A 50,738-nucleotide genomic window follows, 5' to 3' on the forward strand; every position below is an offset into this window, starting at 1 on the left:
ATAGGAGCTAATGAAAAATGAAAGATATCTCCTTTGCCTTAATACATTTGTACTATTGTTTTGCGATCGCCCTGTGCCAGTTGCGTAAGTCCTGATCTAAATATTCATGCTTATTGCTTTATAAGTTCTATATGTAATCAATAATTTATAATTAGCATTGTTTTAGGAAAAAAATAAACTAATTTGCTTATTTCGTTTGATAGAGTTAATTAAAATTTCAGAAGGCAAAATATAGGAGAGATAGCTAAAAAGAGACTTTAAAAATGCGATCGCTGCAATTAATTGACGAAAGAGTTAAAGCAATCGCAGTCCCACAAAATTCATAGTAACAAGAAGAAATTATATGACACCGACAATCATTGTTCACGGTGGAGCAAAAACCATCACAGACGACAAAGTTGCAGCCAACAAGGCAGGCTGTACAGCAGCAGCACAAGCTGGTTGGGCTGTGCTAATCAGTGGAGGTAGTGCCGCAGAAGCTGTTGAAGCAGCTATCCGTGTTTTGGAAGCTGACCAGACATTTAACGCCAGTCTGGGCGCAACTCTCAACAGCGACGGAGAGGTGGAGTTAGACGCGGCTATCATGGAAGGCTCATTAAGTTGGGGAGCAGTTGCAGCAGTTCAGGGTATACGCCATCCAATCTCGGTTGCACGGAAGATTATGGATGAAAAACCCAGGTTGCTAGTAGCGCGGGGTGCAGAACGCTTTGCCGCCGACTGCGGAGCCGAAATGTGTAAAAAAGATGACTTGATAGCTGATGAACAGTGGCAGGAATGGAAGGAGGATCAAGAAGTTGTAGATCGTCCCAATACTGTAGGTTGTGTGGCTTTGGATGCTAGCGGCATCCTAGCTGCTGGCACTTCAACTGGTGGTACTACGAAGCAGCAACAAGGCCGCGTCGGTGACACCGCGCTTGTTGGCTGTGGCTTGTACGCTGATAATAAAATCGGCGGTTGCTCAACAACAGGTGATGGCGAGTCGATTATTCCCGTAGTTTTGGCTAAAACTGCGATCGATTTTTTGAGTGGAGACAGACACCCAGAGGAAGCAGCACAGATGGCAATTGACGCTTTGGTTTCTAAGGTTAAAGGTGAAGCTGGGTGCATCCTCATAGACCGTCAAGGACGCATTGGCTGGGCGTATAACTCATCACACATGGCTTGCGCTTATATGACCGAAGGACAAGACAAGGTGGCTGTCTTTACCAAGAAATAACTCATACCAATTCGTAATGGGCTACGCTAAGGTAATGCGTAATTAATAGACCTCTTGCATAAATCAAAAATAAAGAACCCCACCCCCAACCCCTAAGAGCAGGCTCTTAGGGGAGCTAAACCGTAGCTTTGGCGGGGTGGGGTTGGGGGTATTATGCTTAATTGCCCGGACATCATATTATTTGGAAATCCAGAAACTTATTTAATATAAACAACCGCATCCACAAAAGGATGCGGTTTAGCGGAGGAGTAGATGTCAAAATACGACTTTCATTATTTTCAAGGTAGTACTCTTTGTGATCTGTTTGCTCAAGATATTACAGATGCCTCTTATGGGTTTATTTTAAATTACCCTGCAACTGCGAGTTGGGCTGCTTATCCCAATAGGAAAAAATATTTTATTCAAGATGGTAGTAGTGAAGCCACCAAAACCTCCTTCGACAAGATTTGTCAGAAGGAACCTTGGAAAAATCTGGCTGTATTAGGCGATCGCATTCCAGGAATTGTGATTATACCACCGCCAAAGTCGCTAATTGACTACTGGCAAGAGCATTTCGGCAGCCACTCCAATCAGTCGATGATGGATTGCTCAAGTTATCTAGATGACCTCAGCCACAGCGAACGCTTTGACAAACTCATCACTCTATTTCCCTTTGATCACCTCAAAAGAGAAAAACACGCTGTTGATCCAGACACACATTACCGCTTACTCAGCAAAGTAACCCTAGCCGAATTGGGGGTGCAATGTCCGAAATACAAGAGCTACAATCTGCACCAAGTAAATATTGAAGACATTCAATTACCACAATTTCCATATTTAATTAAAACCTCCCACGGACTCTCAGGAGAAGGCACTTATATCATCAAAAGTCCCAGCGATTTGAACTACTGCCTTCAAGAAATTAGGAAATATCTTGATATTAAGTTGCTCGATACGATTATTGTCTCGGAGTTCGTCAAAAATGAAGTACAGAATTACTGCGTACAGTTCTATGTCAACAAACTAGGAGAAATAACCCTCATCGGCACTACCACCCAACTCGTCACTCCAGAAGGCAACTATTTAGGCGGACTGATTGACTACCGCAACACTGACATGAGCAAGTTCTTTGAAATGATTGGCAACCTTGGTCAATATGCTCACAAACAGGGTTATTTCGGCGTGATTGGCTTTGATGTGCTGGAAGACCAAGACGGACAATTTTATGCCATAGATGCCAATTTCCGAGTCAATGGCTCGACTCCGTTGTGCTTGCAACGTAATACCCTAGTGGGATTGGGAAAGGAAGTAGCTAAATATTCCAGTGATTATCGCATGGAAGGTACGCTGGATTCAATTTTAGTCGCCTTAAAACCAGAACTAGAACGCAAAGATTTAATCATTCTGTCGGCTTTAGAGAAAATTAAATACGGAAAAATCAACACAGATATTTATGCGATCGTTACTGGAGAAAATATCCAAGAAATGCAGTATATCGAGCGTAAATTACAGGATAAGGGATTACAATGGCTTCCTTAAACAGCACCACTATTGAGGCAAGGGAAAGGTAACCCCTGCCCCTATTAAGTAGGTAGGCATAATTAAATATAAGATCAAACCTCATATCATGTTCGCTTGATTGCTTATTAAACCAGGAGTTCCCCAAAGAGCCAAAGCTGCGCTTTATCTCCCCTCCCCGCTTTTCGGGAGGGGATTAAGGGGTGGGGTACAATGAGTGTGGGGAATCATAACTAATTATGCGAAGTTGATATCAGCCTCAATCCCTCTCCTTACTATTGTCGGGGGAAGCCGGATTGAGGGTGAGGTTTTATATTTAATTTGACCCACTTACTTAATAGTTAAAAACTTATTCCTCAACTTCAATCAAATTAGATGACTGCTTGATGGGAAACAAAACTCGCATTAGCTGACTCATTGGTACTGAGCGCGGCTCTTCAACAAAAGCCAAAGACACAAGTGCAGCCATTCGTAATAAGCCTGAGAGAACAAACAGCCCCAGCAAACCCGCAGCACCAGGCAGAGTTGCTAGAAAGCTGCCAACACTGATACCCATTGCTCCAGTTATACCAGCGATCGCACCTGCGATCGCAAAGTAAGCAGATTGATAACGCACGGGTGATATTCCCATCATCATATTGTTGGTACACAAATCAATTGCCGCCCACGTCCCGCCAGCTAGTATATGCAACAAGGGTAACCAGATCCAAAAAGAAATTTGATCGCTTCCAACTCCTAGCCACAGCAGAGGTGTCACCGCCACCAAAACTCCCACTAATAGCAGTAGCGGACGATTCCCAATTCGGTCGGCCAGTTTCCCCCACAAAAGCAGTATCAACATGTTCGCACCAGTTCCTAAACCGTGATAAATCGTTACCACACTAATATCTATATCCAGGTTATCCAGCATATAGAGGTTAAAAAAGGGAGCGCTAATGTTAACAGCAAAGCACCAGATGCTCAGGTAAAGTACAAACTTGCAAAAATTAGCATCTTTGAGAAAGCTAAAATCTATACCCTGAGACTGCGTTTGAGATGTGTCTGAACCTGGGGCTTTTAAAAGTTGTGGATTTACATCGGTCATCCAGAATTGACACATTTGACTGATTAATCCCAGCAAAATTCCTAAAACCAACACTGCACCATAGCCTTGAACTGTTCCACCAGGCCAAACCGATACTGCTAAACCTAGCAACGGCACAGCAATAAGGTTAGTCAAGCCGAGAATGCTATTGCGAAAACCGAAATATCGCCCCCGCAAACGCTCAGGTACTAATACAGCAGACCACCCAAGCCAAGGCGCACGACCGAAAGCTTCAATGATATTACTTAGTAAGAGAATTGCCAATGTCAACTGCACTACTTGGTATCCAGCGATATCAGATGAACTAACCAAGACAATCGCTGGCAAAAGAATCAACCACACCAACCGGGATGGAATGAAAATAGACAGGAAATACCAGCGAAAGCTGGTAGTTCGGTTCACCAAATACGCTCCCAGAGGTTGTAGCAGATTCACAATCTGAGGGATAGCGGCCAGTAGACCAATTTGTACTGGACCAGCCCCTAACTCTAGCAAGAAATTACTGAGCAACGCCCCGCCGATGACACTATAAAAAAGCGTAGCAAAGACACTCTCATAAGTTAGCGCTTTAAGGCTTTTGCGAATTTCTAGCTTAGAAATTTTCAAAAACAGTTTCGGAGTTGGAAAAAGCACCTTTTCCGTTAATGCCCTATGCTCTGAGACTTCATGAATGGGGACAGATAAAAGAGACCTAGCCTCTACTGAAATTTCATCTTCTTGGGGCTGAACCATGTTATCTAATCAATATTTGAAGAGTTAAATTGTTATAGCTACTATTAGCTATAATTAGTAAAACTTATATAATGTTTCATCAATAAGCTTTAACGCATTGCAATCTCTTGCTTGGGCAAAAGACTAGAGTGTGTTTTCAAACTACTCGTTCGTTTAGCCTGCTAAATTTTTAGATGCCCCTAAATCCACCCCACTTGCTGGGGAAACCGCAAGATAGGACTGGCTCTGCTTAAAAAGGCTTCATCGGAGTCTTTTAAAGTCCCCCAATTTATCGGGGGGTTGGGGGAATCTAAGACTTTAAAAACGCGCCCTACCCTAGTTCATAGTAAGTATTGGCTATAGGCTGGTTTTGCAGAAAAAACAGGCATCATATAGCTGGGGTTGAGCTTCTAATCAAAAAAGCCAATTTATTGACATAAATTTAATTTTATGTATAGATATTTTGCTAAAAGCTTCCTTATATATATATTTTTAGCAGTTAAATAATATTTTGTGACAAAAAAATAATCTATATTTGCCAAATTCACTCTTAAGAATTAATACTTTTGCAGAGGAGTCTTAAAATTTAGCTGGCACTAGTACACACAGACATAAATAATGCTAAATTTATATAACCAATAGTTAGGATTGGCGTTTAAGTTAGAGTTCTTTGAGTAATTTTACTAGATGACATGGAGATAGAATTTCCTCTCCGACGCTGTTTGTCTATTTAACCTGCTAATCAGGGCGATGCTAAATAACTAATATGTAACCAATTGCATAAGCCTTGAGAAAATTATTCACTGGAAATTTCTATCGTGAGGTATCATTGCTCATCCTACGGAATGTGCAACGATGGGCTATGCCCCGCCGGAGGCGATCGCAACATGAGTAAAAAACTTATGGCACAGACAGAAATTAACGATATATCAGCAGATAGCTCCTTAGTTGATCCCGAAAAAGACTTACTAGGACATGCGAACTTTGCCAACTATCTAGCGGACAGTATTTGCAAAATGACCTATCCTGAAGGTTTCGTTATTGCAGTTTACGGTTGTTGGAACTCTGGCAAATCTACATTATTAAACTTTGTAGTTCACTATCTTCAGCAAAAGCCAGACGAGGAGAAACCAATCATCGTTCCTTTTAATCCCTGGTTATTGTCTGGACACGAAAATATCACAAGGCGTTTTTTTGACCAATTAAAAAACGTTTTAAGCCAAGAGTCATCTGTCCCAAAAGGTTTGAGGGAGAGAGTAGCTGATTTTGCCGCCATTATTTCAGACATTCCTCTACCTTATGCTCAAACTGGTAAGGCATTAGCAGCATTATTGGACGATAAGGACAAAGAAGCTGCCGAATTAAAAGAAGAAGTAGAAGACACGCTAGTACAGCAGCAACGGCGAATAGTTATAACAATTGACGATATTGATCGGTTAGCTGCTGAAGATATCAAACAGTTATTTCGTATTTTCAAAGCAATGCGAAATTTTACTAATCTTGTCTATCTACTAGGTTTTGATAAAGAAATTGTCATAAAAAAAATTGCAGATACTAAAGAAATATCTGGAGAAGCATACTTAGAAAAAATTATTCAAGTTAGTTTTGAGTTACCTATTCCTGATAAAACCTCACTTCGCAGGCTACTTTTTGCAAAGCTCGATCGGATATTTGCGGAAACTCCAAAACCAAAAATCAACCAAACTCGCTGGGGTGATATTTATTTTCAAGGAATAGATCACTTTATTACTAACATCGGCGATATTGTTCGTTTGGTTAACACTTTAACAGTAACGTATCCAGCAGTAAAAAATGAAGTAAACCCTGTTGATTTCATTGCTATTGAGTCTTTGCGAGTCTTTTGCCCAAAGATATATAGTATAATTCATCAGAATCCTCATATTTTTGTAGGAAAGGTAAACCTTTCAATAGACGAACTCAAAAATCTTCTGAATACCTGGATTGCTCAACTGCGAGATGAGGACAAGCAGGCCGTTAAAAACCTGTTGATGCACCTTTTTCCTAAGTTAAAATTCATTTTGGGTAATACTTATCTAGATGAAAAGCAATTGGAATGGCACGAACAGCTACGTGTGTGTAGTTTAGAAATATTTCCTATTTACTTTCGTCTGTCATTGTCAGTAGGTGAATTATCTAATATTCAGATAAAAATTATCCTTGGTTTGGTTGAAAATACAGAGAAATTTAGAAGTTATCTGATAGAACTTGCTAAACAAAAACTTCCAAACGGCACAACGCAAGCTAGGGTGTTTTTAGAACAGCTAGAAAACTCCACTAAAGAAATTCCTGTGAATTATATCCCTTCAGTTGTAGAAGCTTTGTTTGATGTAAGCGAACAATTATTATCTCAAGATGATGATTCTAATAGCATTCTTGCTTTTGGCAATGAAGTTATCATTAGTCGTTGTATCTCACAACTCTTACATCAAATTAATGAAATATCACGGTTTGAGTTGCTAAAAAAAGTAATTACCCAAGGGAAAGCATTAGCAATAATTAATCATGAAATTGCAATACTAAAAGAACAACAAAGTCAATATAGTGCAGATAAATCTAATTATGAAGAAACATGGCTTGTGAACGCACAGCACCTCAAAGAACTAGAAGAAATGACTACCCAAATATAGGTAAAAACTGATAGTAGCTATAAATAATATGAACAAAAAGATCCCCGACTTCTTCAATAAGTCGGGGATCTGAGCCAGACCTGTTGCAAAAGTCCCTAATACCAGTTCTGCATGAAGGTGCGCCGAACTATATGAGGAACGAACCGCAAAGGACGCAAAAGGCACAAAGAAAGAAATAAGAAGTAAAGGAAATTTGGCGCAGCTTCACAAAGAAACGGTATAATACTCTACCCCCAACCCCTCCCCGATATTTTGGGGAGGGGAGCGTAAGTTTACTCAAATGCGGGGTGGGGTTCTTTATTTTTGATTTATGCAAGAGGTCTAAGGGACTTCCAAGAAATAAATTATTCCAATACAGGACTTACGCAAGAACCCTCTAAAACTTTTATTCCTTTGTGTCCTTTGCGGTTCGTTTTATCCTGATTTTGCGTAAGTCCTACAATAAACGAACCACAAAGCCACAGAGAACGCAGAGAGAAGAAATAGAGAGAGTTTTTGCGTCAGTTTTGGAACATTTTTTTATTTGTCAGTCCCTAATGTAGTAACAGTGGGTTAAGAAGAAATTTTTTTAGAGAAAATTTTGTTTACTTCTAAAGAAGGATTTATTGCTAAAAACTTTATTGTAAAGTAATATTAATGGAATTAATTTTGTTTTTAGTTTAACTAAAATTACGCTTGCTATTGCTAAATGAATTATTCAAGCAAAAACAGTTCATTACAGAAGCTAGAAATAATTGATTTAAAATTCCCTAAAGTAATAATAAGTATGTATGGAAGAAGCTTATATTGTCTCAGCACTATACACCCCACTTGGTAGATTTGGAGGTGTCTTAGCAGATTTGTTTCCAGTAGTTATTGACCGATGCGTTAAACCAGTTTCTTGCTTGTCATCTGTGACAAGGGATTAGGAAACAATTGTATTAAGTAAGTGGGTCAAATTAAATATAAAACCTCACCCTCAATCCCTCTCCTTATTATTGTCGGGGTCGGCCGGAGGCAGGGTGAGGTTTGATATAGATATTTAATTACGCCTACCTACTTAATCCCGAATCCCTATTTTTTTAAGGAGTAACATTTATGCAATTAAAGCCAATTAATCAGCAGGTTGTTTCGGTTGTTGGAGCTTCCAGTGGTATCGGACGGATTACAGCTATTGAGTTTGCTAGAGGCGGGGCAAAAGTGGTAGTTTCGGCTCGTGGTGAGTCAAAGCTAAAGTCTTTAGTGGAAGAGATTCGCGGCTTTGGCGGCGAGGCAACTTATTGCGTAGCTGATGTAGAAGTATTTGAGCAAGTTAAGGCGATCGCAGATAAAACTGTAGAAGTTTACGGGCGACTTGATACATGGGTACATGTCCCCGCTATCGGCATCTTTGCCACTTTCGACAATACAACACCAGAAGAGTTTAAGCATGTTATTGATGTCGATCTGATGGGACAGGTGTATGGTGCAATGGCGGCCTTACCCCATCTGAAGCGTGAGGGAAGGGGAGCATTGATCCATGTATCTTCAATGGAAGGTAGGCGATCGCTACCCTACCAAAGTGCTTACTCGGCAGCCAAGCACGGGGTTGAGGGCTTTATCGAAGCGATGCGCGTTGAGTTGCAACATGAAAAATGGCCTATCAGTGTCACAAGTGTAAAGCCAGCAGTGATTAATACCCCCTTCTGGAATAATGGCTTGACGAAATTAGGCGTAAAGCCTACCGGCATACCACCTTATTATGAGCCTAAACTTGTAGCTGATGCTATCCTCTATACAGCCGAACATCCAACTCGTGACTTCTTGGTTGGAGATGTAGCTAAAATATTAGATTTGGTACAGCGCGTCTCACCATCATTAGTAGATTCAGTGTTACTGCTCGTCGGCTTCAATTTACAACATACTTCCGAGCCGAAATCTGAAGATGCGTCAAATAATTTTTACCAACCTGTTGCTGAAGACGAAAGAGTTAACGGAGATTTTGGTAACTTAGTTATACCTAGTGTTTCCGACTGGCTAGATAAAAATCCGCTTCTCCAGTGGGGTGCGATCGCCCTTCCAGCAGCATTAGCTTTGCTAGTAGCTCAAGTATTCAAAGATTAAGGATAAATGCAGTAACTCCTTTTAAAAAGGCTACTGTGTACACACAAGTCTCTGTTGAGGAAATTTACAGTTTATCGAATAGCCCAAAGAAACCTCACCCTGGTTTTACTACGTAAAACCTGTCCCTCTCCTTAGTAAGGAGAGGGATGTCCGTCAGGACTTTTTGAGGTTTTAAATAGATAAACAGATGACTTGTGTAAGTAGGTAGGCAAGATAAAACCAAACTATGTAACGAAAAGTAAAATCTCTGTATTTGGCTCGTAGTTGCGCCCTCTTGCGCTTTAGCGCAACTACGAGCCAGTGATGATTATTTGCGCCCACTTACTTACACCGTAGCCGAGAAATCGCAGGATCAAGCCTTAGCAGAACGAAGTACACTAATAAAATTTTGAGCATAATTCTGGGTTGAGAAATCGAGGGCGCGAAGTCTTGCAGCTATTCCGGCACTTTGGGCAAATTCTTGCTCGTCAAGATAGCGGAGAATTGCGATCGCTAATTTCTCTGCATCGCCGTAAGGTGTTAATAATCCATTCATGCCATCGGTAATAATCTCCGTCGGGCCGCCTGCATCACCAGCAATCACAGGTTTACCCAGCGCCATCGCCTCAATAATCACAATCCCAAACGGCTCTTTATCTGATGCATGAACGAATACATCCATCGCCTGCACCCACTCCGGGATATTACGCTGTAGCCCAGCCATAATTACTTGCTCTTTCAAGCCCAATGTGGCGATTTCTGCTTTTAAGAAATCCTGATAATCTGGTTCTAAATCGTGCTTACCGCCAACCACCACACAATGAGCATCAGGATATTTCTGTAAAATTTTAGGCATCGCTTGCACCAGTACGTGCATTCCCTTCCATCGTTGCAATCGCCCAACAATTCCAATTAACGGCCCGTGTAAAGGTAAGCCCAACTTTCGCCGTGCTTCTTCTGGAGACGGCAAAGCATTAGGCTCAAATCGGTCTAATGCGACACCAGGATAAACTAAAGGTGTTGGTCTGTGAGGCCAAATCTCTGCCTGTGCTTGCTTGCCATCTTGGGAGAGGGTGATAATTGCCCGGGCTGGGATTAAAGTAGCAATTCGTACTAACCAAGTTTTGTCACTAGGTACTTCTAGCTGATACCATACAGCAGGTAACCCTGCCAGCATCGCTGCCAAACCTCCAGATATATGCGTGATCCACATCCAATTGACAATTATATCTGCACGTTCGCGGCGGGCGAGCGCAGCTATCCGAAAAACGGCAGCAATAAAACGGTGGATTTGGCGTAAACGTCCACTTTCCACGACTCGCGCATCAATACCAAGGGATTTTACTTGTTCGACCATTGGGCCGTCTTCTAAAAATATCACCAGCCACTCAACACCAGCATTACGTCCTTGTTGCACCAAATCCCAAAGCATCATTTCACCGCCACCTCGTTGCTCGGCTAGTGGCATTACAATAATTGCTTTCATAATATCAGTCCTATTTAAGTTGTAAGATTTTGTTGTTTAACTAACCACAATAAATAATTTGCATCCAGTTAAATATTTTCGGATTAATTCATAATTCATAATTCTTTTGATGTTGATAATACTTATGTCCTGCCATAGCCATAGCTAAAAATCCCCAAAGAATCATCCCTGCAACACTTAACATGCCGCTACCAATAATTAGCTGTGTAGAAGAACTGATACCAATAGCGCGGGCAGCACTGATAAAACTATCGAAACGACCTTCTCCATAACTGCTGACACTAATAATTAAAAAAATTAATCCACCCATATAAAAAATAGCTCCAAACCAACCAAGGGTGAAAAACATATCTAAAATGCCACTATCAATTACCACGACTTCAATTTGTCCAGTTTTTTCATTAACTTTCCAAATATTTCCTAACCCGTTGCCTAACCCGTTAGAAAGGGCTAAACCAAGGTTTTTATCATAACTTCCCGATCTATCTTTAAAACTGTTATCTTCTTCAAGATTAGAAAAAGTTTGTAAACGGGCTGCTACAACCCCTGCAATTGGCTGGATGGTTGTCAATGGCACAACACAAATTGCCATCACTACAATTATGGTGATTAAGCGCATTTGAATTTTGGCTTTGACTGAACCCACGATCATAATTATTCCTAATAACCAGCCTCCCCAATTAGTACGTGCTTGTGTCAGCAAGAAGGACAAGTAACCAACAACTGAAGCAGGAAAAATTAAGTTTCCTGAACTGGTAAATAACAACAACAACCCAGCTTGCATAACCGAACCAAAGGGACCGACTGAGTGCAATGTACTCCAGACGCGCATCCCGAAAGGTACAGGGTTTCCAGAACTCATGAATAGTTTTGATTGGATAAGCCAGTACTTATCCCACTCAGGAGCCACGACGAATTGATATACACCATAAGCTCCTAAAATCAACACACACCAAAGGAATGTTCGCTGAAAGTTCTGGCGATAGCTGGGATAATCTCGCCAGTTGATAAATAAGTGAAAAGCGAAAATGATCGGACTGAGCCAATCCATCAGCCCACGGGCTACGGGGATTGGTGGGTTATAAATCAGACCGATTAGAAAGCCATAGAAGACTCCGATAAAAGCTAAAACAAACGGTAAGCCCCCTTGACGTGAGGCGCGGGGAAAGTGTCGTAAAAATGTTGCTATGGTGACAAATACTACCAAATAAGGTGCTATGAGCATCTGACGGGTAGCGTCCCAGCCCACCCGATAGTCAACCAAGCGGGTAGCTAAAGGTGTGAGGAACCAGATCCACCAGGTAAAGCTGATGTAGAGAATGGGATGCCGCAAGTATAAAAACACGGCTACTATTAAAGCTGTTACCGGGTAAATTAGGCGCAATGCAGCAGTAGCACCAGCAAAATAGCAAACTACAGTCAGTAATATAAAGCCTGCGATCGCCATCCAACCCTGTTGCGATCGCTCCTCAGGAGAATAGCTTTCTTCTAAAAAACTATTGAAAAGTATCTGTCTAGAATTCATTCAATTTTAGATTTTAGATTTACCAATGGTCACTAGTGGTCTGTCTCATTAAATTTGAGGGATAAGAGAACGAACCGCAAAGGACGCAAAGAGCGCGAAGAAAGAAGGAAAGAAATTTAAATTTTATTCATTTATCAGAATTAATGGGACAGACCACTAGAGTTAAGAATAAATTGAATTCATTACGAATTACGTTCGCGGAGCGTCCCGGAGGCTCTATTACGAATTACGAATTGTTTATATCCTTGCCAACGTCCCCGCCAGGATGCAAGTAATTTTTTGCCCGCTAACTGCCCTTGACTAGGTAAAAATCTCAGCCATTGCACTAAACCAAAACTATCGCATGTACCCACGAATACTGCCCAGAATAAAAATATAATCCGGCGGATAAATGGCAAATGCTCTAGTAAAATTAAGGTTTCATTATGGACTAAATTAATAAAGGCAATTTCATTAAAGTTATTTCGCTGATCTTCATCAAAACGTTTTGCTGGATAATGATCTACAGCAACATTAGGGTCGTAAATTATCTTCCAACCAGCCCGTTTTAATGTCAGAGTAAATGCCATTTCAAAATGTACCTGCGCTCCTGTACCACGCATTTGCTCGTCAAAGCGCATTTGTCCGATCGCCTCTTTACGAAAACTCATGTTTACGCCTTTGAGAATATCGACTTCGCGGGGTTCTCCTACTCCCAGGTGATGGTTGCCAATCACTCGCCCAAACCACTGCAACTGTCCCACTACTGGGCGGGATTCGTCTTCTAATTTACTACCGTGGTATATCCAATCACGCCCGCCAAGGCCGCCGAGACGACTATCACAGGTAAAGTAAGCGGCGATGCGCTCTAACCAATCTGGGTGAGGTGCAGCATCATCATCAGTAATGGAAACAATATCACCCTCCACTGCTGCTAGTCCGGCGTTGAGGGCTGCGACTACCCCCGGTTGTGTCACTTTCACGGTATGCAATGGCAAGTTGTGCGCTTTGAATTGGGCGAGAAATTCCCAAGTCTCTGCATCGGTGTCACGGACAACAACTATCACCTGAGCAACGGGTTTAGTTTGCTCCTGTAGCGCCAAAAGGCAGCGTGATAGGTCTTGTGGACGGCGATAAGTCGGTATCAGAACGGTGTTCCGCATTTTTGCTTAACTCCTCGAATAGATCCACATAAGTTTGTGCCATAGTAGTCCAGCTATGTTTTTCTGCCACAGAACGAGCTGCTTTGCCCATTTGCTGTATCAACTGGATATCGCTCACTAAAGACATCAACGCCACAGCCAAAGCATCAATATCATCTGAGTCGGGTAAGACGATGCCACATTCTGGTGTCACCAACTCACCGCCCCCGGTGGCTGTGGCAGTAATTACTGGTAGTCCTGAAGAAAGTGCTTCTAACAATACGAGGCTGCAAGCTTCGTATCGGGAAGGAAAAACAAATAAATCTACTGCTTGCATAATTTGGGGGATATCACGGCGAAATCCCACAAAATGCACGCGATCGCTTAACCCTAAAGATGCTGCTAATTCTAAGAAAGGGCTACCTTGGGTGTGTCCCACCACCGCCAAATGTAAATCGGGAACTTTCGCCAAAGCGTGCAGCACTGTATCTAAGTTCTTTCTGGGTGTGCGGATATCTCCGGCGAACAATGCTAGGGTAACATTCTCTGGTAAACCTAATTTTTGACGATTGCTTGGGCCAGGGGCAAACTCTTCTAAGTCAACGCCATTGACAATTACGCGAATACGAGAACGCGGCACACCAATATTAACTAATTCCTGCGCTACCTTTTCCGATACAGCCACCACAACCTGCGCTTTTTGGAAAGCTTGCTTTTCCCAACGGGCATTAAAAGCCGTAAACAGCCATTGATAGAAACCATACAAATCTCGGCGGTTGCGGGAAATATGAACAGGCGATCGCAACCATGAACTGTGAACAAAATGTACAGCATTTACATCAGCCGCAGCCAGATTAATTGCTCCATTGACTTTAACTAAATCAATCTCAGAGCGATGTTGACGTAACCAATCTGCACTTTTTTGGGCAAATATGAAATTCCGCACAAATTCTGTCGGATAGCCTTTGACTGGAATTTTAATCCAATTAACTTGACTATTATCTTCTAGTTCTGGTGCAACTTCACTAGCCAATAATGTCAATTGATGACCACGACAAATTGCTTCATTAGCAACCTCATAATTTACCCGCCCCTGACCATCACCTTTTTTGATTTTATGAGTAACAATACAAAGTTTCATACACTACCTTGCTTAATGATAAAACCTCAAATAGAGCCACAAAGAAACAATTTTAGATTTAGATAAGGCTTCTTTCTTTTTCTTTGCGTCCTTTGCGGTTCGTTAAAAAAATATACAATTCAGACACTATTCCTCTAGTATTTAGAAATTTCTATTAACTTATTTGCCAAAATTCGCGGAGTAAAACTTAAAGTAAGTGCCGCTATCGTTCGCAAATCAAATTTTTGTTTATTCAACACTTGCCAAAAATAAGGACGTGCTGCTGCTATCTGTTCACTTCGTAGCAAACCAATTCCTAAAGTAGTATTAGCTTCTAACCATTTTTGTTGAAAGTAAGCCTTAAATTGCTGTAAACGAACATCTTCCATAAACACTTGATAACAAAACATTTCGCTTTTAGCTTTGCGGATTTTTGCCTGTACATCTCGACTACCACTAAGCATAGTATCAGTTTGCTCATGGGTACGATATCGCGTTAGTCTTTCTGGATAGTAGTAAGCGCCATAACCAGATATACAACAGAGATAAGTTAAATATAAATCCCACATTCCGCCAGCTTCTGAGGGCATACTATCCCAATCGATAATATTACGAATCACACAAGATGCAGCAGTAGGTATGCTTTTATCTACCAAGCCAATTTTATAAAAAGGTTGATGAATTCCTTTTGCTAGTTTGTCTCGCTTATAACCTCGTGTATTTTCTTCAGTTCCAGCATGATTAATTATGCTGTTAGCATCTATGATATATTGATCGCAAAAAGCGAGAATTAACTCAGAATTTGCTTCTAGATGTGGTACTAGCTTTGCTAAAAAATCTTCATTCCAGATATCATCATCATGGAGGCTAGCGACATATTTACCTCGCGCCATCTTGAAGCCATGTTGCTGATTAGCAATCATCCCCACATTTTGCTGATGTCGCCAAAATCTGATGCGTGAATCCCCAAAAGATGCGACAAGTGCTTGAGGATTTTCTAGACTACAATTATCAGAAACAATAATTTCAATATTTTGATAAGTTTGTTTTATAGCACTAGCGATCGCTTGCTTGAGATACTCTGGTCTATTATAGGTGGGGATAATGACACTAACTAAAGGCTGTTGACATTCTTCAGACAATGACATAGTTTTTTCCTTTATATTTCATAGGTAAAATTTTATCAAATTAAGCTTATTTCCCTTGAGAAATACTATATACTTTTTTCGTAGAATGAAATTCAGCTATTGTTTTTGCATAAATTGTTCTGAGATTATTTACATGAGCATTCATTGTGAAATCTTTCATTAATAAAGCATGACCTTGTTCGCCCATCTCTCGGCTTTTTTCATAATCTCCATACAAATTATGAATAGCATCCGCCAGATTTTTGATATCATTAGCTGGAACAAGAATACCCGTTTCTCCATCTTGCAAATGTTCTGGAATTCCTCCTACTGCACTACCAATTACAGGTCGATAACGAGAGTATGCTTCTAGAGTTACAAGACCGGCAGGTTCAGGCCAAACGCTAGGAAAAATGACTGCAAAACACTGTTCGTAAAGGTTATTTAATGTGTTGCGATCGCACCAACCATGCCAAGTAATCCGGTTACTTAATCCGAGTGTATTTGCTAACCTTTCTAACCGTGGTCGTTCCCAGCCTTCACCTGCGATATCAAGTTTAATTTGCGGATTTGTATGTATTAAGGTTTTGAGTAACCATTCCAGACCTTTATCAGAAACAATCCGTCCAACAAATAAAATTCTATGATTTTGGTGGATATCTACACTCAGGGGTGCGGTTGTTATTTGTGGTATAGAGATGCCACAGTGGAGCGTTACAATTTGCTCAGGGGTTACACCGTTTTTAATCAACTCTTGACGCACGTATTCGCTATTAGCAACAAAAGTAATTTTTACCTTTTTTAAGACATCTAATAATTGATGAGTAATTTGAAGTTCTTTAAGAGTTTTTAAAGGTCTACGGCTACCACATTTATCTGCTAATTTACCCCAGGTACAACCTAAGTAAGAGAAGTTGCGATCGCAGATTGTTCGCTGCCCTGCTAAATACTTTGTACCGCTAGGACAGTACAATGAGTGATTATGAATGCTGAAAACCGTGGGACACTCGCCTGTAAGCTGCAAAAGTAAATCTGGGCTGTGGAGGTGCAGCAACTTAAACTGGCTTTGGTCAACATTCTTAAGTGATTTTATCACGCGATCGCTAACTTCAGGTGGTCGATGTTCAAACAGAGAAGCTAAATAAGTTTCAACACCTCCGCCCTCACCTACATCAAAATTGGAGCATTGATAAATCAGGTCTTTTTCAAAAATATCCCTGTAAAATTGTTCATTATTTCGCTTGGCATCATTGATTGAGTTAAGCATTAATCACCATTTTTGTACGTTATTACTAATTGCATTCCTCATCTAAATAGAGGCTTAAATTCATCAACTTATATGCCAGCGTTAAACCAGAATTTGTGTCTCACATCACTCACATAATGTCTGAGGGCAATTTTTTTACTTGCAGATTTATCTGGATAAATGAACTGGTCTTCTACATTAAGAACATATTTTTTTGGGCATAAAGGCTCACCATGATTGTAGTGCATTGTCAAATGGACAATTGTTTGTTCAGTAAAATAAGTAGGAGCTTTTTGAAGATTTGCTAAACGTTCGATAGCAAAACTCCAGTCAAATTCATGCCTAAATAATATAAATCCACCATTTACGGGATTTGATTTTTCAGAATCATCATAAATAATTCGCTCATCTAATGACATAGAACAATCAGGTAGATAAAGAGAAGATTTTTCATCCGATTTACTCAAATCAATTAAGTCAATACCGCCAGGGAAAAATAAAATATCTGAATCAGTGTAAATCGTAGTTCCATTAACAGGAATTGACATTAATGCCGACAATTTTCTGCCCATTGGATGCAGTTGGGCATAATCAAGAACACATTGAGGTAAATCGGTTCTTAAGAAGTTTTGTAAAAGTATTACCTTAACACAGGGATGGATGCGGCGGAGTAAATTACAACTAGACTCAGTGTAACTGCCATCAGAAACTACAGTGAATGTATCTGGAATGCCTACATGACGAATGAATGAGCGAATACTTGCTACTTGTTCTGGTAAATCGCGTTCACATGATAAAGCATAGACACTTATCGGAACTTGCCGAGTTTGTTTGATGGGGATGCTGACAATCACAGAAAGAGCTGCTTTATATAGGGAGCGATTAAATTTACCCTGACTTTTAGCAGTGTGGTAGCCTATATTTACCATTGATTTTTCCTCGTTATATAAATAATTAAGTAAGGAATTCGTAATTTAGCAGGACTTACGCACAGGTAACGGAAAATCGAACCACAGAGGACGCAGAGGACACGGAGGAATAAGAGTTTGAGAGGTTTTTTGCGTAAGTCCTAATTTACGAATTACGAATTACGAACTTGTACTGAGCGTAGCCGAAGTATTACGAATTACGAATTACGAATTATAGTATTGCATCTGGTGATATTCCCAAAGCTTACCTTTCCGTCCGAGTAATTCTTGATATTTACCCTGTTCTACTATTCTTCCTGCTTCTAACACTACGACTTTATCGGCTTTAGCAATAGTAGAAAGACGGTGAGCGATCGCAATTACTGTTCTACCAACAGATAGCTTTTCTAATGAATCTTGGATTAAACGCTCGGATACAGAATCTAAGGCACTAGTTGCTTCATCCAAAATCAAAATTTCTGGGTTCCTTAATAGCGCCCGGGCGATAGCAATTCGCTGTCTTTGTCCTCCAGATAACCTAACACCCCGATCTCCCAATTGAGTATTAAAACCTTCGGGCATTTCTAAAATAAATTCCAGCGCGTTCGCTAGTTTAGCAGCTTCTTGAATTTGCTCATTAGTTGCTTGGGGAGTACCGTAAGCAATATTTTGCCAAACATCAGTATTGAAAATAAAAGTATCTTGACTGACAACAGCTATTTTACGACGTAGAGAGTTAATTTCAAACAGCCCAATATCAAGTTCATCGATATAAATATTTCCCTCTGTAGCATTATAAAATCGAGGAATTAAATCAGCCAGAGTTGTTTTACCAGCACCAGAGGCTCCGACTAATGCAGTCATTTTCCCCTTTTCGATAGTTAAGGTAACATTATGCAACACTATATTTTTGTCATCGTAGCCAAAATCCACAGATACTAAATTTATTGCTCTTTCTAAAGCATTAAACTTAAGTGTTCCATCCTGAAAATAATTTTTATCATCACTTTTGAGCAAGTTTTTAATGTTGTCTGCCGAGCCATGTAGAGTACTGAGGAATGCTCTCGTACCATTAATATCTTGAACAAACGGGATGAAGCGAAATAGTACAAAGAAAAATGTTAGCAAAGAAGCAACTTGTAGTGTTCCATTACTAACCAGGCTAGTAAATGCCAAAATAATCATTCCCACCAACACCGTAGTAGCTACCCCTTCGGCAATTGGCTTGACAAGTGTCCAAGTAAATACAACTTTAGTCGTAGTACTTACTACCTTATCGCTAGCTTTGTAATAACGCTGGCGCTCAAATTCTTGAGTACCACAGGAATGAACTGTGCGAATGCCATTAATAAATTCTATGGCTGTTGATGTAAAATTAGCATTAGCAGTTGTCATGCCAAAACTTGATTCTCTGACCCTGGCATTCAGATTCGATAAACCTACACCTAAAAGTGTAAATAGTAATGCTGAAATTACAGTCAGTTGCCATGATATCAAAAACATTGATATTAAGTAGACAAAAGTTGTGATTCCCCTAGTTATTAAAAAAGCTGCGCCACTGAAACCCTGTCTTATTCTTTCAATTTCTGTGGTTATTGTGTTAATTAGTTCACCAGAACGAGTTTTGGCAAAGTAACTTAACGAGAAGGATTGTAACTGTTCAAAAATTTGCTTACGTAAGCGATCGCCAAAATGCAGTTGAGATAATTCAGTATAGACTTGTCCAAAGTAATTGAAGGCAACACGTAACCAAGTACTTAATAAAATCAGCGAAGATACCCGATACAGACGATTAATTGCCGATGTATTTGCCCCCAATACTAAATTATCAAACCATTCTATTCCTGTTTGGACAGGTTTAGCGTCGGGACTAGTTAAGCTTTGCAAAAATGTCAGTAAAAAACCAATACTTACACCTTCAAAAGTTGCCGCCAGAATTGAGAATATCAGAGCTAAAATTACAATTTTGCGAAAGTGCTTAAATTCTCGCAATAGCAAATAGTTGTCCTGCCAGAAGCTGGAAGCTTTAAGCAGACTACGAAGTTTTTGAGGAAATTGGAAATGCATGGATTTTATAATAGTTTGGCAAGGTAGATAGACCGCTATAGTGCTTTAGCCTCAGTGCGGTAGATGAAACCATCAATTACCTACCGCACAGATAAATTACAGTGTTTGGCTATCTAGATGTAACAGGTGAGACTGTGCTTCTACTTCCCACGAAGCTTTAATTTCTGGTAATTTATTTAGCTGTACTGCATCTTCTAAAGTCCAACAGCAAGATCCGGTTAAACTCATGTCACCCCGCAGCACGTTAAATAACTGTGGCAGATTATCAAGACTGGATTTACCCATCCAACGCCCTAGCGGTGTGATGTTTTGCGTGCGAAACCTCATTGCCCGAAACAGTTTGCCCCGTTCTCCAACACGCCACTCACGGCAAAAAAGTGACCCTGGCGAGTAAACCTGCATTAACACAACCAATCCCAACATGACTGGACTTACTAATAGCAGCAATACGAAAGCAGCAATCCAATCAATTAGCCGCTTGAAGGGTTGCTTAGACAGTTTTTTACTAGCAGATATGCTTAGGAATATTGGTTTTTGTGCTTCTTCACATGCATCTGCCCAAAACCTGAGCAAACCCTCACCCAATTTGGGATCTATGCTTACCAAACTTACCGGAGAATGTTGTAAGCATTCTACTAGCGATCGCTTACTATTTAATGAAGGCAGATATGGTTGTTTCACTCGTCCAGGCGGCTTCACCAACAGCTTACCGCGTCGCCACTGGAGTGTGCAGTACCCACGATTATCTTCGTGTTCCTGGGTTACATCATATAAATTCTCTAGAGTTGGAATTATTGAAGTTGTCATAATGTCTTTGGGTTTATACACGAGTGAATTGCTGAGGCGTTATCAAAGGCTATCAATGCCAAAGACCCAAATCCGAATCTTGTGTCAGTCCAAAAAGTTGGAGATAATTGAGGGCAAAATATGTTATTACTATTTGCCACTCAGAATTCTGCTGGTGTAGAGGTGTACAAATCAACGTTACTATCAATATTCATGAGCAATCAGTATTTTCCGGTAACTACTGACAGTAGAAAAGTGTAGAGGCAAATTACCCATGAATCTATATCGACGTTTAATTGCACTGTGGTGTTTTTTATGTCGATATTAACAAAACCAGTCCCCTGTTGTCTTCTAGCCTTTTTAAAGGTGCTTTAATCTCTAGAATATAAGAGTATATAGAAATAGCGATCGCTCAAATAAATTCTTTATTTACTCTTTAAAGAGCCAGTGATTTCTCTGATAACCCATAAAGATAGCATAAATATACTGAAATTTTCCTGATCGCAATAAAATTAAATTTTGGTTATATAATGCGAAACGCAAGATCCCCGACTTCTTTAAGAAGTCGGGGATCTATCATCTAACGGGGATCTTTCGTCGCCGTACTAACTATTTTTCTACAGCTTGCCGCAGAGCTAATTGCTGTTGTTTGATATAAGGTACGTAATTACTACTAGAGTTTGATACCCCATTAGCTACAACCCCAATTAGATTTAACTTACTCAGCATGGCTGTAGCTTGACTAAGCTGACTTCGCGTCACAATCCCAATGCTTGCCACCATAACCACGCTACGACAAGATGATGCAGTGAGCATGGCATCCACCAAGCCGAGAACTGGGGGAGCATCTATGAGTACCAAATCATAGTTTTCCTCAAATGCTGCCATTAATTCTATCATCCGAGGGGAACTCAACAGATTAGCTGGATCAGCAGGTTTGGGGCCAGCAGTCAAGATATCGATGTAGGCGGAACCTGAATATTGAAAACTAATTTGGTTGGGTAGATTTGCATCACTCGCCAATAAAGTTGAAAGCCCCTGTTCATTAGGAAGATTCAACTGTTCGTGCAGACTAGGATCGCGTAAATTGGCATCAATTAGCAGTACCCTTTTATGTAAACGGGCAGCACTCATTGCCAAACCTAACGCCAAGGCTGATTTACCCTCATCGGCCAAGGCCGAAGTGATCATCAAAGATTTTAAATTAGCAACAGTATTTAAAAGTTCAATGTTTTTGTAAATCAAATCCAGCGATTCCCAACGCGGTGGAGATTGCAATACCTGAATTGTCCAAGGAGCGAGAACTTCTGGCTTACCAAAAGGCAACTTAATCATTGATTCTCTGGGTTTGGCTGGCGGTAATTTGGGAGTTGTTCCCAACAACGGCATGGCCATTTGTTTCTCTAATTCAGCAGTAGTGTGAACCGCATCATCAGCCGATTCTCGAATAAAGGCAGCAATACCTCCTAACATAAACCCAACCACAGCACCTAACAGCAAGTTCTGTTGCAGATTGGGGCCTAATTGTCCGCCTTTTTGAGGTTCTTCTACAACTTCCCAATTAAATCCACCCTTGGAAAGTTCTTGCCGTAATTGCTGTTCTGCTCTTAAAAGTTGCTCTAATCTTTCACGGCTAAATTGCAACTGCGGTAACATCCGATTGTAATAAGCTAAAAGAGGCGGGAAGCGTTTGATTTCAAAACGTAGCTCGTTTTCTTTCTGGGCTAAAGTTTGATCGCGAGCAGTTAAAGCAACTATAGTTGTCTGTGTTTCTACCAACTGACCAGCTAGGCTGAGATCAATTTGCCCAAGCTGTCCTTTTTCCAGAAGAGAGTCTCCATTTGTGAATGCACCAGCAGACTTTTCGCCTAAAGTTCTTCCTACTTCTTGTTGCAATAATTCCTTCTGGCTTTGAAGCTGTTCTTTGAGCTTTTGCACACTCGGAGTTTCATCTGTAAAGCGTAAGCGTTCTTGTGCTAGTGCGAGTTCGCTTTTTTGGATTTCGTTTAGTAAGCCTTGATAGCGAGTAGATTGACTCAAACGAGAAGCAACTAAAGCATTTTGGGGAGAACGGTTAAGTTGTTCTTCTAAAGATTTTTGGCGTGCTAAAGCTTCACCATACTGAGCGCGAGTTGTTTGTCTTTCTTGGGCAATATTATTTAAAGCTGTCTCAATCGCTTTAGCCTGTGATTCTGGATCAATTAAGTTCTGATTTCTGCGAAACCTTTGTAAATTTGTCTCAGCTGCGTTTACTTCTTCACTGGCTTTACTTAACTGTTCTCTGATAATTTGCAGACCTTTTTGTAAACGCGAATTCTGTTGTTCTTTGTTATATTCCACATAAACTTGTCGAATTGCACCCAGAACTTTTTGTGTCTTTTCTGGATCTCCAGCAGTGTATTCAACTTGAAATATTTTAGTAGCAACATTATCTTCTTTGCTCCTTAATTGAGTTAAAACCAAGGAAGCTTTAATTTCAGCTGAACTTATATCTGGATAATCAGATTGAAGTTTATCAACTGCTTTTTGGATAAGTCCCGAACTTTGCATCAAGTTAAGCTGGGTTGCAGTATCTATGACCACATTAGAGTCGGTAAATTGGTTGTCTACGCCCGCTCCTTCTGCTTTACCTTGATAGTTAGGTTCTACTAAAAGTTGCATTGAACTTTTATAAGTTGGCTTGGTTTTTAAAGTTACCATGCCTGCAATAGCAATAGAAGTAATTAATACTGCTAGGAACCAAGGAAATCTTCGCAAAAATACGGCAAACAATTGTCCGTAGCTTGGTTCAGTTTCTGTAACTTGAGTTATATGAGGATTTAGACTACTTTGAACCACTTTTATTATCCTTGTCTTCAAGACTTACGCTAAGAGATATCCCGAATAATACCTATTCTTTTTACGAACCACTCAGAAGGAGAGAGAAAAATAAATAGGTAATCTTATAGTAGAAAGAGATTACTTTATCAAATGAATAATTGCTTTACACCACAAGCTTGGTTAATAATTTGCTCAACCTTCCCAAAAAAGGCATTTTCTGAAAAGTTTGCTACTGCATGATTACGGATGCGATCGTAATCCCAAGAAATGCCATTAGCTTCTAGTAATGCAATTTGTAGAGATTCGGGTGTTTGTCTTTTGAAAAAGACTCCTGTTTCACCTGGAATTTGAGTATCTAATACTCCACCTGCACCATAAGCGATGACTGGTGTACCACTAGCATTAGCCTCTACTGGAACTAATCCGTAGTCTTCTAAGGCTGCGACAATAATAGACTTGGCTTTGGAAAACAAGTCTTTGCGGGTTCTATCACTTACGTGTCCCAAGAACTCAATATTTTTTAATGCTTTGGATTTTAACCGAGCAAGTTCAGGCCCGTCACCTGATATTAATAAGCGCCATCCCAGCCAATTAAAAGCTTCGACTATTATATCAAGACGCTTATAGCTAATCATCCGGGCTGAGGCCAGATAATATTCTTCTTTTATATCGGAAAAAAGAAATTTACTAGTATCAATTGGATAGTTTACCATCATTGCCTTTTTGCCATAAATACTTTCAATACGGCGGGCAACAACACTAGAATTAGCAATGTAAAGGTCAGGCTCCTGTGCATATTTTAGGTCTACCTTTCTCATTACTTGAAATATTTGTTCGATTAAAGGAGCAAAATATCTATAGTCTCCGTACTCTCTTAAATAAGTTGCTGTGTCCCATAAAAAACGGGTGACATTATGGCAAAAACAAATGTGGCAAGCATTGGGATTTTTTCGCACTGCTTTGGCAAAACTGGTGCTACTGCTAATAATTAGATCGTAGTCTTGCAAATCCAAGGAACGAAACGCAGGAAAATATAGAGGAGCCATTGACCTAAAATATTTTACTGCACCAGGAATTTTTTGTAAAAAGGTTGTGTTGACTATGCGATCGCCTAGATCAATAGTTTTGTCTGGATCGTACAGAGATGTGAAAATATCCGCTTCGGGATAGCGCTTACAAAGCAGTTCAAACACACGCTCTGCCCCACCTCGCTGGGTCAAATAATCGTGGACTAGAGCAATTTTCATCAATTTGACCTAAAGTTTCGATCGGGTGTGTTTCAACGCTCCACAGCAAGTTATATGATGTTCGGGCAATTAAGCATAATACCGGGAACCCCACCCCGCCAAAGCTACGCTTTAGCTCCCCTAAGAGGCTGCGGGGAGGAGTTCTTTATTATGGGTAATTTAGTGGACATCATATTACTATCAACAACTCTAGTCTCCCGCAGTATAGCTTCATATCCTCTTCACAAAATTCTGGCTACAAATACGTAAGGGCGTACAGCTAGCTGTATACCCCTACAGCCAAGTCATTTTTTGCAAATATTTTTGGAACCGATATTATCCAACTGCTACCAAGATTTTTTCTGAGGCGAAATAAGTGTTTTGCTCAGATCGTAGTTGGTCGCAGAGTCTACCTTCAGGCAATTCTACATCCTCATAAGTGAGGACTTGATCCTTAGAAATATCTCGTTTGAGGCGACATCCTTCGGCTAAACCAATTGGTAGAAGATTTTGCTGTTGGACGATATCGGAATTTTCACATTGTCCGTAGGTCATGTAGTAACCGATGCCATCTAGGGTTTCTCCTGCTTTCAGGTCAATTTTGGCAGTGGTGATAACATCTACCAAGGGGCCTGCTAGTGGAGACATAACCGCATCACCGAACAGAACAGCACGCGCTACGGACAAGGGAACTTCAAAATGACAGAGGTGATAAGGAGTATGGAAGCTGTAAAGGGGGCCTTCGCCTAATTTGTATAAGTTGAGATAGTGGCGTTGCTTGGGGTCGTCGTGAGTGGCAAATACATATACGCCTGGGCCTGGTTTTGCTCCAACTACATAATCGACAATGCCGCCCAGTTCTTTGAGTTGTTCAACATCATATAGCTGGGTCATTTCATCGACATAACCGTTGAAGTCATATCCCAACATTCCCCGTTTGGCGACTTTCATCCCTGTGGCATTGGCAACGATCGCTTGCTCAAAGGAAATTTTGGTTCCGTCAGCGAAGCTAGCCACCATGTGAGGCTTTTGACCCCAACGTTTAGCAAATCCTTCCTGAGTGGTGGGATTGCGATAGGGGTCTTGGAGTCCTTTAATGTTACCGCACAATAAAGGAGTTAGACCAATGCTTTTTACAAAGCGGTAAAGGTTCATTTGCACCCCTGGCTGATCGCCATCACAGGCGCTGAGAATCACACCTGCTTTGTCAGCATAGACTTTCAGGATGGGGCCAATGGTGCCGTCGAGTTCGGCGTTCATCATGATCACATGTTTGCAATGGGCGATCGCTTCCATAACGATGTGAGCGCCAAATTCCACTGCACCTGTGACTTCGATTAATGCATCGATGCCCTGGGCTTGACACAGTAACTTAGCGTCTTCTGTGACTGCATATTTACCGTTTGCGATCGCATCTTCTAATTCGCTGACAGTTGCCACAACTTGAATATCTTCAATTCCTGCTTCCGAATAAGCTTGTTTAGCTGCATCAATCTGGCGATTGGAGATAGCAACTAACTCCATTCCTGGCACTGAATTGACAATTTGGTTGGCAATTCCTCGACCCATAAAACCAGCACCAATCATTCCCACTTTGATGGGATTTCCTGCTGCTGCACGGGCTTGTAAGGCGCGATCGATAATAATCATGAACTAAACTCCTTTTTGGAACTGTTGGTTGTGATACAAATTCTGGATAATTTTGCACTTAATAATTTTTTACAGCTAAATATTAAGTACATTTTCATGGGGATGAAAATTAGCTTGCACCAAGCGACTATAAGTCACGGCTACACAGATAAAATCCACCTGCGCGGGTTTTAAACCCTTAATTTTTATCAGTCCGCGCAGGCGGACGAAAGTTTGTATAGCCGCGATTTCTAATCACCAGGGCTAAATACTAACTGGTTGTTTGCTAGATGCTGTGGAAGCAGTCTGTTTTTCCTGGCTGTGATTTTCAATAATTTGCTCCACAACATTTTTGTAAACTTGAGCAAACTTTTCTTTGGTATGATTTGCTCTTGCGTATTCCCATGCTTTAAGAGACATCAGCTTTAGGTCTTCAACAGGCAAGTTGGAAATATTTCTAACTTTGTCCTTAATTTCTTCAACGGAAAGATTATCGAAAATCACACCGAAATCGTGAACATCTACACCAGATTCGTAGCTCAAAATCGGGATTAACCCGGCTTGTAAGCAACTGATTACTGCTCCTGACTGTCCTTCAGAAACAGAAGGATAAACAAGCCCTAAACAGTTATTTGTCACTTCTATAAAGTCAGGACTACTAACATCAATCCAACCATAAGTGTGGATATTAGGTGTTTCGTATAGTTCCTTATAGAAAGCTTGCTCAAATTCTTTGTCATTACTTACCGGGCCACAAACTGTTAAATGATATTCCGGCATTTGGGCAAAGGCATCTAAAACTAAATCTAATCCTTTGAGGACTAAAGCACTACCACCAAACCACAGAAAACGCTTTCTTACCGTTTCCAAATCTTTATTGTCGGGATAAGGATAAACCACAGGCGAAGAAATTGGGATGCGATACATCGGTTTGTTGGCATACTTGAATGTATCAGTTGTGAAATCATTACCCAACACAATCGCGCAATCGGCATATTCAATTCCTAAGTTAGGAACTTCAAATCGCTGAGGTTTTAAGGTGATACCTTTGCGCCGTTGTAATTCTAGAAGCCTGTTGCATTCTGCTGCATTGCGAAACACCATATTAGCAATGTCAACGTGGAAAATCTTGATGCAATCTTTATTGAGTTTTGGTGCAAGCGCTTCCATTCGATGACGGATATCAATGAAAAATGCGTAATCTTTTTGAGGAACGAATTTATCATTGTGGAACTGGATAACATCAACGTTGTAACCCAAGTCTAAAAAAGTTTGGGCTATTTGCCAAACTTCCCAGTACCAAGTATGGTCTTTAGGCATTGGCTGACCAGGTTTTAAGAGGAATGGCTCAATCCGATAAGAAAGAAGTACATTTCCTTTGGAAGCCTGTTTAGGCTTTAGAGAAACAACCTGTAAATTCTTAGCGTAATTGATTCGAGCTTGGACTTTTTTAGAGACAAAAGAGATAGTATTACCGACACGAGATAGAATATTATTTGGCATTTATTTCTACCCTAATTAATTATTGTATTACCTCATGAACAGTAGCCAGTGTGTTGTAGTAGTACAATGTCTAAGCTAGTAATCAAAAGTTTGTAGTAAGCACAAAGCGTGCTTAGAGGATAAGGACTAAAGTCCTTACTACGAACTTACCCATCAATTTAAACTTGACATACGACTAGTACTCTGTCCCATTAATTTTGCGGGGCTGCGAGATCCCCGACTTCGCAGAAGTTGTCGGGGATGTGAACACCACGAACCTCTGAAAACTTTTGGGACATACGACTAGTGGTCTATCCCATTAATTCTGATAGTTGAATCGGGAGCATCCCGTCAGGTGCAAAAACCTTGATAGCCCTCATCCCCTAACCCTAAATCGCATCATTTGGGATTCGGGGAACTAGAATTATGTCTCCCCTCTCCCATATAACGGGAGAGGGGCTGGCGGTGAGAGAAAAGATTTAAGCAAATTGCGATGCTCCCGTTGAATCAAATTTCACTTTCTTTCTTTCTTTCTTTCTTTCTTCGCGCTCTTTGCGTCCTTTGCGGTTCGTTCTCTTATCACTCAAAATTAATGAGATAGACTACTAGTTCGCTGCACTGAAACACCTAGTGCAGAGAAAGAGTCTATAGTTATCTGGAAACTGTACCGCCAACAGTCATCATTCTCAACAAAGGCCAATTTAAATCTTTCTCAGATATTTCAGTCATATCTAAAGGCCAATCAATGGCAAAGAATGGGTCATCATAGCGTAAACCTCTTTCATATCCTGGCGTGTAAAATTCACCCACTTGATATAGAACTTCAGTCTCATCTCTGAGTGCTTGATAGCCATGAGCAAACATTTCTGGAACATACAAAGCGCGGCGGTTTTCTGGGGTTAGCTCTACACCAATGTGTGATAAAAAGCTAGGAGATTCTGGACGCATATCAATAATTACATCATAGATAGCACCTTTAGTACAGCGAATTAATTTTGTTTCTGCGGCTGGCAGAATTTGATAGTGCATTCCCCTGATAGTGCCTTTTTTATAATTAAAAGACAGGTTACATTGGGCAACTGTTGGCTTTAACCCGTGTGCCTCAAATTCTTGAGCGCAGAAAGACCGAGCAAAAAAACCACGGTGGTCAGGCTTTTCTTCTAAGTCAATAATGAATGCGTCTTTGAGTGCAGTTTCGGTGAAAATCATTATGATTCCTTTGAGATGAATGTTGAGTAAAAAAATAAACGAACCGCAGAGGCGCAGAGGGCGCAGAGAGATGAGAGTTTGAGAGATATTTTGTATCAGTAATCTACAAATTTCATTGGGTGCAACTCCTTTCTTTCTCTTCCTCTGTGTTCTCTGTGCCTCTGCGGTTAATTAAATTAGATATTGTTCCGGCGAGAATGTTTTTAAGTTGATACTTTAACTGCATCAGATGCAGAATGTAACTCTGCTCTAGGATAAGTATCATCCCAGTATTGGGTACAGAGGTCTGGTCTTTCAGGAGGATTGGCAGTGTAACACAAGAATAGTGTTGATCGGTTTTCTGTGCGAACTGTGCCGTGATGCAAAGCATTTTTCGTATCTACAAGAATCACAGTACCGGCTGGACCTGGGCAGGATTTCCAAGCTGATTTGGGGATGACTGGTTTTACTTGTTCATCGTCGATACCCATATAACGTGACTTCCAAAGTTTGTAGTAAAGTTGAAAATAATTCCAACTAAATAAGGAAGTTAAAGAGCGAGGGATGTATTCAAAAGGCCCAGTTTTTTCTTCTACATCATTCAAGTAAATAATGATTTTGATAATCCGACGGTCTTCTGCATCGCTATGCCATAACAGCGTGCCAAACTGATGTTTATTATTAAAATCTATGCGTAAATGTACACCATGAAAAGCAATAGGAAGACCAATGTAATTTTCGATGATATTGAGCAGTCTTTTCTCAATTCCCCAGGCATAAAATTCTGGTAAACCTGTAACTGTGGAAATTTGGGGTAACTTTTGCTCTAGATGGTCGTTGTTGGGATTTTCCATCTGAGACAATTGATGATAAGAAGCTTTCAGCAGTTCTGAGCTAGAGTTGAACCCTAAATCTGCAAGTGTTGTGACGTAAACACCATCTTTTTTGAGAGCATTTAGGATGGTGCGATCGCTTCCTTCTAATGCTGGCAAATTTCTGCTATGCTTCCAACGGGCTACGTAATATTCAAAGTCAGAAGACAGTGTAGATATTTTGTGCTTAATTGCATTAAACATGGCGTAAATCCTCCTATTTTTGATACATATTTGTTAGCAATTTAAGAGCTTAGGGCTTATAAGTCCCTACTTCTTGATTCGGTATTTCGCTTGATTCTGCTAAACCGAATTCTTTAGAAACCATCACGTCAAAAGCACACAAGCTGACTAAAGCCAAAAATGGAACTACTATCTTGATGGCGGACATCGGCCATCTTCTTAAAGCACCCAAGAAAACTTTCCAGTTGACTTCTTTACTGTTATGCAAAAGCATCCGTCTACAAAACTGCTTAGAATATCCATTCTCTTCAAGTTTCAAAATCACTTCAGGTATATGTTTGTATTGCATTAACAGTGCAGACTTTGGTTCTTTCTGCCAGTAACTCACACCAACAACACATTCCAAATAAGTCTCTTTAGTAACAATTACATTACCATTTGCAGCACAATAACCGGCTAAATAAGCTAAAGATATCCAGTTATTCTCTGCATCTTGCCAATTTTTTAGAGCGCGTTTCACTAAATCAGTGCGGTAGATTGTAGCAGTCAGAAAAATAACTGCACCAACACTTTTTGAGAAACAATGTTCAAATATAGCTTTACCATCATCATCACCATTTTCACTATCTATATCAAACCAGCGATTACCAACAATTGTGGGTGGATGAACTGGTTCACCAGTAATTTGGTTACGCCCGGAAAAGTTAAGGAACAATAATGATAAATCTTCATGTTGTTTGAGCTTGCTAATCACATAAGCAATAGCTCTATCTTGAATTGGATCATCATCACCAATTGTCCAAACATATTTTGTTGTTGTAGAATTTAGGCAATACATAATATTTTTGACCACGCCTAAATTTTTAGGATTCTTATTTGATTTAAATGTAATATTACTAAGTATTACTTGCCATTTTTGGATCACCTCTTGAGTATTGTCTGTTGAATAATTATCAGAAACTAAAATCTCACAATCGGCTTCAAAACCTTTAATAGCTTGAGCTAACCATGCTAATTGTTTATCAAGTAACCCAGCCCGATTAAATGTAGGAATGGCAATGGTAAGCAATTTATTCATATTAAGTTCAATTCTGTATTTAAGAAGAATTGGCAGGAACAACAGCTTATTAATTACTAAGTTGCTTTTTCATCTAATTGTTTTTGATTCAATAACCAATTTTTCCAGGAGATACGCTTTTTAATTACTTTTCAATAACCGTTTATTATCCTAGCAATTAAATGATTAGTAGCAAAAAGCGTATCTTCCCTCACATTTAGTAATTACAAGGTTATTAAAAGCCGATCAGGAAGAGGACATGGATAAATTTTAACTTCAGGAATTGGTACTACAAACTGTCCACCCCACTCGCCAATAAATGCCATTTGTTCCATAATTTCTTCCTTGAGATTCCAAGGCAATATTAGGAGATAATCTGGTTTGGTTTCGCGGATTTTATCTGGTTCAAAGATGGGAATATGAGTTCCAGGTAGAAATAATCCCTGCTTGTAGGGATTGCAATCTACTGTGTAATCGATAAAATCTTTACCAATTCCACAGTAATTGAGCAATGTATTACCTTTAGCAGGTGCGCCATAACCAGCGATTGATTTACCTTCTGCTTTAGCCGTCAAGAAAAAATTTAATAGCTTGCGCTTTGTTTCTTTGACTTTTTCTCCAAATGTAATGTAAGTCTCTATCTGATGCAGCCTAGCGGCGATTTCTTTTGCTTTCAGATGGCTAACTCGGTCGCTAATCCTGTGATTATCAGCGTAGTCATGTTTAGCATAAATTCTTAAAGAACCGCCGTGAGTTGGTAATTCCTCTACGTCAAAAAGTTGCAAGTTATGTGCTGCAAAAATTTTTTCGATAGTGAGGAATGAAAAATAAGAAAAATGCTCGTGATAGATAGTATCAAACTGATTCTGTTGAATAAGCTGCAAAATGTGAGGAAACTCCATCGTCAAAATGCCATTAGGTTTGAGGATGAGTTTGATTCCAGCTATGAAATCATTTAAATCTGGTACATGAGCTAAAACATTATTACCTATCAAAAGGTCAGCTAGTTTTCCTTTTATCACAAGTTCTTTAGCAGTTTCAACTCCAAAAAACTTGTTAATACTAGGAATGCCTCTATTTTCAGCAACTTTAGCTATATTTGCTGCTGGTTCTATTCCTAAAACAGGGATTCCCTTTTCTAAAAAATATTGCAGTAGGTAGCCGTCATTACTGGCAATTTCAATAACTTGATTGTGATGATTAAAGCCAAAGTTTTCTACCATCATATCCGTGTAATCCTTGGCGTGTTTTAGCCAACTTACCGAGTATGAAGAAAAATAAGCATAATCGCTGAAAATGTGATCTGGTGTTTCAAACTGTTCTAATTGAACTAAAAGAGTGTCTTCAGAAACATAAGCTTGGAGAGGATAAAACTTCTCGGCATTATTTAGTTTTTCTGCTGTCAAATAAGCATTTGCGAAGGGCGACATTCCTAGATCAATAAAGGTTTTGTGCAGGGGTTGACCACTGAAACGACATTTTGCGATCGCCATAAACTTTAGCTCACTAATTGCAAATAATTTGATATATTAAATAAGTCCGAATCAAATAATTTTGATCCGGAAAGTTAGATTATTTTTTCGCTCCTATTCGGCTACTCTACCTACTTTTTATTCCAGAAAAAATCTTTGTCAATTTGCTCGGTACGAATTAGATACTCTAGCTGTTTTAAGCGGGTAAATCCTCTAAACAAGAAAGTATCTTCAGCCATGTGTATTTGACTGAATAAATCAAATAACTGCTGGGCACCAAGTCGGGCATTCCAATCACACTTAAATCCAGGTAGAATTGTGTTGATTTTCTCGAAGGATACCCGGTAGCTGCGATTATCTGAACCGTTGTTACCAAAGGACAATTTACAATCTGGGAAAATATCAGCAATAATTTCTGCGATTTCTTTGACGCGATAGTTATTTGCTGTATCTCCCACGTTGAAGATTTGGTTATGTACGATGTCCCGTGGTGCTTCTATGGCGCAGACTATTGCTTTGCAAATATCCAGTGCGTGGACTAATGGCCGCCAGGGTGTACCATCACTGGTCATTTTGATTTGTTTGCTAGTCCATGCCAACCCTGCTAAGTTGTTTAAAACAATATCAAAGCGCATTCTGGGAGAAGCACCAAAGGCAGTTGCATTCCGCATAAATGTAGGAGAGAAGTCATCATCAGCAAGTGGTCTGACATCTGTTTCTACGAGAGTTTTGCATTCTGCATAGGCTGTTTGGGGATTAACTGGGGATTCTTCTGTGACATCACCTGCGGTAGCAACACCGTAGACGCTGCACGAAGACATATATACAAAGCGTCGCACACCCATAGCTTTAGCTAGGCTAGCTAGACGAACTGAACCTACATGATTAATTTCGTAGGTAATATTAGGTGCTAATTGTCCGGCTGGGTCGTTGGAGAGTTCCGCCATGTGAACTATTGCTTCAACACCTTCTAAATCATCAGGGGTGATGTTGCGGATATCTTTGTTGAGGGTTTTGGGTGTCACCCCATTAGCGTTGTACAGCCAACCAACTTTATAAAAACCAGTATCTAGACCAATAACTTCATGTCCCCGTTCAATTAACAGAGGTGGTAATAACGAACCAAGATAGCCTTCTGTTCCAGTTACTAATATTTTCATTGTAGTTAATGCCTTTGTATTGATGAGTTAAATTAGGGGCGCACAGATGTTCGCCCTACTATGTGTTGCATCCAAGAGGGAACCGCTATATTTTTCGTTTGTATGTAAATAACCTCACTTCCATTCCTCTCTTCCTTTGAGGAGAGAGGCTTTGAATCTTACTCCCATTCCCTTGTAGGGAAGGGGTTGGGGGTTAGGTCATTGGACTCAACCCAGAAGCGCTATATGTAACTCGGTTAACAGTCATTACATAGTTTGCCGACTAACCTATTGGTAACAGCACTCTATAGCGGTTCTTAATTGATGCACTACACTTTCTTGTGGGATGGTTAAGATACCCGTCCCTTGTATTTCCAGGCTGTAAAAGATGCCCACTATACAAGATTCATCCTTTTATTCAGCAGCCCGGAAGTAATAACTATGTTATCTATGCAGTTACTGCAATATCTAGATGCGAAAGTTGGGGAATTTCTGCCACAAGCGCTTTACCGATTTCTAGAGAAGATGTAGCCGCAGGAGAAGGAGCATTGCAAACATGAATGGAGTTTTGACCGGAAACGATCAAAAAGTCGTCTACAAGCTTGCCATCGTTCATTAAGGCTTGAGCGCGAACTCCTGCATGGGTGGGAACTAAATCTTCTGGTTGAACTTCAGGAATTAGTTTTTGCAAACTTCTGGTAAAGGCTGCTTTACTAAAAGAACGAATGATTTCTTGAATCCCTTCATCAGCATGTTTTGCTGCCAATTTCCAGAACCCAGGATAGGTGATGACTTCAAGAAAATCTCGTAAGTCAAAGTCGGTTTTTTTGTAACCTTCGCGCTTGAGTGACAAAACCGCGTTTGGCCCTGCATGGACGCTACCATCAATCATCCGGGTAAAGTGAACACCCAAAAAGGGAAAATCTGGATTGGGAACTGGATAAATTAGAGTTTTAACCAGATAACGTTTTTCTCTTGTGAGTTCGTAATATTCTCCCCGGAATGGAACGATTTTTGCTTGGGGTTCAACTTTACCTAATTTGGCGGTGCGATCGCTATGCAATCCAGTACAATTAATTACAAAGCGGGTTTCAAAGTTACCTTTGTTTGTTTGCAGTACCTGATTTTTACCACTTGGGGAGATTTTCAGAACTTTTGTATTCAGGTATAAATCCCCGCCCTGCTCTTGAATTAGCTGGGCATATTTCAAACAAACTTGCTTGTAATTAACAATACCAGTTGAGAATACTCGAAGTCCACCTACACATTTTACGTGAGGTTCAATTTCTCTGACTTCTTCGGGGCTAATTCTCTTAACTTCTATGCCATTGTCTAAGCCACGTTTGTAGAGATTTTCTAAGCGTGGTAGTTCTTGTTCTTCTGTTGCAACAATTACCTTACCACAAACTTCATGCTCAATTCCATGCTCTTGACAAAACTCTACCATAGAGCGAGAACCGTCACGACAAAATTTAGCTTTGAAACTCCCTGGCTTGTAGTAAATACCAGAATGAATTACACCGCTATTATTGCCGGTTTGGTGAAATGCCCATTGACTCTCTTTTTCTACTACTAAAATACGAGCATTGGGATAGCGTTTTCCTAAAGCCAGCGCTGTAGAAAGCCCAACTATTCCCCCACCTATAATTGCAAAATCATACATTAGGATTATTGTACTTGAAATTACAGTAAATTTATAAAATTGGGAGTGGGGAGTGGGGAGTTAAAACTCATAACTCCTAACTCTTCTCTTACCAAACTTTCCAAGGGGCTTGAGTGCTTTTCCATAGCCCCTCTAGGTAGTTTTTATCGCGTAAAGTATCCATCGGTTGCCAAAAACCATCATGTTTGAAAGCCGATAGTTGTTCCATATCAGCTAGCTTTTCTAATGGCTCTTGCTCCCACACGGTAGAGTCATCAGCAATCAAATTGATTACTTCTGGTTCTAACACAAAATAACCGCCATTAATCCAAGCTCCATCACCTTCAGGTTTCTCTCGAAAGCTGGTGATTTTAGTTTGCTCATATCCTAAAGAAATAGCACCAAAACGTCCGGCTGGTTGAACGGCTGTAAGTGTTCCTAATGTTCTTTGTTCTTTATGAAATTTAACTAGCTCGGTGATATTAATATTACTTACACCATCACCATAAGTAAAGCAAAAAGTTTCATTACCAAGATGTTCGCTGATTCGCTTTAAGCGTCCGCCTGTCATTGTATTATCACCCGTATTTACTAAGGTGACACGCCAGGGTTCAGCATAACCAGAATGCACGTTCATCTGGTTAAATCGCATATCAAAGGTAACATCTGACATGTGTAAGAAGTAGTTAGCAAAATACTCCTTAATTATGTAACCTTTGTAACCACAACAAATAATGAAGTCATTAATGCCGTGAGCAGAGTAAGTTTTCATTATGTGCCAGAGAATTGGCTTACCACCAATTTCAACCATCGGCTTGGGTCTGATACTAGTTTCTTCACTGAGGCGTGTACCAAGTCCTCCAGCCAAAATCACCGCTTTCATACAATTACCTCGGAGATTTGTAGGGATATAATTATTTGACCGTGCCAATCTTAGATTTTAGATTTGCAATTTGGGATTAGTGATTGAATGTCACGAGCCTATGAGTTGATTTGTTCTGCCCATTTTTATAGCGGGGCATGTACTAAAAAACTCTTTTAAGTAAGTGGGTCAAATTAAATATAAAACCTCACCCTGCCTCCGGCTTCCCTCTCCAAAGCATCGGAGAGGGATTGAGGGTGAGCTTTTTTGTTATGTTTAATTACGTCTACCTACTTAATCAAAAATCCCAAATCGTTCGACTGAACGCTCACGACAAGTCCAAAATCCAAAATTGCTTGATTTTATCGACATGAAGAGGATGCACTTAGATAGAGAAAAATTGATTTATTTTTTCTTTTTCTCCGTCCATAATCTAACTATTATTTTTGCCAAAATTATGAAGGAAATATAAATTAAAATCTTTTCTATATAAAAGCTCTATGAATATTTAAAATAGGAAAATAAATTACTCAATATAAATATAATTTGTTACCCAATAAATAACTAGGGTTAGCTGACGCTAACCCTAATCAGGCTTGATTTTTGAAATCTAAACCAATAATATGCAAGTGATAAAACTTACTTTTTTCTAGTTAGTTTTTTCCACATTACTTGAAGTCTGGAATAAAGGGTCACATTTGTTTTCTACGACTACACACATGTTACTGAGTGCTTGCTGATAGTTATCCATATCAGCTTGTTCAAGAAAGATTTTGGCAGATGCCTGTATATCCTCGACAGCTTTCGCCTGATTTTTGTTAGATTCACTACCGCCATATTGTGCTAGTTCATAGCGAACCATACCTCGTTTGAGATACACTTTTGCTAGTTTGGGGCTGATAGCTAATGCTTGGTTAAAGTCAGCGATCGCTTGATGATATTCTTGCTCATAATTGCTGCTATATTGAGCAATTTGATAATAGACTACACCACGTTGGAAGTAAGCTTCTGCTTTGGATACATTAAGTTTTATGGCTTGAGAAAAATCGGAGATCGCTTTTTTGTAAGCTTGTTGAGATTCACCGCTATATTTAGCCATTTGGGTGCGGACAATTCCGCGTCTGATATAAGCTTCAGTTTCATTATTATTCAGACCAATGGCGCGATTATAGTCTGCGATCGCTAGGTTATACTCTAGATCGGGATCGTTGCTATAGTCGGCGAGCATATAGCGGGCATTACCGCGATTCACCAGAGCTTTGGTTTGATTGGGATTGATTTTGAGAGCTTGGCTATAATCTCCAACTGCTCCTTCGTAGTCTTTCATGTTATAGCGGGCATTGCCACGATTTACAATCGCTCTGGCATGTGTCGGTTCTTGTGTAATTGCTTCGCTAAAGCTGGCAATTGCTTTTTCATAATCTCGGTCTTTGTAAGCAGTATAACCCTGCTGATAGTAATCAGCGAAGCTGAGTTTGTTATTTGTCTGGCGAGACATGAGTGTTTGTTGAGTGTAAGCATTTTGGGAAACCAACGGCTGAGTAAATTTAATCATTACGTCCGCATATCCTAATAAACCAAAACCCAGCAAGCAACAAATAATCGGGTACAACTTTGACTTTTTGGAAGGTTTATAAGATGTACCGCTTGGGGTAATTACTGGCTGCCAATAATTACCTGAGTGCGGTGACATGGCTCGCTGTGGAAAATGCGGTGTCTGGGTGTAGTGCTTTTTCCGTTTGATTCGCGGTTGGAGATGTTCTCTAGCTTCTATAGCCCGATGTGATGGGAAGGGGTCGCGTCCGCCTAATCGCACGGTACGTTCACACCACGGACAGCTACGCATGTGGTTGTTGTAGCGATGCTGAGGATTTGTCGTGCAGGTAATCAGGGAATCTTCGGCTTCAGCAATTGCTGATACCCAAGCCTGGGCACTGGGGCGCAACTGTGGGTTGTTGTGACCCTCTTCAAAACAACGGACAAATAGTTCTTGTAAGCTGGGATGAAGAATTTCCCAAGGCGGTGCAATCGGTGTCGGCAGGTAGGGTACGTAACGCTTTTGGCTGTAAGTAAAATGACCCGATGCAATGCGGGCTTCGTAGGGCGGTGGCTCAATAGCGCCTTGAAAAATTCCCGAAAATGGGTGGGTGCCTTCCATTAAGAGTTGAAATACTAGCACCGCTAACCCAAATAAATCGTGAGAAATTTCGCGATCGTGCTGGGCAAAAGTTTTATTCTGTAGTTCTGGTGGGGTAAACTCTGGTTTACCTACTGGGCAGCGATAAACAACATTGGTGTTTGGGTCGAGTACTTGGAAAGAGTCTGTGTCTATCAAAGTCACCAGTGCTGTGTCACTGACGAGGATATTTGACTCGTTCACATCACCAATGCAATATCCACTTGCGTGCAAAGCGGCAATTGCCGCCGCTAAGTTACGAGCCGTGCGGAGCAGGTACTGATAGTTGAATAGGGGGCAGTGTTGGCGGCGGGTTCTGGGGTTGTAAAAGTCGATGATTGGACGCATCCCTTGAATCCGTGGCATCAAAAAACCCAGGATGAAATTTTTGCCATCTGCCGCCCGTAATAAATCCTCTGGCCAAGCGATAGAAATATGCCCTAAACTCGCCGTTGGGTTTTCTGGCGGGTTGGCAAGCATCGCTTGCAGTTTATCAGCATGGGCAGTCGTTGGCTTGTGGTAAATCTTTGCCACCAAGTTGTTATCAGATGGCACCGCATAAACACAAGCCTCACCACCACGTCCCAAACTGACATTGAGACTGAGGATTTCTTTTCTAGGGGAACAACGTAGTACCTGCATAATGAAATTACCGCTAACGGAGTTATTGTAAAATGTGAAACCTGTAAATTTTTTGCTTATGAGTTGTTGAATGCAGCTATAATGAGTGTCAAATCATCATCAGTGCGTTGCGTAATCCGCTCTGAGCGTAAAAACTTTACCAACTGCTCCTTCGCTTCTGTCTTATCCTCGGCATTAGCTACAAATTCAAACAGGGGAAAAAAGAAGGGTTTGTGAGGTTCGCCTACAACCATATTCAAAGCCAGCATTTGTAGTCCGTCGGTGATGATGCCAACATTTACTATGTCTGTGCGCCAGACTCTCATCTGCGCTGTATCTAAGGCAGTAGGTGAAGTTAAAAAAGTTGTTTCGTTGATGTATTCGCCGCTATCAGGTATGGTAAGTGCCAACAGATTGCCCATGCTATCTTTTGCCACTGCCAAACCATCACCTATTTGCATTACAGCTACAACTTCTGGTGTAGCAACCATCACAATTAAGGTAGTTGCTAAATCTTGAGGTTGTTTGTCACAAGTAGCTGCCTCATCCTCTACAGCTTTTTTGGCGGCTAGTATGGCATCATTTAAGAGCGATCGCACATAAGCATCATCAGTCAAAATTTTCCGGGTGAGTTTAAGAGTGGAAATGTTTTCTATTGCTGTCTCCACAGCAATCATCGCTCCCACTTTCCCAAGGCTAGCAGAACCCGCGCCATCTGCTGCCGCCGCCACTAAAATGTTATCTGATAATACCTGCCAGTGATGAGCATCCTGACATAACTGATTGTTTTTTAAGTGACTTGTACCACATACAGACGCAGCCACAATCCGCCATTGAGCAATCTGTTTTGATATGTTCATAGATTTTTTTCCAGCAGCTAGCTGTGTAAACATCAAGCTGCAATTTTAAATTAAACAGTCCCCCAACCAATCGGCGGTAGTGCTACCTGTTCGTCCACCTGTGAATGGGAAACAGCCGACATACTAGTTGACAGCCAGACAAACATCTCGATAAAATTTAATCCTTTAAGCTTTAAGGGTGTACGCACAGCTATTTGATTTAAACGAGTCATATTCGCATTTTCTACACCTACTGTAAAAAATGCCACGCGTTTATTTGCTTCATCTCCCTGTAGGCGCTGGGATGCTTGCTCTACCACATGCTCTAACTCGCCTTGTGGTTCTCCATCGGTAATCATAAATACCCAAGGACGATAGTAAGCAATCCCATTGGCACGATACTGAGATTTCCGCTCTTGAATTATGTCTAAAGCTTTATGAATTCCTGCACCCATCGTAGTTAATCCCTGAGCTGTCAAAATTGGCGGATTGAATTGATCGGCAGTCACAAAGTCTTGTACTACATTGATATTACTATCAAATGTGACGATCGCCACTTCCACCCGTCTTGCCGCTAAAGAATTTTTGACTAATTCATCCTTTAAACTTAGTAAACCCTGATTTAAAGCCTCAATCGGGTCTCCTTGCATCGAGCCAGATGTGTCTAGTAACAGTACACAAGGACAACGTGGTTCTGGGTTCTCAGCAAATTCTACTACTTCATCAAGTCTTAATGTATCATCCATAACTTTTTGTGTTATGTTAAAGTTCAAAGCATTATTTCCTTTTTCTCAGTGTATATAATTCCAGTCGCCTCGGCGACTTACAGAATATAGTAGCTAGTGGTAGATGCTCTAATTTTTATTAAACAATTTTTTTTCATGAAGTTCTCGACATATTTAAGAAGAACTTGAGGACAGCTTGGTTTAGCAAAAAAGAGTTTATCAAAACGCAGCATTCACTGTTGTAAGGTATCTACCCAAAAATTATATCCATTAACCCTACAGTACAATAAATACGTAAACTTTCCTAGATAACTTTTTAAAGATTTTATGTAGAATAATTCTTATTTTACATAAAATTAATTAACCATAATTAAGCTCATTAGCTCTATAACTATAGCAGTGTAACTGCGAGAACTTTGAGTAAAACTTACCCCTTTAAGTGAGTGGGCATAAATAAACATCATTATTAAGGTGTTTACTCAATAGTTGTCGGTAGTAAGTAAAATCTAGAAGTAACTAATATCTACTGATAGTCTAGCTATGATGGTTGTTTACGTTTATTCCTACCCACTTACTTTTTTTTTTGAGATAGATGAATTAAGTAGAAGGTGCTAAATGTAACAAAAATTTTCTAAGAGTTGATTTTTTTATATATACATATCTTAAAATTAATATTTTGTCCGGAGAGAAATATTACAAAGAAGAAAATATTTCATCTGATATTTTCAATTTACAAATGTTCGGTTGTTGATTCCGCAAAAAACTTGATAAATATGAATAATTCTGGTGCATTCACCAAACTACGCCCTCTAAGTTTGTTAAGACAGTTATCCAATTGCTCCGACAGTACTTGTTTGCAAGCATTGAGTAACTCAGTTACTTGGTCGATTTACCTAGAACAGGGAAGAATAACCTACGCTACCCATTCAGTGGAACCTTTTGACCGACTAGAACGTTATTTGCGTCGCCTCAGCCAGCAAATTCCCCTGCTTACCAGTGAAGTTCGTGTTCAAGTACGCCTAATGTTTGAACCTGATGCACACCTTCAGTTAATCGAAGATGACAGCAATTCCAGAAGCCACCCTCCTGAGTATCAGGCTATATCCTGGCTTGTTAGTCAACAATATTTACATTCTACACAAGCAGCAGTGCTGATTCAAGAATTAGTTCAAGAGGTAATTGAATCATTTTTGCTTATCAAAGAAGGAACTTATAATTTAACAGAACCACTTAATAGAATGGCAATGATTTGCAGGCTAGATGTAGAGAAAATTTTAGAACGTTGCCAAGTAAAATTACAAAAGTGGCAAGCTTTTGTTCCCCAAATTTATTCTCCATATCAACGTCCATATCTGTTGATTAACAGCAAAATTCAGGAAAAAGATTTACCAAAACTCCAGCCAGCTTTAACTACTTGGATGAAGGGTTTCAGCCTCTGTCATCTGGCGGTTATTTTGAATCAAGATGAAATTCAACTGGCTCACATTTTATACCCTTACATAGTTAATGGTGCCATTATTTTGCATGAAGCCGATCCACCTTATGATAAATTACCAAAGGTATTTGAGGAGCGATGTCTAGGACGGGCTACGCCTACGCTTTTGTCAAAATTCATAAAAGAGTTAGTTGACACCAACAAAAAACTAAGTACCACCGTCAACTCTTACCTAGATATTTCTGAAGAGAATATAGCTCCTGTTCAACGATTACCACAGATTTCTCCTCATTTAAAAGAGAACTTTCAGGAACCAACAATATCAAATAGCATAAATCTTGCTTCCCAAATAGTAACGGCTGCTACTGTAACGGCACAAAAAGTCCACAAAATTGTTTCTGTAGATGATAGCCCCACAATTCTCAAAGAAATTAGCCGTTTCTTAGAAAATGAAAGTTTTTCTGTAGTGACTATCAACGATCCACTAAAAGCCGCTTTATCAATTATAAGGCACAAACCTGATTTAATTTTGTTGGATTTAAACATGTTAGGAATTGATGGTTATGAATTGTGCCGGATTATACGAAATAATTCTATATTTCAGAAGACTCCTATCATTTTTGTCACTGGGAATAAAGGGATTGTAGACAAAGTAAAAGCCAAACTAGTTGGGGCATCTGGATATTTGACTAAACCGTTTACTCGCGCCGAATTACTGAAAATAGTTTTTATGCATTTGACCTAAATTAATCAATCCAATGAGTTTTTTCGGCACATTACTTTGTGCGATAATCTATACATGACTACTAATCTAGAAATTGACGAAACCTTAATTAAAGAGAGCTACTCGAACTTGGTGGTCATCCAACTAAGGATGCCGTTGTAGAAGAGGCATTACGAGAGTATGTACAACGTCGAAAGCAACTAAAAATTCTGGAGCTATTTGATACAATTGAATACGACGATGATTATGACTACAAGCAACAATGCCGGAGTCGATGAAAGTCATTGTTGATACTTTTGAGCGCCCAAGCGCTCACTACAAACCAAGCATTGTTGACTTGGCGGATTACTAGCTGTACGCTACTTAACCCTGCACTCAAGTTAAGTAAGTCGGCGAGAAAAAAGCAAACTATGTAACGAAAAGTAAAATCTCTGTATTTGGCTCGTAGTTGCGCCCTCTTGCGCTTTAGCCCAACTACAAACCAGTGATGATTATTTGGGCCGACTTACTTAGAGATTTTAATCTCATGCGATGTCTACGAGGGGCTATTCGGCGTCGCACCTAACAACCTAACAGATAATAATTCGCCCAAAGTCTTGTAAAATCGTGGTTATTGCTCATCGCAAAAAGCTGGGCTTGTTGAGAATATAGAAAAAATAATGTCCCTTTTACATAATGTAATAATTGCTTAACTATGGAGTAATAATGCTAAAAAGTAAAACTAGAGTGAATCTTCAAGATAAATTAAGCAACGAATTATTTTAAAAGTGCTGTTGAAGTTCTTGAAATAAAAGCAAAGCTTGTGTATTTAGATTGCTGGTTTTATGGGATTCTAGCCTAAGCGTGAGAAGCCAAACGGCTCTCAATCGTAATGGTTATGCAAGCGATGTCTACGACGGGTTATTCGGCGTCGCACAAAAATTAGCTAATTGGGTTTTGTGTTTTAAAGGTTCACTCTAGCAGAAAACAGAACAATTTATAAGCCTGCTTTCTGGCTCAACTAATAAAAATTCTTGACTATGGAGTATAAAAAATGAAAAGTGTAGTGAGCGCAGCGGTTATATTAACATTTATTGGTGGAGGAAATTGCCTTCCTAGCTATGGACTATTATCAAATATCAAGCCTTCAAGCATAGAAGTCCAATCAATTACTCAAGGTAATCATCAAAAATTGATGGCTAGAGTGGGAACTAGTTTAGATACTCCATTTTATCTTAAATATGGAAAGACAGCTTATCTGTCCACTGAAAATATTGAAATAAAACTTTCAAAAGTTATCCAGGATTCTCGGTGTCCAACTAAAGTAACTTGTATTTGGCAAGGGCAAGTTATTATTGGATTAGACATTATAAAAAATGGTAAGCAAGTTTCAACATTAATGCTAACCCTTATCCCAGGTCGTGATTCTTTACCAATTCAATTTTTAGATAACTATTCGGTGAGATTGCTAGAGGTTTCCCCGTACCCACAGAGCGAAAAGATGATCGATATCAAAGACTACATTGCTACAATTGTTGTTAGTAGAAACTAGATGAACTCAGTATTTACTTATTTTTACGCCGACTTACTTATTTAGGACTTACGCAAAACTACACGCGATCTGGGGCAATTCATGAATTGCCCCTACCTCAAACGTAGTACGATTGTTCAAGTGAAAGGGTACGCCTTGCGGGATGAGTAGCCATCGATCGCTAGTAGGCACCCTAAAATGAGAACAAAAGACGATTCCTAAAAAAAGCACACTCCATGCGTATTTCTCTAAATTGGCTGCGCGAACTAGTAGAGATAAAACTTAGTCCAGAAGAATTAGCTGAAACCCTTACAATGGCTGGGTTTGAGGTAGAAGAAATTGAAGACCGCCGTACTTGGGCAAATGGCGTGGTTATCGGGAAAGTGCTTGAGCGTCAACCCCATCCCAACGCGGATAAATTGAGTGTTTGCCAAGTAGACATCGGTACAGGTGAGACTTTAAATATTGTTTGTGGCGCTGCCAATGTCAAGGCAGATATATATGTGCCAGTCGCAACTACGGGTACTTACTTACCCAACATCGATTTAAAAATTAAACCTGCAAAACTGCGTGGTGTTCCATCTCAGGGGATGATTTGTTCTTTAAAAGAACTCGGTTTACCCACCGATGTAGAGGGAATTCATATTTTTACTCAAGAAAATTTACCATTGGGTAGTGATGTGCGGCCGTTGTTGGGTCTAAATGATGTAATTTTAGATTTGACTGCAACTGCTAATCGCGCTGATGCTTTGAGTATGGTAGGCGTAGCGCGGGAAGTAGCAGCTTTAACTGGTGGAAAGTTGAGCATTCCTGAACCGGGTGAAGTCTCTATTACCAAAAGTGGGGGAAATTTAACTTTAAAAATTGCCGATACCCAAGCTTGTCCGGCATATATTGGTACGGTAATTGAACAGGTTAAAATTGCTGCATCTCCCGAATGGTTGCAACAACGTTTGCGGGCGGCTGGGGTACGTCCCATAAGTAATGTGGTGGATATTACTAACTACGTTTTGTTGGAATGGGGACAACCACTGCACGCCTTTGATGGCGATCGCCTACAATCTCTTACAAGTGGCGAAAATTTAACAATTGGCGTCCGCTTTGTCAATAATGGCGAATCCCTCAAAACCCTGGATGGACAAACTCGCACCCTCTCAACCCAAAATTTATTAATTACCGCCAACGACAAACCCGTTGCACTGGCGGGAGTCATGGGTGGGGAAGAAACAGAAGTTCATCAAGGAACTCAAAGGCTAGTTTTAGAAGCAGCTTTATTTGATTCTGTAGCAATTCGCCGTTCTTCGCGGAGTGTAGGTTTAAGAAGTGAGGCTTCTGGAAGATATGAACGGGGAGTTAACCGGGCTGAATTGGAAATAGCTAATCGCCGCGCCTTATCGTTAATTAGCGAATTGGCTAGTGGAATTCTTGTTCAGCAGGAAATTGCCGACACTCGCCCCGATCGCTCTACTTGGAGTCGTTCGATCGCCCTGCGTTTAGACCGAGTTAATCAAATACTCGGCCCAATCGATTTGGGAGAGGACACAGGTGAACTGCAAGGACAAGACGTAGAGCGCATCCTGACTGCATTGGGATGTAATTTGACTTCTTCAGGTGAAGATAGCAACCATCAACCCACATGGTCAGTTTCCGTACCACCCTATCGTTACCGCGACTTAGAGCGAGAAATTGATTTAATTGAAGAAATCGCCCGTCTCTATGGTTACAACAAATTCTGTGATACTTTACCAGAAAAAGCCGAAGCTGGTTATCTACCTTTAGATGAGGAATTGATTCGCAAATTACGAGCTTTCTTTCGGGCTGAAGGATTGACAGAATTAATTCACTATTCTTTAGTGAAACCAGGAGAAGACAGAAATATAGTTCTGTCAAACCCATTATTTGTTGAATATTCAGCACTGCGAACCAATTTGATCTCTGGGTTAATTGATGCCTTTCAATACAATTTAGAGCAGGGTAATGGTGCCCTTAACGGTTTTGAAATCGGGCAAATTTTCTGGCAAGAAGAAGACGGTTTGCAAGAAACACAAGCGCTGGCGGGGATTATGGGAGGCGATCGCACACTTGGCAAATGGTCAAAAAGTGGACGCGAAGAACCCGTTACTTGGTTTGAAGCCAAAGGCATTTTAGAAAGTGTATTTCGGCAACTGGGCTTGGAGGTAGAATTTCAACCCGATCGCCGCGATGATCGCTTACATCCAGGGCGCACCGCTTCTCTGTGGATTGGGGGTAACAGGCTGGGTATTTTTGGACAACTCCATCCGCAATTGCGACGAGAAAAAGGTTTACCAGATTCCGTTTATGTTTTCCAGTTGGATCTAGATGTGCTTTTAGAATCTCTAGGACAAGATGAAATACTCGTCCCAACATTCAGTCCATATTCTACCTATCCAGCCAGCGATCGCGACATCGCCTTTTTCGCACCTGTGAAAATCTCAGTTGCTGAAATTCAAAAAGTAATTACCAAAGCGAGTAAAGATTTGCTCGAATCGGTAGAATTATTTGATCAATATCTTGGCGAAAATGTCCCCGAAGGCCAGAGAAGTTTAGCATTCCGTTTAGTTTATCGGGCTAGCGATCGCACCCTCACTGAGGCAGAAGTCGAACCAGTACACAATAAAGTTCGTGAAGCCTTGGTGGAAAAATTCGGCGTAAACCTGAGAAGTTAGAAGTTACGAGTTTTTTCGTCACCCCTCCCCAAAGCATCTACCGTAATTACCCCCCTTAATCCCCCCGATGCATTGGGGAAAACCGGAAAATCCAGTTCCCTCCCCAATGCATCGGGGAGGGTTAGGGTGGGGTAAAACCGATGACGCGAAAAACCAGGTGTGTCAACTATTCCAGACTTGTGTATACAGGCTAGCCCCTTAGCAAGTGGAGGGGTGCAGTGACTGTAGGAATGATAACTAATTATGCGGACATCATAGAAATAGCTACCGCGATCGCATTTGCTATTTTGGCGTATACATTTGCTATTTTGGCGAAGCCCAAAAAGTTTAAAGCCTTAATGTTTGAAAAAACTCGCTTATTTTGCGGTCGTGATTTTGTTTTCAATGCTATTCAAGACTTTTTCAAAACTCAAGCTAAGGGTTATTTTACTGTGATTGGGGATGCAGGGATGGGTAAAAGTGCGATCGCAGCTAAATACGTTTTAGCTACTAGATACCCTTGTTATTTTAATGTTTTCGCAGAAGGACGCAACAAACCCGAAAAGTTTTTAGCCAGTATTCGTAAACAGTTAATTAAGATTTGTTCCCTCCAAAATGCAGACAATACTGCAACAATTTTTACATTTAGAATCAAGAGCAGCAGAAATCAATTATAGTATTTATCATGCTAATTTTCGTAATTGGTTGAGGCAACAAATTGCAGACCTGTAGAGAAAAAGAAATTTCGCGTCTCTACCATTTGGTGTGTCTACGATTTGGCGTCTCTACCAATTAACCAGTAGGAGTAACAAGGAATTATGCCTAAATATGTACTTTGGGGGACTTACTGCGAAGACGTTCTCGAAAAACGCGCCCCCCACCGTCAAGCTCATTTAGACGGATTAGCAAAACAAAAAGAATCGGGTGTACTGATTACCATCGGCCCCACCAAAGATGTCACAAAAGTTTTTGGGATTTACGAAGCCGAAGACGAAGCCACCGTGCGCCAGTTGATTGAAAATGACCCCTACTGGAAAAACGGCATCTGGACTGAATATTCTATGAAAGAATGGATTCAAGCTTTTTAAATTAGGTATGGGGCATGCCCAATGCCCCATCCCCCATGTCCAATGCCCACATAATTATGAAAATTTGGCAGGTTGATTTTTATCGTCGTCCCTCACAAGATGCATCTGGACAAGTTGTATGGGAGTTGTTAATTTGTGACGCAACTCGCAGCTTTGAGTATGAAGGTAGCTGTCTCCAGTCAGCAGCGAATTCTAACTGGGTTGCTGCTCAACTTGAGCTAGCCGCAGGTGAAAAACTGCCAGATGTGATTCAGGTATTTCGTCCTCAGTCACTAAGCTTAATTGAGGCGGCGGGACGCAATTTAAGTATTAATGTCGAACCTACCCGCCAGACCTTAGCGTTAAAGCAGTGGTTACAAGAAAAGCAATATCCCTCAACCCTGGATAAACCACCCCCAGCACCATTACCAGAAAACCTCTGGGGAGAACAATGGCGTTTTGCAAGTTTAGCTGCTAGTGATATAGAAACGAGTTTTAGCGATCGCCCCATTCCCATTTTGCACCTCCCAGAACATCGCAAACCCATCAATTTGGGTTTGGCATCAACAGTCCCCGTCCCTGGTGTAATAATTTATGGTGGACGCCAATCGATGCGCCTAGCACGGTGGTTGCAGCAAGCCCGTCCCGTAGCCTTGAATTACATATCTGGCGCACCAGACGGCTTAATATTAGAAGCTGGCTTGGTGGATAGATGGATTGTTGCCACTTTTGAAGATCCAGAAGTTACAACAGCAGCCCAAGCATTTGAACAACGAAAAAAGCATTGCCGAGGCTTGCATTTTTTGTTAGTCCAACCCGATGATTCCGGGATGACTTATAGCGGCTTTTGGTTGTTGCGGGCAGAAGATTGATATTAATTGCCAAAAATATTTATCCGCTTAATTTCTATAGCTAAAAAAGATCATGAAAGTCACAATTACCTTAGAAGAAGACATTCTGCAATTTGTAGATCGTTATGCACAGCGAAATCGTAGTGCATACATCAATACACTGCTAGCAGAACACCGCCGCCAAATTTTAGCAGCAGAAATGATTACAGCGCTCAAGCAGGATGCTGAAGATCCAGAATATCAAGCTGAAATTGCTGCTTGGGATAGCCTTGCTGGAGATGGCATGAATATTTGGGCTATCACTTCCTGAGCCACAGCTTTAACTACATTAATACTCACAGAATTTCCTAGTTGATGGTAAGCCTTATCATCATTTGGATGAAGTATAAAGCTATCAGGAAAACCTTGGAGCCTTGCAGCTTCTCGCGGAGTTAGCCGCCGCACTCTCTGATTATGATAAACTCCCAATCTATTAGCATCACTAGCAACCAACGTTACCGAAATATTATTTGGATCTACAAACTTATAAACTTCAAATGAAAAGTTACCCGATAAAGGTTTATATTTATGATTAATAAGCTTTAAATATTTTTTTGTAACTAGTGAATTCAAAATTCCCCCTAAATTGGGATGTTCAAAAAAGCTAGCTATTTGCTCTTTAGTTAATAGCTTGCCATCTTGTTCTTGTCCAAATACTTTATTCCGTCTCTTTAATATGAAACGGTTCATTAGTTGAATTTCCTCGGCACTACACTCACCACGCAATCCTAAATCCCAGGAATGAATAGAGTTTCCACCCCGATAATCAATCAGCCTCATCCCATGTAAGCGATTTAAATCATTATTAAATATTCGTTTCAAAGCATTGACAAACTTTGGTGAACAATCATACTTTTCATCTGGGTTACTTTCCAAAATATCGGCGACAGTCACATATTTTTTTGGTGGGTAAAACAAAGATAACTGCTGAGGATTATATGAATGAGAGTCTTTAGGCCCAACATCAGAAATTAATTCAAAAGTAGGAGAAGCATTTAAAATTCCTACCAAATAAACGCGGACACGATTTTGCGGTAAGCTAAAGTTTGCACTGTTCAGTAAAAAAGCATGAAAACTATATCCTCTTTTTTGAATTTCATGCTTAATTGTTGCTAAAGTTCGTCCTTGATCGTGACTATAAAGCCCTCGGACATTTTCAAAAATAAAAGCTTGTGGTTTATAGGTATCAAGTAATCTGGTTATTTCAAAAAATAGTGTGCCTCGTGTATCAACAAAGCCTTCTTTTTTACCAGCATGAGAAAAAGACTGACAAGGAAATCCAGCTAATAAAAATTCATGTTCTGGTAGTTGATCAATTAATCGAATGTCACCTAATGCTTTTTGACCAAAGTTTTTTTCATAAACTAATTGAGCATCTGTATTGATTTCGCTGCTTAAAACGCATTCACTTTCTATATTTAAAGAATCAGCCGCCTGTTCAAAGGCTAATCTAATTCCCCCTATTCCTGAAAATAAATCTACAAACCGAATTTTATCCATAGATACTAAGTTAGTTTTTCCGGCATTTGTTGGGGAACACGAATGTTCAACCCAACCTAGAATTATCCTTAACCCAAACGTATTCCCTTAGGGACTTCCAACAAATAAATTACTCCAGAAGAAGTAGTTGAGTATTTTTTTATTTGGAAGTCCCTTATCATCACCATTTAATTATTAAGTAAGTGGGCGAAAATAATCATCACTGGCTCGTAGTTGCGCTTTAGCGCTAAAGCGCAACTACGAGCCAAATACAAAGATTTTACTTTTCGTTACATAGTTTGGTTTTATCTTGTCTAGCTACTTAGTAATATTATTGTTGACACTAAAAAGCGCCCTCCCTTTTGGGAGAGCGCTTTATTATTTAGCTAAACTTCAGAATTAACCGTTGATAGCAGGAGCGGTAAGAGCTA

At 40.3% G+C, this 50,738-nt stretch carries 36 protein-coding genes and 1 pseudogene; 12 read left to right on the top strand and 25 right to left on the bottom strand.

From position 1 onward, the window contains the following. Positions 1-343: 343 nt before the first annotated feature. Positions 344-1,216, top strand: coding sequence for an isoaspartyl peptidase/L-asparaginase family protein (locus V7K32_RS24940; protein WP_334996989.1), 873 nt, complete (start codon positions 344-346; stop codon positions 1,214-1,216). A 252-nt stretch (positions 1,217-1,468) separates the two neighbouring features. Continuing rightward, positions 1,469-2,734 (top strand): carbamoylphosphate synthase large subunit, encoded by a 1,266-nt coding sequence (locus tag V7K32_RS24945; protein ID WP_334996991.1) that lies wholly within the window; start codon positions 1,469-1,471, stop codon positions 2,732-2,734. Positions 2,735-3,062: 328 nt separating this feature from the next. On the opposite strand, the gene V7K32_RS24950 is transcribed toward V7K32_RS24945, so the two are convergent. Then, entirely contained in the window at positions 3,063-4,529 is a 1,467-nt protein-coding gene (locus tag V7K32_RS24950) for an MFS transporter (RefSeq protein WP_334996993.1), read from the bottom strand. Between the two features lie 881 nt (positions 4,530-5,410). On the opposite strand from V7K32_RS24950, the gene V7K32_RS24955 reads away from it, so the two are divergent. Both V7K32_RS24955 and V7K32_RS24960 read left to right on the top strand, forming a co-directional pair. Further along, the gene (locus V7K32_RS24955; RefSeq protein ID WP_334996995.1) at positions 5,411-7,156 is read left to right on the top strand and encodes a KAP family NTPase; all 1,746 of its coding nucleotides are present in this window, start codon (positions 5,411-5,413) and stop codon (positions 7,154-7,156) included. 1,077 nt (positions 7,157-8,233) lie between these two features. Next, the gene (locus V7K32_RS24960; protein ID WP_334996997.1) at positions 8,234-9,238 is read left to right on the top strand and encodes an SDR family oxidoreductase; all 1,005 of its coding nucleotides are present in this window, start codon (positions 8,234-8,236) and stop codon (positions 9,236-9,238) included. A gap of 352 nt (positions 9,239-9,590) precedes the next feature. Here the strand turns inward: V7K32_RS24960 and V7K32_RS24965 are convergent, their stop codons facing one another. From V7K32_RS24965 to V7K32_RS25075, 23 genes are all read right to left on the bottom strand, one after another. Next, positions 9,591-10,703, bottom strand: a complete 1,113-nt coding sequence (locus V7K32_RS24965; RefSeq protein ID WP_334996999.1) for a glycosyltransferase family 4 protein — start codon at positions 10,701-10,703, stop codon at positions 9,591-9,593. 88 nt (positions 10,704-10,791) lie between these two features. Beyond that, a complete protein-coding gene (locus V7K32_RS24970; protein WP_334997001.1) occupies positions 10,792-12,228 on the bottom strand; it encodes an O-antigen ligase domain-containing protein in 1,437 nt (478 codons plus the stop codon). A gap of 182 nt (positions 12,229-12,410) precedes the next feature. Continuing rightward, positions 12,411-13,370, bottom strand: a complete 960-nt coding sequence (locus V7K32_RS24975; RefSeq protein ID WP_334997003.1) for a glycosyltransferase family 2 protein — start codon at positions 13,368-13,370, stop codon at positions 12,411-12,413. Then, positions 13,288-14,490: a glycosyltransferase family 4 protein gene (locus tag V7K32_RS24980; protein ID WP_334997005.1), complete on the bottom strand. Its 1,203-nt coding sequence runs from the start codon at positions 14,488-14,490 to the stop codon at positions 13,288-13,290. Before V7K32_RS24980 ends, V7K32_RS24975 begins: the two co-directional genes overlap by 83 nt. 134 nt (positions 14,491-14,624) lie before the next feature. Next, complete coding sequence (locus V7K32_RS24985) at positions 14,625-15,617, bottom strand: glycosyltransferase family 2 protein (protein ID WP_334997007.1); 993 nt, start codon at positions 15,615-15,617, stop codon at positions 14,625-14,627. Between the two features lie 46 nt (positions 15,618-15,663). Further along, the gene (locus V7K32_RS24990) at positions 15,664-16,863 is read right to left on the bottom strand and encodes a glycosyltransferase family 4 protein (protein WP_334997009.1); all 1,200 of its coding nucleotides are present in this window, start codon (positions 16,861-16,863) and stop codon (positions 15,664-15,666) included. Positions 16,864-16,931: 68 nt separating this feature from the next. Further along, positions 16,932-17,771 carry a hypothetical protein gene (locus tag V7K32_RS24995; protein WP_334997011.1) on the bottom strand — a complete coding sequence of 280 codons (840 nt, stop codon included), beginning with the start codon at positions 17,769-17,771 and terminating at the stop codon, positions 16,932-16,934. Positions 17,772-17,975: 204 nt separating this feature from the next. Beyond that, entirely contained in the window at positions 17,976-19,817 is a 1,842-nt protein-coding gene (gene hepA / locus V7K32_RS25000) for a heterocyst formation ABC transporter subunit HepA (RefSeq protein ID WP_334997013.1), read from the bottom strand. Positions 19,818-19,913: 96 nt separating this feature from the next. Then, positions 19,914-20,624, bottom strand: coding sequence for a heterocyst development glycosyltransferase HepC (gene hepC / locus V7K32_RS25005; RefSeq protein WP_334997015.1), 711 nt, complete (start codon positions 20,622-20,624; stop codon positions 19,914-19,916). A 588-nt stretch (positions 20,625-21,212) separates the two neighbouring features. After that, complete coding sequence (locus tag V7K32_RS25010; protein ID WP_334997017.1) at positions 21,213-23,441, bottom strand: GumC family protein; 2,229 nt, start codon at positions 23,439-23,441, stop codon at positions 21,213-21,215. Between the two features lie 128 nt (positions 23,442-23,569). Continuing rightward, the gene (locus V7K32_RS25015) at positions 23,570-24,670 is read right to left on the bottom strand and encodes a glycosyltransferase (protein ID WP_334997019.1); all 1,101 of its coding nucleotides are present in this window, start codon (positions 24,668-24,670) and stop codon (positions 23,570-23,572) included. A gap of 315 nt (positions 24,671-24,985) precedes the next feature. After that, positions 24,986-26,299, bottom strand: a complete 1,314-nt coding sequence (locus V7K32_RS25020) for an NAD(P)H-dependent oxidoreductase (protein WP_334997021.1) — start codon at positions 26,297-26,299, stop codon at positions 24,986-24,988. Positions 26,300-26,542: 243 nt separating this feature from the next. Next, on the bottom strand, positions 26,543-27,781 hold the full coding sequence (locus tag V7K32_RS25025) for a glycosyltransferase (protein ID WP_334997023.1): 1,239 nt from the start codon (positions 27,779-27,781) through the stop codon (positions 26,543-26,545). Positions 27,782-28,411: 630 nt separating this feature from the next. Next, positions 28,412-28,969, bottom strand: a complete 558-nt coding sequence (rfbC, locus tag V7K32_RS25030; RefSeq protein WP_334997025.1) for a dTDP-4-dehydrorhamnose 3,5-epimerase — start codon at positions 28,967-28,969, stop codon at positions 28,412-28,414. Between the two features lie 203 nt (positions 28,970-29,172). After that, complete coding sequence (locus V7K32_RS25035) at positions 29,173-30,024, bottom strand: phytanoyl-CoA dioxygenase (RefSeq protein ID WP_334997027.1); 852 nt, start codon at positions 30,022-30,024, stop codon at positions 29,173-29,175. Positions 30,025-30,073: 49 nt separating this feature from the next. Further along, complete coding sequence (locus V7K32_RS25040) at positions 30,074-31,081, bottom strand: glycosyltransferase family 2 protein (RefSeq protein ID WP_334997029.1); 1,008 nt, start codon at positions 31,079-31,081, stop codon at positions 30,074-30,076. 203 nt (positions 31,082-31,284) lie between these two features. Then, a complete protein-coding gene (locus V7K32_RS25045; RefSeq protein ID WP_334997031.1) occupies positions 31,285-32,553 on the bottom strand; it encodes a class I SAM-dependent methyltransferase in 1,269 nt (422 codons plus the stop codon). 110 nt (positions 32,554-32,663) lie between these two features. Next, a complete protein-coding gene (locus V7K32_RS25050) occupies positions 32,664-33,692 on the bottom strand; it encodes an NAD-dependent epimerase/dehydratase family protein (RefSeq protein ID WP_334997033.1) in 1,029 nt (342 codons plus the stop codon). A 427-nt stretch (positions 33,693-34,119) separates the two neighbouring features. Next, on the bottom strand, positions 34,120-35,334 hold the full coding sequence (lhgO, locus tag V7K32_RS25055; protein ID WP_334997035.1) for an L-2-hydroxyglutarate oxidase: 1,215 nt from the start codon (positions 35,332-35,334) through the stop codon (positions 34,120-34,122). Between the two features lie 88 nt (positions 35,335-35,422). Beyond that, complete coding sequence (gene rfbF, locus V7K32_RS25060; protein WP_334997037.1) at positions 35,423-36,196, bottom strand: glucose-1-phosphate cytidylyltransferase; 774 nt, start codon at positions 36,194-36,196, stop codon at positions 35,423-35,425. Positions 36,197-36,824: 628 nt separating this feature from the next. After that, entirely contained in the window at positions 36,825-38,993 is a 2,169-nt protein-coding gene (locus V7K32_RS25065) for a tetratricopeptide repeat protein (RefSeq protein ID WP_334997039.1), read from the bottom strand. A 56-nt stretch (positions 38,994-39,049) separates the two neighbouring features. Next, positions 39,050-39,832: a PP2C family serine/threonine-protein phosphatase gene (locus V7K32_RS25070; RefSeq protein WP_334997041.1), complete on the bottom strand. Its 783-nt coding sequence runs from the start codon at positions 39,830-39,832 to the stop codon at positions 39,050-39,052. A 50-nt stretch (positions 39,833-39,882) separates the two neighbouring features. Beyond that, positions 39,883-40,557 carry a vWA domain-containing protein gene (locus V7K32_RS25075; protein ID WP_334885512.1) on the bottom strand — a complete coding sequence of 225 codons (675 nt, stop codon included), beginning with the start codon at positions 40,555-40,557 and terminating at the stop codon, positions 39,883-39,885. 752 nt (positions 40,558-41,309) lie between these two features. Between V7K32_RS25075 and V7K32_RS25080 the strand changes: the two genes are divergently transcribed. From V7K32_RS25080 to mazE, 8 genes and pseudogenes are all read left to right on the top strand, one after another. After that, on the top strand, positions 41,310-42,716 hold the full coding sequence (locus V7K32_RS25080; RefSeq protein WP_334997043.1) for a response regulator: 1,407 nt from the start codon (positions 41,310-41,312) through the stop codon (positions 42,714-42,716). Between the two features lie 146 nt (positions 42,717-42,862). Further along, positions 42,863-42,973 (top strand): annotated as a pseudogene (locus tag V7K32_RS25085) (type II toxin-antitoxin system VapB family antitoxin); the annotation flags it as partial. 755 nt (positions 42,974-43,728) lie between these two features. Beyond that, a complete protein-coding gene (locus V7K32_RS25090) occupies positions 43,729-44,226 on the top strand; it encodes a hypothetical protein (RefSeq protein ID WP_334997045.1) in 498 nt (165 codons plus the stop codon). Positions 44,227-44,441: 215 nt separating this feature from the next. After that, positions 44,442-46,892, top strand: a complete 2,451-nt coding sequence (gene pheT, locus V7K32_RS25095; RefSeq protein ID WP_334997047.1) for a phenylalanine--tRNA ligase subunit beta — start codon at positions 44,442-44,444, stop codon at positions 46,890-46,892. A gap of 230 nt (positions 46,893-47,122) precedes the next feature. Beyond that, on the top strand, positions 47,123-47,548 hold the full coding sequence (locus tag V7K32_RS25100) for a hypothetical protein (protein WP_334997049.1): 426 nt from the start codon (positions 47,123-47,125) through the stop codon (positions 47,546-47,548). Between the two features lie 141 nt (positions 47,549-47,689). Continuing rightward, entirely contained in the window at positions 47,690-47,959 is a 270-nt protein-coding gene (locus V7K32_RS25105; RefSeq protein ID WP_334997051.1) for a YciI family protein, read from the top strand. A 56-nt stretch (positions 47,960-48,015) separates the two neighbouring features. Then, positions 48,016-48,810 (top strand): Tab2/Atab2 family RNA-binding protein, encoded by a 795-nt coding sequence (locus tag V7K32_RS25110; RefSeq protein ID WP_334997055.1) that lies wholly within the window; start codon positions 48,016-48,018, stop codon positions 48,808-48,810. Positions 48,811-48,859: 49 nt separating this feature from the next. Continuing rightward, complete coding sequence (mazE, locus tag V7K32_RS25115) at positions 48,860-49,099, top strand: type II toxin-antitoxin system MazE family antitoxin (protein WP_334997057.1); 240 nt, start codon at positions 48,860-48,862, stop codon at positions 49,097-49,099. Here the strand turns inward: mazE and dcm are convergent. After that, complete coding sequence (gene dcm / locus V7K32_RS25120; protein ID WP_334997053.1) at positions 49,030-50,328, bottom strand: DNA (cytosine-5-)-methyltransferase; 1,299 nt, start codon at positions 50,326-50,328, stop codon at positions 49,030-49,032. The two genes, mazE and dcm, sit on opposite strands and share 70 nt — an antisense overlap. Positions 50,329-50,738: the final 410 nt, after the last annotated feature.

The organism is Nostoc sp., from assembly GCF_036917635.1.
Lineage (GTDB): Bacteria > Cyanobacteriota > Cyanobacteriia > Cyanobacteriales > Nostocaceae > Nostoc.

Excerpts from the sequence above, each read along its gene's own strand:
- V7K32_RS24940 (WP_334996989.1), top strand. The coding sequence starts at position 344 with ATGACACCGACAATCATTGTTCACGGTGGAGCAAAAACCATCACAGAC.
- V7K32_RS24945 (WP_334996991.1), top strand. The coding sequence starts at position 1,469 with ATGTCAAAATACGACTTTCATTATTTTCAAGGTAGTACTCTTTGTGAT.
- V7K32_RS24950 (WP_334996993.1), bottom strand. The coding sequence starts at position 4,529 with ATGGTTCAGCCCCAAGAAGATGAAATTTCAGTAGAGGCTAGGTCTCTT.
- V7K32_RS24955 (WP_334996995.1), top strand. The coding sequence starts at position 5,411 with ATGGCACAGACAGAAATTAACGATATATCAGCAGATAGCTCCTTAGTT.
- V7K32_RS24960 (WP_334996997.1), top strand. The coding sequence starts at position 8,234 with ATGCAATTAAAGCCAATTAATCAGCAGGTTGTTTCGGTTGTTGGAGCT.
- V7K32_RS24965 (WP_334996999.1), bottom strand. The coding sequence starts at position 10,703 with ATGAAAGCAATTATTGTAATGCCACTAGCCGAGCAACGAGGTGGCGGT.
- V7K32_RS24970 (WP_334997001.1), bottom strand. The coding sequence starts at position 12,228 with ATGAATTCTAGACAGATACTTTTCAATAGTTTTTTAGAAGAAAGCTAT.
- V7K32_RS24975 (WP_334997003.1), bottom strand. The coding sequence starts at position 13,370 with ATGCGGAACACCGTTCTGATACCGACTTATCGCCGTCCACAAGACCTA.
- V7K32_RS24980 (WP_334997005.1), bottom strand. The coding sequence starts at position 14,490 with ATGAAACTTTGTATTGTTACTCATAAAATCAAAAAAGGTGATGGTCAG.
- V7K32_RS24985 (WP_334997007.1), bottom strand. The coding sequence starts at position 15,617 with ATGTCATTGTCTGAAGAATGTCAACAGCCTTTAGTTAGTGTCATTATC.
- V7K32_RS24990 (WP_334997009.1), bottom strand. The coding sequence starts at position 16,863 with ATGCTTAACTCAATCAATGATGCCAAGCGAAATAATGAACAATTTTAC.
- V7K32_RS24995 (WP_334997011.1), bottom strand. The coding sequence starts at position 17,771 with ATGGTAAATATAGGCTACCACACTGCTAAAAGTCAGGGTAAATTTAAT.
- hepA (WP_334997013.1), bottom strand. The coding sequence starts at position 19,817 with ATGCATTTCCAATTTCCTCAAAAACTTCGTAGTCTGCTTAAAGCTTCC.
- hepC (WP_334997015.1), bottom strand. The coding sequence starts at position 20,624 with ATGACAACTTCAATAATTCCAACTCTAGAGAATTTATATGATGTAACC.
- V7K32_RS25015 (WP_334997019.1), bottom strand. The coding sequence starts at position 24,670 with ATGAAAATTGCTCTAGTCCACGATTATTTGACCCAGCGAGGTGGGGCA.
- V7K32_RS25020 (WP_334997021.1), bottom strand. The coding sequence starts at position 26,299 with ATGATTATTATCGATCGCGCCTTACAAGCCCGTGCAGCAGCAGGAAAT.
- V7K32_RS25025 (WP_334997023.1), bottom strand. The coding sequence starts at position 27,781 with ATGCCAAATAATATTCTATCTCGTGTCGGTAATACTATCTCTTTTGTC.
- rfbC (WP_334997025.1), bottom strand. The coding sequence starts at position 28,969 with ATGATTTTCACCGAAACTGCACTCAAAGACGCATTCATTATTGACTTA.
- V7K32_RS25035 (WP_334997027.1), bottom strand. The coding sequence starts at position 30,024 with ATGTTTAATGCAATTAAGCACAAAATATCTACACTGTCTTCTGACTTT.
- V7K32_RS25040 (WP_334997029.1), bottom strand. The coding sequence starts at position 31,081 with ATGAATAAATTGCTTACCATTGCCATTCCTACATTTAATCGGGCTGGG.
- V7K32_RS25045 (WP_334997031.1), bottom strand. The coding sequence starts at position 32,553 with ATGGCGATCGCAAAATGTCGTTTCAGTGGTCAACCCCTGCACAAAACC.
- V7K32_RS25050 (WP_334997033.1), bottom strand. The coding sequence starts at position 33,692 with ATGAAAATATTAGTAACTGGAACAGAAGGCTATCTTGGTTCGTTATTA.
- lhgO (WP_334997035.1), bottom strand. The coding sequence starts at position 35,334 with ATGTATGATTTTGCAATTATAGGTGGGGGAATAGTTGGGCTTTCTACA.
- rfbF (WP_334997037.1), bottom strand. The coding sequence starts at position 36,196 with ATGAAAGCGGTGATTTTGGCTGGAGGACTTGGTACACGCCTCAGTGAA.
- V7K32_RS25065 (WP_334997039.1), bottom strand. The coding sequence starts at position 38,993 with ATGCAGGTACTACGTTGTTCCCCTAGAAAAGAAATCCTCAGTCTCAAT.
- V7K32_RS25070 (WP_334997041.1), bottom strand. The coding sequence starts at position 39,832 with ATGAACATATCAAAACAGATTGCTCAATGGCGGATTGTGGCTGCGTCT.
- V7K32_RS25075 (WP_334885512.1), bottom strand. The coding sequence starts at position 40,557 with ATGGATGATACATTAAGACTTGATGAAGTAGTAGAATTTGCTGAGAAC.
- V7K32_RS25080 (WP_334997043.1), top strand. The coding sequence starts at position 41,310 with ATGAATAATTCTGGTGCATTCACCAAACTACGCCCTCTAAGTTTGTTA.
- V7K32_RS25090 (WP_334997045.1), top strand. The coding sequence starts at position 43,729 with ATGAAAAGTGTAGTGAGCGCAGCGGTTATATTAACATTTATTGGTGGA.
- pheT (WP_334997047.1), top strand. The coding sequence starts at position 44,442 with ATGCGTATTTCTCTAAATTGGCTGCGCGAACTAGTAGAGATAAAACTT.
- V7K32_RS25100 (WP_334997049.1), top strand. The coding sequence starts at position 47,123 with ATGATAACTAATTATGCGGACATCATAGAAATAGCTACCGCGATCGCA.
- V7K32_RS25105 (WP_334997051.1), top strand. The coding sequence starts at position 47,690 with ATGCCTAAATATGTACTTTGGGGGACTTACTGCGAAGACGTTCTCGAA.
- V7K32_RS25110 (WP_334997055.1), top strand. The coding sequence starts at position 48,016 with ATGAAAATTTGGCAGGTTGATTTTTATCGTCGTCCCTCACAAGATGCA.
- dcm (WP_334997053.1), bottom strand. The coding sequence starts at position 50,328 with ATGGATAAAATTCGGTTTGTAGATTTATTTTCAGGAATAGGGGGAATT.